53 protein-coding genes, 1 tRNA gene and 3 pseudogenes (1 of these 57 running past the window's edge) are annotated in these 56,300 nt (G+C 70.1%); 35 read left to right on the top strand and 22 right to left on the bottom strand.

Going from position 1 to position 56,300, the window contains the following annotated elements; translation table 11 throughout:
- Positions 1–516, top strand: partial view of a phosphoketolase gene (locus ACFWBT_RS05280; RefSeq protein WP_385696124.1) — the final stretch only. It extends 1,869 nt beyond the left edge of the window; 516 of the gene's 2,385 nt are visible here — the last part of the coding sequence; its start codon lies beyond the left edge, outside the window; its stop codon occupies positions 514–516.
- A 111-nt stretch (positions 517–627) separates the two neighbouring features.
- Here the strand turns inward: ACFWBT_RS05280 and ACFWBT_RS05275 are convergent, their stop codons facing one another.
- Positions 628–1,083 (bottom strand): universal stress protein, encoded by a 456-nt coding sequence (locus ACFWBT_RS05275; protein WP_385696122.1) that lies wholly within the window; start codon positions 1,081–1,083, stop codon positions 628–630.
- Between the two features lie 216 nt (positions 1,084–1,299).
- Here ACFWBT_RS05275 and ACFWBT_RS05270 point away from each other — a divergent pair, with 216 nt between their 5' ends.
- The 4 genes from ACFWBT_RS05270 (at position 1,300) to ACFWBT_RS05255 (ending at position 7,309) form a co-directional block, all read left to right on the top strand.
- A complete protein-coding gene (locus ACFWBT_RS05270) occupies positions 1,300–4,062 on the top strand; it encodes a GNAT family N-acetyltransferase (protein ID WP_385696119.1) in 2,763 nt (920 codons plus the stop codon).
- Between the two features lie 12 nt (positions 4,063–4,074).
- Positions 4,075–4,818 (top strand): CBS domain-containing protein, encoded by a 744-nt coding sequence (locus ACFWBT_RS05265; protein ID WP_385696116.1) that lies wholly within the window; start codon positions 4,075–4,077, stop codon positions 4,816–4,818.
- Positions 4,819–4,834: 16 nt separating this feature from the next.
- On the top strand, positions 4,835–5,344 hold the full coding sequence (locus ACFWBT_RS05260; protein ID WP_385696114.1) for a flavodoxin domain-containing protein: 510 nt from the start codon (positions 4,835–4,837) through the stop codon (positions 5,342–5,344).
- A 225-nt stretch (positions 5,345–5,569) separates the two neighbouring features.
- Positions 5,570–7,309, top strand: a complete 1,740-nt coding sequence (locus ACFWBT_RS05255) for a GAF domain-containing protein (protein WP_385696112.1) — start codon at positions 5,570–5,572, stop codon at positions 7,307–7,309.
- 217 nt (positions 7,310–7,526) lie between these two features.
- Here the strand turns inward: ACFWBT_RS05255 and ACFWBT_RS05250 are convergent, their stop codons facing one another.
- Both ACFWBT_RS05250 and ACFWBT_RS05245 read right to left on the bottom strand, forming a co-directional pair.
- Complete coding sequence (locus ACFWBT_RS05250) at positions 7,527–8,231, bottom strand: response regulator (RefSeq protein WP_385696110.1); 705 nt, start codon at positions 8,229–8,231, stop codon at positions 7,527–7,529.
- Between the two features lie 141 nt (positions 8,232–8,372).
- Positions 8,373–8,837 carry a Crp/Fnr family transcriptional regulator gene (locus tag ACFWBT_RS05245; protein ID WP_385696108.1) on the bottom strand — a complete coding sequence of 155 codons (465 nt, stop codon included), beginning with the start codon at positions 8,835–8,837 and terminating at the stop codon, positions 8,373–8,375.
- 537 nt (positions 8,838–9,374) lie between these two features.
- On the opposite strand from ACFWBT_RS05245, the gene ACFWBT_RS05240 reads away from it, so the two are divergent.
- Positions 9,375–9,998, top strand: a complete 624-nt coding sequence (locus tag ACFWBT_RS05240) for a hypothetical protein (RefSeq protein WP_385696106.1) — start codon at positions 9,375–9,377, stop codon at positions 9,996–9,998.
- A gap of 367 nt (positions 9,999–10,365) precedes the next feature.
- Here ACFWBT_RS05240 and ACFWBT_RS05235 read toward each other — a convergent pair whose 3' ends face one another.
- Positions 10,366–11,031, bottom strand: a complete 666-nt coding sequence (locus ACFWBT_RS05235) for a DUF4389 domain-containing protein (RefSeq protein ID WP_385696187.1) — start codon at positions 11,029–11,031, stop codon at positions 10,366–10,368.
- Between the two features lie 67 nt (positions 11,032–11,098).
- Positions 11,099–11,683: a hypothetical protein gene (locus ACFWBT_RS05230; protein WP_385696104.1), complete on the bottom strand. Its 585-nt coding sequence runs from the start codon at positions 11,681–11,683 to the stop codon at positions 11,099–11,101.
- A gap of 169 nt (positions 11,684–11,852) precedes the next feature.
- Here ACFWBT_RS05230 and ACFWBT_RS05225 point away from each other — a divergent pair, with 169 nt between their 5' ends.
- From ACFWBT_RS05225 to ACFWBT_RS05200, 6 genes are all read left to right on the top strand, one after another.
- The gene (locus ACFWBT_RS05225; protein ID WP_385696101.1) at positions 11,853–12,923 is read left to right on the top strand and encodes a zinc-dependent alcohol dehydrogenase family protein; all 1,071 of its coding nucleotides are present in this window, start codon (positions 11,853–11,855) and stop codon (positions 12,921–12,923) included.
- Positions 12,924–12,976: 53 nt separating this feature from the next.
- Positions 12,977–13,975: a pyridoxamine 5'-phosphate oxidase family protein gene (locus ACFWBT_RS05220; RefSeq protein ID WP_385696098.1), complete on the top strand. Its 999-nt coding sequence runs from the start codon at positions 12,977–12,979 to the stop codon at positions 13,973–13,975.
- A 196-nt stretch (positions 13,976–14,171) separates the two neighbouring features.
- Complete coding sequence (locus ACFWBT_RS05215; protein ID WP_385696095.1) at positions 14,172–14,615, top strand: pyridoxamine 5'-phosphate oxidase family protein; 444 nt, start codon at positions 14,172–14,174, stop codon at positions 14,613–14,615.
- A 35-nt stretch (positions 14,616–14,650) separates the two neighbouring features.
- Positions 14,651–16,162, top strand: a complete 1,512-nt coding sequence (locus tag ACFWBT_RS05210; RefSeq protein WP_385696092.1) for a hypothetical protein — start codon at positions 14,651–14,653, stop codon at positions 16,160–16,162.
- Positions 16,163–16,443: 281 nt separating this feature from the next.
- On the top strand, positions 16,444–17,622 hold the full coding sequence (locus ACFWBT_RS05205) for a DNA gyrase subunit B (protein ID WP_385696090.1): 1,179 nt from the start codon (positions 16,444–16,446) through the stop codon (positions 17,620–17,622).
- Positions 17,623–17,906: 284 nt separating this feature from the next.
- Positions 17,907–19,175, top strand: coding sequence for an FG-GAP and VCBS repeat-containing protein (locus tag ACFWBT_RS05200; protein ID WP_385696089.1), 1,269 nt, complete (start codon positions 17,907–17,909; stop codon positions 19,173–19,175).
- A gap of 39 nt (positions 19,176–19,214) precedes the next feature.
- On the opposite strand, the gene ACFWBT_RS05195 is transcribed toward ACFWBT_RS05200, so the two are convergent.
- Positions 19,215–19,943 carry a MerR family transcriptional regulator gene (locus ACFWBT_RS05195; RefSeq protein ID WP_385696087.1) on the bottom strand — a complete coding sequence of 243 codons (729 nt, stop codon included), beginning with the start codon at positions 19,941–19,943 and terminating at the stop codon, positions 19,215–19,217.
- A gap of 63 nt (positions 19,944–20,006) precedes the next feature.
- Between ACFWBT_RS05195 and ACFWBT_RS05190 the strand changes: the two genes are divergently transcribed.
- On the top strand, positions 20,007–20,471 hold the full coding sequence (locus ACFWBT_RS05190) for a DUF6194 family protein (RefSeq protein ID WP_385696085.1): 465 nt from the start codon (positions 20,007–20,009) through the stop codon (positions 20,469–20,471).
- Positions 20,472–20,536: 65 nt separating this feature from the next.
- On the opposite strand, the gene ACFWBT_RS05185 is transcribed toward ACFWBT_RS05190, so the two are convergent.
- A complete protein-coding gene (locus ACFWBT_RS05185; protein WP_385696083.1) occupies positions 20,537–20,965 on the bottom strand; it encodes an organic hydroperoxide resistance protein in 429 nt (142 codons plus the stop codon).
- Between the two features lie 100 nt (positions 20,966–21,065).
- Here ACFWBT_RS05185 and ACFWBT_RS05180 point away from each other — a divergent pair, with 100 nt between their 5' ends.
- From ACFWBT_RS05180 to ACFWBT_RS05165, 4 genes are all read left to right on the top strand, one after another.
- Complete coding sequence (locus tag ACFWBT_RS05180) at positions 21,066–22,025, top strand: LLM class flavin-dependent oxidoreductase (protein ID WP_385696081.1); 960 nt, start codon at positions 21,066–21,068, stop codon at positions 22,023–22,025.
- Positions 22,022–22,720, top strand: coding sequence for an alpha/beta fold hydrolase (locus tag ACFWBT_RS05175; protein WP_385696079.1), 699 nt, complete (start codon positions 22,022–22,024; stop codon positions 22,718–22,720). The genes ACFWBT_RS05180 and ACFWBT_RS05175 overlap by 4 nt, the downstream gene beginning before the upstream one ends.
- Before the next feature lie 9 nt (positions 22,721–22,729).
- Complete coding sequence (locus ACFWBT_RS05170; RefSeq protein WP_385696076.1) at positions 22,730–23,416, top strand: winged helix-turn-helix transcriptional regulator; 687 nt, start codon at positions 22,730–22,732, stop codon at positions 23,414–23,416.
- 208 nt (positions 23,417–23,624) lie between these two features.
- Positions 23,625–24,260 (top strand): hypothetical protein, encoded by a 636-nt coding sequence (locus tag ACFWBT_RS05165; protein ID WP_385696073.1) that lies wholly within the window; start codon positions 23,625–23,627, stop codon positions 24,258–24,260.
- Between the two features lie 57 nt (positions 24,261–24,317).
- Here the strand turns inward: ACFWBT_RS05165 and ACFWBT_RS05160 are convergent, their stop codons facing one another.
- Complete coding sequence (locus ACFWBT_RS05160; protein WP_385696071.1) at positions 24,318–24,518, bottom strand: hypothetical protein; 201 nt, start codon at positions 24,516–24,518, stop codon at positions 24,318–24,320.
- A 2-nt stretch (positions 24,519–24,520) separates the two neighbouring features.
- Between ACFWBT_RS05160 and ACFWBT_RS05155 the strand changes: the two genes are divergently transcribed.
- Together ACFWBT_RS05155 and ACFWBT_RS05150 are read left to right on the top strand one after the other, a co-directional pair.
- On the top strand, positions 24,521–24,937 hold the full coding sequence (locus tag ACFWBT_RS05155; protein ID WP_385696069.1) for a GNAT family N-acetyltransferase: 417 nt from the start codon (positions 24,521–24,523) through the stop codon (positions 24,935–24,937).
- Positions 24,938–25,729: 792 nt separating this feature from the next.
- Positions 25,730–27,274, top strand: coding sequence for a polysaccharide lyase family 1 protein (locus ACFWBT_RS05150; protein ID WP_385696067.1), 1,545 nt, complete (start codon positions 25,730–25,732; stop codon positions 27,272–27,274).
- Between the two features lie 349 nt (positions 27,275–27,623).
- On the opposite strand, the gene ACFWBT_RS05145 is transcribed toward ACFWBT_RS05150, so the two are convergent.
- Positions 27,624–27,815: a hypothetical protein gene (locus tag ACFWBT_RS05145; protein ID WP_385696065.1), complete on the bottom strand. Its 192-nt coding sequence runs from the start codon at positions 27,813–27,815 to the stop codon at positions 27,624–27,626.
- A gap of 350 nt (positions 27,816–28,165) precedes the next feature.
- On the opposite strand from ACFWBT_RS05145, the gene ACFWBT_RS05140 reads away from it, so the two are divergent.
- The gene (locus ACFWBT_RS05140) at positions 28,166–28,339 is read left to right on the top strand and encodes a hypothetical protein (protein ID WP_385696062.1); all 174 of its coding nucleotides are present in this window, start codon (positions 28,166–28,168) and stop codon (positions 28,337–28,339) included.
- 122 nt (positions 28,340–28,461) lie between these two features.
- On the opposite strand, the gene ACFWBT_RS05135 is transcribed toward ACFWBT_RS05140, so the two are convergent.
- On the bottom strand, positions 28,462–28,677 hold the full coding sequence (locus tag ACFWBT_RS05135; protein WP_385696060.1) for a DUF6243 family protein: 216 nt from the start codon (positions 28,675–28,677) through the stop codon (positions 28,462–28,464).
- A gap of 678 nt (positions 28,678–29,355) precedes the next feature.
- Between ACFWBT_RS05135 and ACFWBT_RS05130 the strand changes: the two genes are divergently transcribed.
- Complete coding sequence (locus ACFWBT_RS05130; protein WP_385696058.1) at positions 29,356–29,775, top strand: cupin domain-containing protein; 420 nt, start codon at positions 29,356–29,358, stop codon at positions 29,773–29,775.
- An 85-nt stretch (positions 29,776–29,860) separates the two neighbouring features.
- Here ACFWBT_RS05130 and ACFWBT_RS05125 read toward each other — a convergent pair.
- Positions 29,861–30,233: pseudogene (locus ACFWBT_RS05125) on the bottom strand (PHP domain-containing protein); the annotation flags it as partial.
- Between the two features lie 336 nt (positions 30,234–30,569).
- Here ACFWBT_RS05125 and ACFWBT_RS05120 point away from each other — a divergent pair.
- Positions 30,570–31,808, top strand: coding sequence for a PP2C family protein-serine/threonine phosphatase (locus tag ACFWBT_RS05120; RefSeq protein WP_385696055.1), 1,239 nt, complete (start codon positions 30,570–30,572; stop codon positions 31,806–31,808).
- 639 nt (positions 31,809–32,447) lie between these two features.
- On the opposite strand, the gene ACFWBT_RS05115 is transcribed toward ACFWBT_RS05120, so the two are convergent.
- Entirely contained in the window at positions 32,448–34,037 is a 1,590-nt protein-coding gene (locus ACFWBT_RS05115; protein ID WP_385696052.1) for a hypothetical protein, read from the bottom strand.
- Positions 34,038–34,227: 190 nt separating this feature from the next.
- Between ACFWBT_RS05115 and ACFWBT_RS05110 the strand changes: the two are divergent.
- Positions 34,228–35,049, top strand: a pseudogene (locus ACFWBT_RS05110) (IS701 family transposase); the annotation flags it as partial.
- Positions 35,050–35,115: 66 nt separating this feature from the next.
- On the opposite strand, the pseudogene ACFWBT_RS05105 reads toward ACFWBT_RS05110, so the two are convergent.
- Positions 35,116–35,295 (bottom strand): annotated as a pseudogene (locus ACFWBT_RS05105) (IS5/IS1182 family transposase); the annotation flags it as partial.
- 725 nt (positions 35,296–36,020) lie between these two features.
- Between ACFWBT_RS05105 and ACFWBT_RS05100 the strand changes: the two are divergent.
- Positions 36,021–36,734, top strand: coding sequence for a histone-like nucleoid-structuring protein Lsr2 (locus ACFWBT_RS05100; RefSeq protein WP_385696050.1), 714 nt, complete (start codon positions 36,021–36,023; stop codon positions 36,732–36,734).
- A gap of 147 nt (positions 36,735–36,881) precedes the next feature.
- Here ACFWBT_RS05100 and ACFWBT_RS05095 read toward each other — a convergent pair whose 3' ends face one another.
- Positions 36,882–37,301: a YrhB domain-containing protein gene (locus ACFWBT_RS05095; RefSeq protein ID WP_385696047.1), complete on the bottom strand. Its 420-nt coding sequence runs from the start codon at positions 37,299–37,301 to the stop codon at positions 36,882–36,884.
- A 117-nt stretch (positions 37,302–37,418) separates the two neighbouring features.
- The gene (locus tag ACFWBT_RS05090; protein WP_385696189.1) at positions 37,419–38,183 is read right to left on the bottom strand and encodes a hypothetical protein; all 765 of its coding nucleotides are present in this window, start codon (positions 38,181–38,183) and stop codon (positions 37,419–37,421) included.
- Here ACFWBT_RS05090 and ACFWBT_RS05085 point away from each other — a divergent pair.
- The gene (locus tag ACFWBT_RS05085) at positions 38,088–38,819 is read left to right on the top strand and encodes a helix-turn-helix domain-containing protein (protein WP_385696185.1); all 732 of its coding nucleotides are present in this window, start codon (positions 38,088–38,090) and stop codon (positions 38,817–38,819) included. The genes ACFWBT_RS05090 and ACFWBT_RS05085 overlap by 96 nt on opposite strands.
- The gene (locus tag ACFWBT_RS05080) at positions 38,816–39,238 is read left to right on the top strand and encodes a hypothetical protein (RefSeq protein WP_385696045.1); all 423 of its coding nucleotides are present in this window, start codon (positions 38,816–38,818) and stop codon (positions 39,236–39,238) included. The genes ACFWBT_RS05085 and ACFWBT_RS05080 overlap by 4 nt, the downstream gene beginning before the upstream one ends.
- 425 nt (positions 39,239–39,663) lie before the next feature.
- Here the strand turns inward: ACFWBT_RS05080 and ACFWBT_RS05075 are convergent, their stop codons facing one another.
- Both ACFWBT_RS05075 and ACFWBT_RS05070 read right to left on the bottom strand, forming a co-directional pair.
- Positions 39,664–41,001 (bottom strand): MFS transporter, encoded by a 1,338-nt coding sequence (locus tag ACFWBT_RS05075; RefSeq protein WP_385696043.1) that lies wholly within the window; start codon positions 40,999–41,001, stop codon positions 39,664–39,666.
- On the bottom strand, positions 40,998–41,663 hold the full coding sequence (locus ACFWBT_RS05070) for an ArsR/SmtB family transcription factor (protein WP_385696183.1): 666 nt from the start codon (positions 41,661–41,663) through the stop codon (positions 40,998–41,000). Before ACFWBT_RS05070 ends, ACFWBT_RS05075 begins: the two co-directional genes overlap by 4 nt.
- A 245-nt stretch (positions 41,664–41,908) precedes the next feature.
- Here ACFWBT_RS05070 and ACFWBT_RS05065 point away from each other — a divergent pair, with 245 nt between their 5' ends.
- The 7 genes from ACFWBT_RS05065 (at position 41,909) to ACFWBT_RS05035 (ending at position 49,949) form a co-directional block, all read left to right on the top strand.
- Positions 41,909–42,841, top strand: coding sequence for an aminoglycoside phosphotransferase family protein (locus ACFWBT_RS05065; protein WP_385696040.1), 933 nt, complete (start codon positions 41,909–41,911; stop codon positions 42,839–42,841).
- A 593-nt stretch (positions 42,842–43,434) separates the two neighbouring features.
- Complete coding sequence (locus ACFWBT_RS05060) at positions 43,435–43,788, top strand: hypothetical protein (protein ID WP_385696037.1); 354 nt, start codon at positions 43,435–43,437, stop codon at positions 43,786–43,788.
- 98 nt (positions 43,789–43,886) lie between these two features.
- Positions 43,887–45,050 carry an MAB_1171c family putative transporter gene (locus ACFWBT_RS05055; protein WP_385696034.1) on the top strand — a complete coding sequence of 388 codons (1,164 nt, stop codon included), beginning with the start codon at positions 43,887–43,889 and terminating at the stop codon, positions 45,048–45,050.
- Between the two features lie 18 nt (positions 45,051–45,068).
- Positions 45,069–46,535 (top strand): NAD(P)/FAD-dependent oxidoreductase, encoded by a 1,467-nt coding sequence (locus tag ACFWBT_RS05050; RefSeq protein ID WP_385696031.1) that lies wholly within the window; start codon positions 45,069–45,071, stop codon positions 46,533–46,535.
- Between the two features lie 97 nt (positions 46,536–46,632).
- Positions 46,633–47,136: a hypothetical protein gene (locus tag ACFWBT_RS05045; protein ID WP_385696028.1), complete on the top strand. Its 504-nt coding sequence runs from the start codon at positions 46,633–46,635 to the stop codon at positions 47,134–47,136.
- A gap of 1,152 nt (positions 47,137–48,288) precedes the next feature.
- Entirely contained in the window at positions 48,289–48,813 is a 525-nt protein-coding gene (locus ACFWBT_RS05040; RefSeq protein ID WP_385696026.1) for a hypothetical protein, read from the top strand.
- A 530-nt stretch (positions 48,814–49,343) separates the two neighbouring features.
- The gene (locus ACFWBT_RS05035) at positions 49,344–49,949 is read left to right on the top strand and encodes a hypothetical protein (RefSeq protein WP_385696023.1); all 606 of its coding nucleotides are present in this window, start codon (positions 49,344–49,346) and stop codon (positions 49,947–49,949) included.
- Positions 49,950–49,982: 33 nt separating this feature from the next.
- Here the strand turns inward: ACFWBT_RS05035 and ACFWBT_RS05030 are convergent, their stop codons facing one another.
- The 3 genes from ACFWBT_RS05030 to ACFWBT_RS05020 all read right to left on the bottom strand — a co-directional run bounded on the left by ACFWBT_RS05030 (position 49,983) and on the right by ACFWBT_RS05020 (position 54,650).
- A complete protein-coding gene (locus ACFWBT_RS05030; RefSeq protein WP_385696020.1) occupies positions 49,983–50,132 on the bottom strand; it encodes a hypothetical protein in 150 nt (49 codons plus the stop codon).
- A gap of 266 nt (positions 50,133–50,398) precedes the next feature.
- Positions 50,399–50,983, bottom strand: coding sequence for a TerD family protein (locus ACFWBT_RS05025; RefSeq protein ID WP_385696017.1), 585 nt, complete (start codon positions 50,981–50,983; stop codon positions 50,399–50,401).
- Positions 50,984–51,335: 352 nt separating this feature from the next.
- Positions 51,336–54,650, bottom strand: a complete 3,315-nt coding sequence (locus ACFWBT_RS05020) for an NACHT domain-containing protein (protein WP_385696015.1) — start codon at positions 54,648–54,650, stop codon at positions 51,336–51,338.
- A 179-nt stretch (positions 54,651–54,829) separates the two neighbouring features.
- Here ACFWBT_RS05020 and ACFWBT_RS05015 point away from each other — a divergent pair, with 179 nt between their 5' ends.
- The gene (locus tag ACFWBT_RS05015) at positions 54,830–54,988 is read left to right on the top strand and encodes a hypothetical protein (protein WP_385696012.1); all 159 of its coding nucleotides are present in this window, start codon (positions 54,830–54,832) and stop codon (positions 54,986–54,988) included.
- 88 nt (positions 54,989–55,076) lie between these two features.
- Here ACFWBT_RS05015 and ACFWBT_RS05010 read toward each other — a convergent pair whose 3' ends face one another.
- Together ACFWBT_RS05010 and ACFWBT_RS05005 are read right to left on the bottom strand one after the other, a co-directional pair.
- Complete coding sequence (locus ACFWBT_RS05010; protein ID WP_385696010.1) at positions 55,077–55,724, bottom strand: FMN-binding negative transcriptional regulator; 648 nt, start codon at positions 55,722–55,724, stop codon at positions 55,077–55,079.
- Between the two features lie 30 nt (positions 55,725–55,754).
- The gene (locus tag ACFWBT_RS05005; protein ID WP_385696008.1) at positions 55,755–55,886 is read right to left on the bottom strand and encodes a hypothetical protein; all 132 of its coding nucleotides are present in this window, start codon (positions 55,884–55,886) and stop codon (positions 55,755–55,757) included.
- A gap of 177 nt (positions 55,887–56,063) precedes the next feature.
- On the opposite strand from ACFWBT_RS05005, the gene ACFWBT_RS05000 reads away from it, so the two are divergent.
- Positions 56,064–56,139: transfer RNA gene (locus ACFWBT_RS05000), tRNA-Trp, on the top strand.
- Positions 56,140–56,300 lie beyond the last annotated feature (161 nt).

Here is a 56,300-nt window from a genome sequence, read left to right as displayed (position 1 = left end):
GAGCCCGACGTCGTCCTCGCCTGCGCCGGCGACGTCCCCACCCTGGAGATCCTGGCCGCCTGCGACCTGCTGCGCCGCCATCTGCCCGAGCTCGCCGTCCGGGTCGTCAACGTCGTCGACATGGCCCGGCTGCTGCCGCGCGAGGAACACCCGCACGGGATGAACGACTTCGAGTACGACGGACTGTTCACCACGGACAAGCCGGTGATCTTCGCGTACCACGGCTATCCCTGGCTCATCCACCGCCTCGCCTACCGCCGCACCGGCCACAAGAACCTCCATGTGCGCGGCTACAAGGAGATGGGCACCACCACGACCCCCTTCGACATGGTCGTCCGCAACGACATGGACCGCTACCGCCTCGTCATGGACGTCATCGACCGCGTCCCCGGCCTCGGCGTCCGCGCCGCGGGCGTCCGCCAGACGATGGCGGACGCCCGCTCCCGCCACCACACCTGGATCCGCGAGCACGGCACCGACCTCCCCGAGGTCGCGGACTGGACCTGGACCGGCTGACGAGCACCGCCCGCCGTCCCCCGAGCGTGCCCCGGGGGACGGCACGGCGCCCGTACCGGAGGATGGAGACACGCGCGACGGGTCACCAGGCGAGGGCCAAGGCCGCCCGCGTCAGTGCGGAACCACCGTCACAGGGCACCTGGCGTGGACCAGTACGGCCATGCGCGTGGGCCCGAGCGTCGCGCCACCGCGGCCCATGACGACGAGCCCGGCCGCATCCGAGGCATGGACGAGGGCGGTCACCGGGCTCTGGAGACGGACGTCCTCGTAGACACGTACGCGCGGATACTTCTCGCGCCACGGCCGCAGGGCGTCCGCCAGCAACTGGACCTCCTCGTCCTCCCAGGCGCCCCGGTCCTCCTCGGGCGGCGCGACCGGCAGCGACGGTCCCGCGGGAGTGGGAAGGCACCAGGCGTGGACGGCGTGCAGCGGCGCACCGAGTCGCCGCGCGGCCTCGAAGGCGAAGCCGGTGACGGCGTCGCACGGACGGCGGGCATCGATGCCGAGCACCACCGGCCGGAGCCTCTCGTGCCCGGGGTCGTGACCGACAGCGATCGGCTGCGCCATGGCGGTTCACCCTTCATCGTCCGTGAGCAACGCCCTCGTGCGGGAAGCACGCCTTCACGGTCCACCAGCTCCCCCCTCCGCGCACAGGGGCCGGACGGATCCGGTGGGGCCGGGAGCGGGGCCGAACGGCCCATGCGGCGCACCCGGTCAGCCCCTGGGACGGACCCCCGGATCGCTGGATGCTCGAAGTGCCGACAGGTTTCGAGGAGGCCCGTGATGACGGACGACGACCACGACCGCCCCCTGGTGCACGCGTTGCTCCAGGACGGCACGACCGTGTGCATACGCTCCGTGCGGCCCGGTGACCACAAGCAACTGCGGTGCCTGTACGAGGAGATGTCCCCGGAGAACCTCCGGCTGCGCTTCTTCGTCGCGAGCCACCGCTCCGCCGAGACGGCCGCCGACCGGGCGTGCGCCCCACCGCGGCCCGGCTACCGGGCGCTGCTCGCCGAGACGCACGGCCAGGTCATCGGCCTCGCCGAGTACGAGACCGGTGGGACCGGTGGTGAGACCAGCGGTGGGACCGGTGGCGGGAGTGGCGGCGGGGTCGGAGGCGAGGCCGGTGACGACCTCGGCACGGCCGAGATCTCCATCGCGGTCGCCGACGGGCTGCACCACCGCGGCGTCGGCACCCTGCTCGTCGAGCACCTGGTCTCCGCCGCCCGCGCGGACGGCGTCCGTACGTTCACCGCCGACGCCCTGTCCGAGAACCACGAGGTGCTGCGGCTCTTCGCCGACCTCGGCCTGCGCACATCCCGGCACTTCGAGGGCCCCGAAGTGCGCTGCACCATCGATCTCGACGAGGACGACACCTACCTCGCGGCCGTCGAGACACGCGGCCGGGGCGCCGACGTGGCGAGCCTGGAGCCGCTGCTGCGCCCCGACGCCGTGGTCGTGATCGGCGCCGGACGCCGGCCCGGGTCGGTGGGCCGGGCCCTCCTGCACCATCTCCACGAAGGCGGCTTCACCCGGCGCCTGTTCGCCGTGAACCCCTCCGCGACCTCGGTCCTCGGGGTGCGGTCCTACCCCTCGGTCAGCGCTCTGCCCAGGATTCCCGACCTCGCGGTCCTCGCGATACCGGCACCCGCGGTGCCCGCCACCGCCGAGGAATGCGGCAAGGCCGGCGTACGGGCGCTGCTGGTGGTGACGGCCGGGCTGGACGCCGGCCAGGCCGAGGGACTGCTGGGCGCGTGCCGCACGTACGGCATGCGACTGGTCGGCCCGAACTGCCTCGGCGTCTCCAACACCGACCCGGACCTGGGCCTCGACGCCACCTTCGCGGCCGTCCATCCGCGCCCCGGCACAGCCGGCGTCGCCGTGCAGTCGGGCGGTGTCGGCATCGCCCTGCTCGACGGGCTGTCCCGGCTCGGCATCGGCGTCTCCTCCTTCGCCTCGCTGGGCGACAAGTACGACGTCAGCGGCAACGACATGCTCCAGTGGTGGGAGTCCGACGGCCGCACCGACCTCGCCCTGCTGCACCTGGAGTCGTTCGGCAACCCCCGCGCCTTCTCCCGTACCGCCCGCCGCGTGACCCGCCGGATGCCCGTCCTCACGGTCGACGCGGGCCGCACCGACGCGGGCCGCCGCGCGGCCGCCTCGCACACCGCGGCCGCCGCCACCCGGACCATGACCCGGCAGGCCCTGTTCACCCAGGCCGGCATCACCGCCACCCGCTCGGTGGGCGAACTCCTCGAAACCGCGGCCCTGCTGCACGCCCAGCCGCTGCCGTCCGGCAGTCGCGTCGCGATCGTCACCAACGCGGGCGGCGCGGGCGTCCTCGCCGCCGACGCCTGCGCGGAGGCGGGACTGGCCCTGCCACCGCCGACCGCCGAGCTGGCCGACGACCTGCTCACCCTGCTGCCGGAGGGCGCCGCCGTGGGCAACCCAGTCGACGCCACCGCCGCCGTCACGGAGGAGCAGCTCCGGGAGTGCGTGGAGCGGGTCGCCCGGCACCCGGGCTTCGACGCCGTCCTGGTGGCGCTCGTCCCCACCGCCGTCGCCACGGCGACCGGTGACGACCTCGTCCGGGCGCTCACCGACGGTCCCGCTCGACGTGCACGTCCGGTCGCCGTCGTGCGACTGGAGCAGGCCCTGCCGGTCGAGCTGCTGCCCGCCGTGGACGGCGGCACCGTACCCTCGTACGCCGAACCGGGCGCGGCGGCACGGGCGTTGGCCCACGCCGTGCACCGTGCGGCATGGCTGAACCGGCCCGCCGGAACCGTCCCGGACCTCGCGGACGTCGACACCGGGCGCGCCCGGACGGTCGCCGAGAACTTCCTCCTCGCCCACCCCGACGGCGGCTGGCTCGACCCCCGCACCCGCGGCGAACTGCTCGACTGCTACGGAGTTCCGCAGCTGAACTGGGCCTGGGCCGAGACCGAGGACGACGCCGTCATCGCCGCCGAACGGCTGCGCGGACCCGACGGCCGCGTCGTCATGAAGGCCCACTGGCCCGGCCTGCTCCACAAGACCGAACAGGGCGCCGTACACCTCGACCTCCAGGGCGACGCCCAAGTGCGCGCCGCCTTCCGTGACTTCGAGACCCGGTTCGGCGGACTCCTGACCGGAGCGGTCGTCCAGCCGCTCGCCGCACGTGGCACCGAGCTGTTCGCCGGGGTCGTCCAGGACGAGGTCTTCGGACCCCTCGTGCTGTTCGGCCTGGGCGGTACGGCGACGGAGGTGCTGGCCGACCACGCGGCCCGCCTCGCCCCCCTGACCGACCACGACGTCCACGACCTGATCACCTCACCGCGCTGCGCGCCGCTGCTCTTCGGCGCGCACGGCGGCGGACCGGTGGACCTCGAAGGTCTGGAACAGGTGCTGCTGCGCCTGTCCCGCATGGCGAGCGATCTGCCCCAGCTCGCCGAGGCCGACTTCAACCCCGTCCTCGCGACCCCCGGCGCGGTCAGCGTGCTCGACGCACGCGTCCGCCTGCTGCCGCGCCGCGCCCAGGACCCCTATCTGCGCCGACTGCGCTGAGGAGGAACGGACATGAAGCACGACAAGGTCGGAACGGTGATGACGACGGACGTCGTCCGGGCACCGTACGGCGCCCCGTTCAAGAAGGTGGCACGGCTCCTCGCCGGCCACCGCATCAGCGGGCTCCCGGTCGTCGACGACGACGAGAAGGTCATCGGGGTCGTCTCCGAGTCCGACCTGCTGGCCCGGCAGGCGGAGACCCCCGACCCGGCCTCCGACCCGTATGCGGCGAAGCGCCGCTTCCGGCTCGTCCGGCCGACCCGCGGCGCCCGGCGCCAGGCGGCGAAGGCGCGGGCCCGTACCGCCGGAGCGCTGATGTCCGTACCGCCTGTCACCGTCCACGCCGAGGACACCATCGCCGAAGCCGCCCGGACCATGGCACAGAACCGGGTGGAGCGACTGCCGGTGGTGGACGAGGAGGACCGGCTCGTCGGCATCGTGACCCGCCGCGACCTGCTCCAGGTGTTCCTGCGTCCGGACCGGGAGATCCGCTCCGAGGTGCTCGACGAGGTCCTGGTGCGGTCTCTGTCGCTGACGCCGCAGACCGTGACGGTCTCCGTCCACGAGGGCGTCGTCACACTCGACGGCCACGTGGAGCGCCGGAGCGAGGCGGAGATCGCGGTGGCCATGACCCGGAGGATCGACGGCGTCGTCGGAGTCGTCGACCAACTCACCTGTCGCTTCGACGGTGCGCACCCGCGCCCGGCCGAACCGGCCGTGCACGGCGTCACCGAGGACTGGCCGCGCAAGCTGTGAGAGGAGACCCACCATCATGCCGAGCAGAATTCTGGTCGCCTATGGATCGACCAACGGATCCACGGCGCGGATCGCGGAGACCGTCGCCGAGGTGCTGTGCAAGGAGGGGATGTCCGCCGAGGCGCTGCCCGCCGGCTCCGTGACGAGCGTCGAACCGTACGACGCCGTGGTGGTCGGTGGAGGCTTGTACGCGGGGCGCTGGCACAAGGACGCCCGCCGCTTCGCGCGTCGGCACCGCCGCGCGCTCGCCGGGCTGCCGTTGTGGTTCTTCAGCAGCGGCCCGCTGGACGCGTCCGCCTCGGAACGGGACATCCCGCCCGTGCCCGCCGTGAAGCGGGCGATGGACCGGCTCGACGTGACGGAGCACGTCACGTTCGGCGGGTGTCTCGAAGAGGGGGCGAAGGGGTTCATCGCCCGGAAGATCGTCTCCTCCGGCAAGGGCGGCGACTTCCGTGACTTCGAGCAGATCGAGGGGTGGGCCGCCTGTATCGGCAAAGTACTGACGGCAGGTGCCCGGAAGGGCTGATTCCGAACCTCGCGCGGCCGGGTTGCCCATCACCCGGCCGCGACGGCGCACGTCGGCTCAAAAGGGCTCGGGCAAGGGGGGCGCGCCTGTTCCGTCGTGGCGCGTGGTGATGCCAAACGCTTCTTCGACGGTACGGTGAGGGCAGGGGCGGGGGCCTTCTCCCCTGTGTCGGCCGGAGGACGCGATGACCGGGGACGGGCGCGAATGTGTCGGCCGGAGGGCGCGATGACCGGGGACGGGCGCGGAAGCTCGGAGCAGCATCTGCCGAAACTGCGTCTCGACGAGTTGCTGGGTGAGCTCCAGGTGCGCATCGACGCGGTGCGAGGGACCCGGGACCGGTTGCACAGTCTGCTGGAGGCGGTGCTGTCGGTCGGCCGGGAGCTGGACCTGCCGCAGGTGCTGCGCAGCATCGTCGAGGCGGCCGTGGTGCTGGTGGACGCCGAGTACGGCGCGCTGGGCGTGATCGGTTCGGACCGCAAACTCTCGGAGTTCCTGACCGTCGGCATCGACGACGACCGCCGGGAACGCATCGGGGCGCTGCCCAGCGGACACGGCATCCTCGGCGAACTGATCCGGCACCCGGAGCCCCTGCGGCTGTCGGAGCTGTCGGACCACCCGGCTTCGTACGGCTTCCCCGCGAACCACCCGCCGATGCACGCCTTCCTCGGCGTGCCCATCCGGGTCCGTGACGAAGTGTTCGGGAACCTCTACCTGACCGAGAAGCGCAGCGCCCGCGAGTTCGACGCCGAGGACGAGGCCGTCCTCTCCACGCTCGCGGTGGCCGCGGGCGTGGCCATCGAGAACGCGCGGCTGTACGAGGAGACCAGGCTCCGCGAGCGGTGGCAGCGCGCCAGTGGCGACGTCACCAGCATCCTGTTGACCGGAGCGCCGAGCGCGGAGGTGCTGGAACTGATCGTCGGCGAGGCACTGAAGATCCTCTCCGCGGACACGGGGATGATCGCGGAGCGACTGCCGGGCGAGGAGGCCCTGCGCCCGGCGCTCGCCGTCGGCCTGGGCGCGGACCGGCTCGGCGGACTGGTGCTGTCCCCCGGTGACGGAATCGTCGCGGCCGCGCTGACCGCCTACGAACCGGTGGTCAGCGACGACATCACGCACGACGAACGCGCGCCGGGCGACTCCCCGCTGTGGGCGGGCCTCGGCCCCGTGGTCGCCGTCCCCCTCGGCGCCGGCGGCAAGGCGCGCGGCGTGCTGCTGCTGGGGCGCGCTCCGGGCGGGGCGCCCTTCGACGAGGCATCCACCGGGCCACTGCTGGGGTTCGCCGACCAGGCGGCGCTGGCTCTGGAGCTCGCCGAGCGGCGACGCGACGCCGAACAGATCGCGTTGTTCCAGGATCGGGACAGGATCGCGCGCGATCTGCACGACCTGGCCATCCAGCGCCTCTTCGCCGCCGGGATGACGCTGCAGAGCACGCAGCGCTTCATGGAGCACCCCGAGGGCAAGGAGCGTCTGGCCCGGACCGTGGACGACCTCGATGACACCATCAAGATCATTCGGTCGACGATCTTCGGGCTGCGCACGCACGGCGGCACCCCGGACGGCAGTGGTCTGCGCGGCCGGGTGGCCGAGGCGGTGAAGGCCGCGACGCTCACCCTCGGGTTCGCTCCCGCGCTGCGGATCGAGGGCCTTGTCGACACCGACGTTCCCAGCGGCATCGCGGATCACGCGGTGGCGGTGCTGGGGGAGGCCCTGAGCAATGTGGTCCGGCACTCCGGCGCCCGCGCGGTCGATATCCGGCTCCGGCTGGCCTCGGGCGAACTGACGCTCACCGTCGCGGACGACGGCTGCGGTGTGGCGGCCGGCGCACCGCGCAGCGGGCTGAAGAACATGGAGGAGAGGGCCGCCGCCCTCGGCGGGACCCTCACGCTCGGCGAACGTGAGGGCGGCGGCACACGGCTGGTGTGGCGGGTACCGGTCACCCTGGGCGGCGCCCCCGAGCCCGGCTGACCGTCGACCGATCCGCGGCAGGGCGCGTGGGGGACGGGGCTCGTCGCTTCGGGATGGTGGTCCGCCGCTTCGGGACTCGGGGCGTGGCTTGGTGGTCGGCCGGTGCTTGGGGTCGGCGGAAGTGGGGTGGTCGGCCGTCCTGGGTTCGGCGGGGTGTGGGGGTGGTCGGATGTTCCAAGGTTCGGCGGGGTGTGGGGGTGACCGGCCGTTCCAGGGCTCAGCGGGTGTGGGGGTGATCGGCCGCTTCGGGATGTTCGAGCTGGTTGGCCAGCACCGCGGCCTGGACACGGCGCTGGACGCCGAGCTTGGCCAGCAGCCGGGAGATGTGGTTCTTCACCGTCTTCTCGGACAGGTAGAGCTTCTTGCCGATCTCGCGGTTGGTGAGCCCGTCCCCGATCAGCGCGAGGATGTCCCGCTCACGCGGCGAGAGACTGGCGAGCTCGGGCGAGAGGGCCGGCTCCTCGGCCGGGTCCGCGCGCAGCCTGCGCATGAGCCGGGCGGTCGTCGTGGGGTCCAGCATCGACTGGCCGGACGCGACCGTGCGGACCGCCGAGACCAGATCGGACCCCTTGATCTGCTTCAGCACATAGCCCGACGCCCCGGCCATGATCGCGTCGAGCAGGGCTTCCTCGTCGTCGAACGACGTGAGCATCAGACAGGACAGCTCGGGCATCTGGCTGCGCAGTTCCCGGCAGACACTGATGCCGTCGCCGTCCGGCAGCCGTACGTCGAGGACGGCCACGTCCGGGCGCAGCGCCGGGCCGCGGACCAGGGCGTGCTCGACACTGCCCGCGTCGCCCACCACCGAGATGTCCGGCTCCGCGTCCAGGAGATCCGTCAGACCGCGGCGCACCACCTCGTGGTCGTCCAGCAGGAAGACCCGGATCGGGTTCTGCTCGGAGAAGGTACCCGCCTCGGCCATGACGACCCCTTCTTCAGTGATGGACTACTTCTTCAGTGATGGACTACGGACCGTGAGCCCGCTCACGACGATCATCACGCGTCCGGCCCGAACGCACTAGGGCCGACCGGCCCAATACGAGTCTCAGCGGGACGATCGCGGTCAGCGCGCGTCGCCGCTGCCGTAGGGGGCGTACAGGTCGAGCAACCGGGTCCGGGCCGACTGCAGCCGGTGGGCGACGATCTCGCCCGCCCAACGGGCCACGGCCATCCCGAGTACGGGATCGGCCTCGCACATCGCCCGAACCACGTCGGCGTCGAACTCGTAGGCGCGTACCGGGCTCGTCGTCCCGGCGCCCAGATGCCAGGTGTGCGGGGCGAACAGCCAGGACCAGCCGACGAGTTCGTTGTGTCCGAGGATCTCGATGACGGCCGCGCGGCGACCCGGCACGCGCAGGTCGAGGGCCACCGTGCCGGTCCGGATGATCCAGAACCGGTCGGCGTGCCGGCCTTCCTCGAACAGCCGGGTGCCCTCCGGGAACGACACCTCGCGGGCGAGCCGCAGCAGCCGTTCCCGGTGCTCGACTGGCAGCGCCCGCAGCATGGTGGATGTGGTGGAAGTGTTCATGATCTGCCTCTTCCTGGTGCGCGACCCTTCCACCCCCAATCTCTTCCCGTGCCCCGCCCGTCGCCATGGGCCACCCGGCCCCGACCGCGGGCCGCATGGCATCGGCCGGGGCCGAGGGGCCCGCCGGAAGGGCCCGCCGGAAGGGTCGGCCGGAAGGGTCGGCCGGGAGGGTCCGGCGGAAGGGCCCGACGGAGAGGACTGTCCGACGCCTGCGCCCGGGTGAGCGGCGCCGACTGGTCGGTGGCCGTCGTCCCGCACGCCTGACCACGCGATGCGCCGGACCGTCGCGCGCATGCCGATGCGAGTCGACGCATTCGACGCACTCAGCACATTCGGCGCATTCGGCAGAGGGGCGAACTCGTTGACGCAGAAGCCTGGTTGGTGACCACCCTCGGCCCGGCCGGCCCTCCGAGAGGGACCTTCGGCCCTGCCGTCAGGGACCCGCGGCCCCTCCGAACTCCCGTGCCACCGCGCGACATTGAAAGCGCAGCAGATGCCACACGCATGCGTCGAACACCCCTCGGAGGGATGAGCATCATGGCAGTCCACGAGCAACCCCACCGGCACGCAGGGTTCCGCCTCCCGTCGCTGCGCAGGACCCGTTCGGCACAGGCACCTGGTGAGGCCGTGACCTCGTCGGCCACGGTGGTCGCCGCGTACGCCTTCGCGGGTCTGCGGCTGCTGACGGGGTTCGTGTTCCTGTGGGCCTTCCTCGACAAGACCTTCGGCTTCGGCTACGCCACCCCGTCCGGCAAGGGCTGGATCGACGGCGGCTCGCCCACCAAGGGATTCCTGGGTGGTGTCGCGGCCGGACCGATGGAGTCGACGTTCCATTCCTGGGCCGGCGACACCTGGGCCGACTGGTTGTTCATGGCCGGGCTGTTGGGCGTCGGTGTCGCCCTGATCGCCGGTGTCGCCCTGCGGCTCGCCGCGGTCGCTGGCACGGCGATGATGGCGCTGATGTGGGTCGCCGAGTGGCCGCCCGCCCGGCACCTGTCCGACGGTTCGCCGAGCATGTCGACGAACCCCCTCACCGACTACCACGTGATCTACGCGGTCGTGCTGATCGCCCTCGCCGCGGCGGGCGCAGGTGCCACCTGGGGCCTGGGTCGCCTCTGGTCGCGGCTCCCCCTCGTGAGCCGCAACCCCTGGCTGCGGTGACCCATGGCAAGCACCGGGGCGCCCCCGCGCCTGTGCGGGGGCGCCCCGCCGCGTGCGGGGGTCTGTTCGCGGGGCTCAGCAGGACGCCTGTCGTCCTCGTACGAGCCATAGCGCGGCCCGAGGAAGACTCCGGGAGGGAGGACGTCGTCCTCGGTCTCGACCCGCACGACCGACCACGCTGTTCACGGCGCATGAGTGCGTGAGTGCGAGACCGCGTACCGCGTGACCGCACGGTCGGCGACAGGTGGCCAAGGGCCCGGGGGTGTTCGACCTCGGGCCCTTCACGTCCGGATGCCCGGATGCTCGGACGCCCTGACGGATCCACGGCCAGCGCCCCGTCGCCCACCGGCTTGCCGCCCGGCACCGGTCACCGGTTCTGCCACGGTCCGGCTTCGGCCGCGCTCTCCTCCGAGCCGCCCATGTCCAGGCGGAACGGTGGATACACGTCGGTCATCAGGGCGGCGTAGGCGGCCACACGCAGCACCCACCGGTTGAGGCCCATGATCAGGGCGTACAGGTCCTTCGGGTACTTCTCGGTGAAGGCCAGGGCGAAGCCCGCGAAGATGGTCAGCAACCCGATGAGACCGCCCTCCCACCAGCCGAGGTGGGAGCCGCCGAGGAAGAAGCCGACGACGATGTACTGCGGAATCGCCAGCAGCCACCACTTCACGAGCACCAGACCACGGGAGAGCCGTTCCGGGTAGACGATGTCGAGCCGTGCCGGGTAGTCCGGTTCCGGTCCGAGGCTGAACGGTGGATAGCGGTCGGTGCCGAGCGCGCCGTACGAGTAGTAGGCGACCCGCCAACTCCAGCGCAGCACACCGACGTTGAACTCGAAGAGCCCGCGGGGGTAGCGCTCGGTGAAGAGAATGGCGAAGAACGCGATCACGCTCACCACGGTGAAGGCGATCCAGAGGAAGAACAGCACCACGTAGTGCGGAATGGCGAGGAACCACTTCACCAGCCACAGCCAGCGCGACAGCGGCGTGTCGAGATGGGCGCTCACCCTCACGGGGCTGTCCGGTGGTCTCATCGGGGCTGTCGGAGTTGTCGGAGTCGTCAAGGTGATCAGCTCCTTACGCGTGCGTCGGCACGCCGAGTCACGGCGTCTTGTGCCCCCACTGCGGTCCGAGTCGTTCCCACTCGCGCGCCCAGCGGTCATAGCGCCGCTGGTCGAGCCGCCACCGTGCGAGGCTCCCCGCCCCGAAGACCAGGCCGCCGAGAGACACCGCGGCCCCGATGCCCAGCAGGCTCGCCTCGGCTGTCGCCGCGCCCGCGCTCGGCGGCGCGCCGGCGAGCCGGCCCTTCGTGTCCATCCAGATCACCACGTGCGCTCCGGCCTTGTGCCCGGATTCCACCAGGGCGCGGCCGGTACGGGCGGAACCGTCCGGCGCGGTCCACCGGACCTTCGCCCGGACCTGGTCGTAGGCCGCGCCCTCTCCGGCGGGTACCGCCGCACCCGAACTCTCGACCAGGACGGCCGGGATGGCGTGGCGGTCCTGGCGCAGCCGGGTGAAGGACGCGTCAGCGGCATGGGCCGTCACCAGGCCGGCCACGGTGCCGCCCAGCACGATGACCATCCAGACGATCAGCACGATCCACGCCTCGAAGACGTCGTCACGGCGGCGCAGCGGATTCCTCCGCCAGCGCCAGCACCACTGCCTCGCACCCTGTGCTCCGCGCATGGCACCGCACCTCCTCGTTACACCCCAACAGTGCAAGGGGATCGCGGTGCGCGCGAGCGGTGGCAGGGGCCGCCCGGTCCCGCGGAGGGGCCCGATCGGCCCATGCGGGAGGCATCTGCCCCGGTCAGGCTGTAAATGCCAGGTCAAGTCACGACGTGAAGGGGCCCTCATGAAGGCACTCGTGTTCCACGGCCCGGGAAGGTCCGCGTGGGAGGACGTGACCGATCCCGGCATCCAGGACGCCACCGACGCCATCGTGCGCGTGGACACCGTCACCATCTGCGGGACCGACCTGCACATCCTCAAGGGCGACGTCCCGGAGGTCGCCCCCGGCACGGTCCTCGGCCACGAGGCCGTCGGCGAGATCGTCGAGGTGGGCGGCGACGTGCGGACCGTCCGGCCGGGCGATCGTGTTCTGATCTCCTGCATCACGGCGTGCGGCCGCTGCCGCTTCTGCCGAGAGGGCGCCTACGGCCAGTGCCGCGGTGGCGGTGGCTGGATCCTCGGCCATCTGATCAACGGGACGCAGGCCGAATACGTCCGCGTCCCGCACGCCGATCTGTCCACGCATCTCCTGCCCGGGGCCGTGGACAGCAAGGACGCGGTCCTGCTGGCCGACATCTTCCCGACCGCGTACGAGGTCGGCGTACTCAACGGACGGGTGCGCCCCGGAGACACCGTCGCCGTCGTCGGAGCGGGGCCCGTCGGACTCGCCGTGATCGCGACGGCGAGCCTCTACTCGCCGGAGAGGATCATCGCCGTCGATCTCGCCACCGCCCGCCTCGACGCCGCCAAGCGTCTCGGTGCCGACGCGGTCGCGATGGCCGGCGAGGAGGCCGAGCAACTGGTCTCCGACCTCACCGACGGGCTCGGAGCCGATGTCGTCGTCGAGGCGGTCGGTGTCCCGGAGAGCTTCGAGACGTGCACGCGCATGGTCCGGCCCGGCGGACACGTCGCCAACGTCGGCGTGCACGGCCGGCCCGCGACCCTGCACCTCGAAAGTCTGTGGATCAAGAACCTGACGATCACCACGGGCCTGGTCGACACGTACTCCACCCCCACCCTGCTGCGCATGATGGCCGCGGGCCGGCTCCCGGCGGCCTCCCTCGTCACCCACACGTTCCCGTTGGACCGCATGGAGGAGGCGTACGACGTCTTCGCACGGGCCGCCGACACGGGGGCGCTCAAGGTGGTCCTCGGCGAGCCTCAGCACGACGTCCTGACGGTCAGGACGCCCTGATCGTCGGGCCGCCCCGGTCGCCGTCACGTCCCGACGGAAGGAAGCGAAGAGTCATGTCCGAACAGACACGACGGGTCATGTCCGACCAACCGCGATGGGCCATGTCCGGCAGGGCACCGAGGAGCGAGGACAGGCCCGAGGGTCCACCGGGCGCGAGGCCGGAGGCCGACGAGGAACCCGGCGCCGACACGCAACGGGGCGCCGACACGCAACGGGGCGGCGAGGCGCAACGGGGCGGCGAGGCGGAACGGGGCGGCGAGGCGGAACCGGGTGCCGACGTGTCTCGGGCCGCCGACACGGAGCCGGGTGCCGAGGCGCAACCATGCTTCGACACGGAGCCGGGTGCCGAGGTGAAGCCGTGCGTCGAGGAGGTGCCGCGGCGCGTCCCCCAGGCGGCCTCGGCCGCGACCGCACCGGGCGACGTGGGGCGGCGGATCGCCGCCCGACGCGAGGAACTCGGTCTGACCCGGGAGGACACGGCCGTCCGCGCGGGCATGGCCGCCGGCTATCTCCGTTACCTGGAGGAGCAGTCCACCGCGATGCCCGGTACGAGCGTCCTGATCCGGCTCGCCGACGCCCTGGACACCAGCGTCGCCGCACTGCACGGCGGCGAGGCCGACCTCCCGCCGGGCCTCGGGCAGGCCGCCGACCACCCCGAACTGATCGAACTTGCTCCCGACGAGTGCCAGGCACGGTTGTCGACACACGGCGTCGGAAGGATCGCCACCGACACCCCGGACGGAATCGTCGTCCTTCCCGTCAACTACAGCCTCATCGACGGGGCGGTCACGTTCAGGACGGCACCCGGTGCGGCGCCCGCGACGGCGGTCGGATCGCGTGTCGCCTTCGAGGTCGATCACGTGGACGAGGCCCTCAGCCAGGGCTGGAGCGTGCTCGTCCAGGGCCGCGCCCGGGCCGTGACCGATCCCGAGGCCGTCCGCCGGCTCGGCGCTCTCGCCTACAGCGGGCCCTGGGCCGGCGGCGAGGATCGCGACGTGTGGGTACGTGTCGACCAGGACAGGATCACCGGTCGCCGGATCGCCGTGCGGTGATCGGGACGATGATCCGGCGACCGGTGGATCGCGGCGGGGGATCGGGACGTCGTACGTACCGGCGCCGGCGCCGGGAAGCGGACACTCCCCGTTCACCGGGACCAATGGGCCCTGGTCCCGCTTCCCCCCGCCACAGCCTGGACCAAATGTCGCTCCGTCCCCGTGTCGCCTTATCGCGTGAGAGTTGGCTCCGGTGATGAATCCCAACGACGGATTTCGTGAACTCGACAGGCAGGAATGTCTGGACCGGCTCGGCGAGGCGCCCATCGGCAGGGTCGTCCACACGCGCAACGCCCTGCCCGCCGTCCTGCTGGTCAACTTCAGTCTCGACGCCGAGTCCTTCGTCGTGCTGCGGACTTCGGCGGACTCGGAACTGGCCCGCGCCATCGACGGTGTGGTGGTGGCGTTCGAGGCCGACGCCGTGGACGCGGTCGCGCACTCCGGCTGGAGCGTCGTGGTGACGGGCCACGCCCTGGTCGTGAACGATCCCGCCGAGCATGCTCACCTGGTCCGGACAGGACCCCGATCGTGGGTGACCTCGCCCAGCGACGTCTTCATCCGCATCGCGTCCGAACTGGTCACCGGCCGGGAGCTCGTCGGCGGTCGCACGCTGTACGGGGTCGACCTGCCCTCCTCCTGAAACGGATCGGTCGCGGCGCGGGCAGGATGCTCCCTGTGAACCATGTCCTGCGCGGGCTCGCCGCCAATGCCGCCCTGTCGTCCGAGTCGGTGAACCGGCTGATCGCGGTCGCGGACGCCGACCTTGCCGGGGACCTCGCCGGCCGGGCGGACCTCAGTCGCGCGCAGGCGGTCGCCTTGCTCACGCGAGTCGACGAGTGCGGCGTCCAGCTCGCGTACGCGGGCCTGTTGACCACCGCCGACATCGATCCGGCGGCACAGCCGCACGCCGCCCTCGCCCTGCTCGACGAGGGATCCGGCAGCCCGGAGTGGGCTCGCCTCTTCGCGGTGGATCCGGTGCTGGAGCACCGGGAGAAGCTGGCCGCCTGCCCCGGCCTCCCGCCCGACGTGGTGGAGACGCTCGCGGCGGACCCGGACGTCCGCGTCGTCGCCGAGCTCGCGCTGTGGACCACACCGGACATGGCCGCCAGGCTCGCGGAGCATCCGCACGCCGAGGTCCGCCGCGCGGCGGCGGCCAACGAGGCGACGCCCCCAGGCGTACTGGCCGCGCTCATCACCGGTGAGGGGCTGCCTCCCGCGCGGCGGTGTCTGGTCTGCGACCGCGAGGAAGCCCCCTTCGTCCACGACCCGTTCTGCCCGCGGCCCGATTGCGATCTGCTGCCAGGCGCCTCCTGCGACGGCTCCCACGAGTCCACCGTCCACGCGACGCGGCAGGCGGCACTCGGCAACCCCGCCACTCCCACCGAAGCCGTCGTCGGTTTCGCGGACCATCCTTCGACGCAGCTGCGCTGGGCGCTCGCCGCTCGCCCGGACCTGCCCGCTCAGGTGTGCGCGCGGCTCGCGTCGGATTCCGTTCCCGGTGTCCGCGCCGACCTCGCCGAGAATCCCGCGATCTACGACGCCCTGATCCGTGAGCTGGCTGACGACCCCGACCCCGCCGTGCGCCGCGCGCTCGCCCACCATCCCCGTGTACCGCTCGACGTGCTCATCGTCCTGGCCCGAACGGCCAAGATCGGTGCCACCCTCCTGCCCCGCATCGCCGTCGCGTCTCCCACCGAGGTCCAGGAGCTGGCCCGGTCGCCGGACCCGGCGGCGCGCATGCTCCTGACACAACGGCGCGATCTGCCGCCGGAGGTCCGTGATGTGCTGGCCACCGACCCCGACGCCAAAGTGGTCAAGGCCATCGCTCCTCATCCGGGCCTCACCGAGGGGCAGTTGCGCGCCATGGTCGACCGACATGGCGTCCGGGTCCTCGCCCAGGTGGCGCAGAACCCGGACGCGAGTCCGGCGCTGCTGGAACACCTGACGCGGCACGAACCTCCCGTGCCGAAGGCGTTCCGCGAGATCGCCCGGCATCGGAACGCGACAGCCTCGACTCTGCTCGCCTGCCTGGCGTTCGAACGGGCGAAGCCGATCGCGGCCGGCCATCCGGCACTCCCGCCAGGGGTCATCGTGGAGCTGCTCACCGACGCCGACGGCGCAGTGGTGGAAGCGGCGGCCGGCAACCCGTCGCTGCCCCCTGCGGCGCTGTCGGATCTGGTGCCGTAGCCGTCCGGGCGGACGCGCCTTTCTGGACGGGGCGCCCTCACTCCGCACGAGGTGCCCGCCATCGGAATCGGAGGCCCCAGGGCTGTCGGGAACAGGCTTGTGTGCGGTCTCGGTGGGGCCCCGGCCGCACCGTCGCCACGGGTCCGGCCCCCTGGGTCGACGGCCTCCGCGCAGGTCGGCACCTGTCTGTACAGGCGTTCGGCGAAAGGGCTCTGACCTGGTGTTTTTCGATTATTTACGTAACCTGGGGGCACTGCTGGGCACGCTCGGAGGGGGACCGCGTGAACGAGGAAGCCGTCCAGTACGACGCCTCCCGCATTCAGGTGCTGGAAGGGCTGGAAGCCATCCGGAAACGGCCCGGAATGTACGTCGGCTCGACCGGCGTACGCGGCCTGCATCAGATGGTGTTCGAGGTCGCCGGACGGGCGGTGAACGAGGTCCTGGCGGGCCGCGCCGGCGCCGTCGACGTCGCGCTCACGTCCGACGGCGGTGTGCGGGTCGCCGATGACGGCCCAGGCATCCCGGTCGAGGCCGACACGGACGCGGACGCGGACAGTGCCGGGCTCGAAGCCCTGCTGACCCTTCCGCACGCCTGGAGGGACCTGGGTGGCCGTCACAACGCGGCCCTGAGCGCTTTCGGCATGGGGCCTTGTGTCACCAACGCCCTCTCGAGTCGCCTGACGGTCGAGGTGCGGCGCGAGGGCGTCCGCTGGGTGCAGGAGTACACGCGCGGTGTCTCATCGACCCCGCCCACCGACGCCGGGCCGGCGACCGGAAGCGGGACCACCATCGTCTTCTGGCCCGACCCCGAGATCTTCGAGACGACGGAGTGCTCGTTCGACGTACTGGCCCAGCGCTTCAGGCAACTGGCCTATCTGCACGGGGGCCTGGACATCTCGCTCCGTGACGAGCGTCCGCCGGGCGGGCCCCGGTCGGAGCGGTTCCGGTACCCGGGCGGAGCACTGGACCTTGTCGCCTCCCTCGGCGCGCGGGCGGGGGCGCCCGTGCACCCGGACGTCATCGCCTTCGAACGGGAGGACCCGCGGATGGAGGGGACGGTTGAGGTGGCCCTCCGGTGGAGCGGGTCCCGTCAGGAGTGCGTCCGAGGCTTCGCCAACAGCCTGCCCACCCCCGAAGGCGGTACGCACATGGAGGGCTTCCGCCAAGGGATGACAGCCGCGATCAACGCGTACGCACGCGAGACGCGGCAACGGGCGGCGGCGGACCGCGACCTCGACCTCGACGCCGACCGGATCGGCGAGGGCCTGACAGCGGTCGTGTCCGTCAAGTTGGACCGCCCCGAGTTCCAGGGCGCCACGCGCGGCCGGCTCGGCGGCGACACCGTGCGTGCCTGCGTCGCCGACGCCGTCCGAGAACACCTCGGCACCTGGCTCCGAGGACACCCGGACCAGGGCGCGGCCATCATCAGCCGGCTGTGCCAGGGCACCCGCCGGGACTGAGGGCCGCGACGGATCGCCCCGCCGGGCCCCGACCGGTTGCTCGCGAACGTGTTCGACATCATGTTCGCGCCCGCGGCCGGGTGCCCGGCGCGGCGGAGTGGCCCATCGGCGGCAACCATTCCCCCCGCCGGTGGTCACTTGTGTGTTTCGGCATCGTCGAGGTGCGAGGTCTCATGGAGCGGATGGTGCAAGTGCCACGGAAGGCGGAGATGTTGCTGCTGTCGGCGGTCCCGAGAGTCGACCGGCATCTCGGCACGGGGCGCAGGCGTCGACCTCCGACCCCCATGGCAGTTCGCGTCGTCGGCCGCCCCCTGAGATTCGCCGCAGCGGCGCTGGCAACCGTACTGCTGGGGGCCGGGTGCAGCACCGATCAGGGTTCGGTCGACGGCGACGGCGGCAAGGGGCGGCGACACCCGGCCCGCTCCCAGGGCGAGCGGCCGCCGGCGGGGAAGCCCTCGGAGCGACCTCGGCCCGGGGATCTCAACGGCGACGGATACGACGACTTCGCCGCGATGGTGGCGGGCCCGAGCCTGGTCGTGGTGTACGGCTCGGCGGACGGACTGGATCCGCGCCGACGCACCGTCTTCACGCAACCGACCTCGAAGACGGGGCCGGAGCAGATGCAGCTGTTCCGCGCCGATCTGGACCACGACGGCTACACCGATCTGGTCCAGGCCCCGGACCGACGCGGTCCGGCCGTGCTGTGGGGCGGGCCGCGCGGTGTGGGCGACCCGCAGCCGCTCGCAGGGGCGCCGAGAAGCCCCGTGGCCACCGGGGACTTCGACGGGGACGGCAACGCCGACCTGTTCATCCCGGGCGGCACCACGGGACCGGAGGGCACGGTGTGGTTCGGCCCCGTCGAGCGCGGCGGCGCACCCGCCCGCGTCCAGAACCTGGCCGACGAGCGCTGGCCGGACTCACTTCCGGCCCGCTTCCTCGCCGGCGACTTCGACGGTGACAAGGCCACCGATCTGGAGGGGCAGCCGGGGGACGTGGACGGCGACGGCGTCGACGACCTGTACACGGCGAGCTTCCTGGCGTACCAGGAGCAACTGGGTGCCGGCTACTGGCTGAGCACCCGGTCCGGGCCCGAGACCGGTGAGCGGGACGGGGTGAGTACGGGTCCTGCGCCAGGGCTGACGGACGAATCGCAGTACGAGGGGATGGGCGGCACCGCGCTCGGTGACGTCACCGGCGACGGCAGGGCCGATCTGGTCGTCTCGGCGACCGGCGCGAACAACAACAACGGTGTGGTCTGGCTGGTTCCCGATCCCCTCGCAGCGGAGGCCGGGGCCGTCCAGGCGGTGACCCTCGCAACCCCCGGCGTCCCGGGAAGCGACACCCCCTCCGCAGGCCGGGGCCCGACCCGCAACCGCGTCACCGTCGTCGGCCCGCTTCTGGACACCGACGGCGACAAGCACCTGGACGTGGTGTTCGCCGCCCCCGGCTTCCTGGACGCGCGGAAGCGGGACCTCGACGCGTTCTGGGTGCTGCGCGGCACCGGTGAGGGGATGAGGTACCACCGGCACTTCACCGCCGAGGACCTCCGCTGAAACCCTCCTCGACGCTGGCGACGTCGGCATCCTGAGCCCTCACGTCCGGGTCGCAGTCGCGGCAGTGAGGACGGCGCTGAGTGCGGCGGCGGCGTCGAGGAGGGCTCGGGAACGAGTCGCGAGGCTCGCGTCTCGGGCCGCCAGCGCGGCTCGGACATCGGCCGATCCGCGCCCGTGACGCAGCTCGGGCATCAGGGACCGGAGCGGATCGATGCGGTAGCCGGCGCTGCGTAGCTGGTGGACGATCCGGGCGTCGCGAGCCTGGACCGGTGTGTAGCGACGCGTCCCTCGCGGGGGGACCCGGTCAGGAACGACGAGACCCTCGGCGTCCCAGTGCCGCAACGCCGACGGGCGTACGCCGAGCGCGGCGGCGAGTTCGGAGACGCTCATCGAGTCCGACGGACGTACGCCTTCGATCGGCTCGACACCGATCGCCTCGACGGCCTGTTTGGCGAGCTCGAGGTCCCTACGCTCTCGGTCGAGTCCGGCGTGCGCCGCGTCCAGAAGGGCGAGTACTTCCGACGTCGGGGACTGATGGACGGCACGAACGATCCGCTTGGCCTCGACAGGACCGGTGCCGATCGCGAGGGCTCGGTAGGCCCGTGCGGAATACAGGTGGATCTCCCCGTACATCCGATAGCCCGCAGCCGTGCGCGTCGCCGGCGGAAGCACACCGTCGCGCTCGAGATTGCGCACCTGCTGAACGGAGCAGCCGGCCCGCCGGGCGACATCGACCGTGCGCAGGGACGACGAGTTGAGGGTTGTCACCCGTCGATCCTCCACTTTCCGGCTCGAAGTCTCCACGAGCACCTTAATGAAACGCTCGATGACATGACCATCGACGAGATCATCTATTTCCTGGAAGGCTTCGACGGAGTCCTGGCCATCAGGCCGGGCCCCGACGACGGCTCACCAAAGATCAGTTGGGGAGACGTGTTCTTCTTCTGCTCGCCCGACGGCGTCGTGCCGAAGACGGCCCAACCGTTCGCGACGATCGTGACCAAGGACTACCCGGGCGACGAAAGTTCGCGCCTGGACCGGCCGGATACGTTCCGCGTCAACATCGCCGCCGGGAAGGAAGCGTTCATCGACTGGACGGGCCACGCACCGGGCGAGCCGGCCGCCGACGACGACCCGAGCGTCACCGACACCGTGATCGCCCACCCCGTGTACGGCTCCGTCGGCTGGCTCGCGGTGGTGAATCCGGGCCGGCGGACCAGCGAGGCAACCCGCGAGCTGCTCCGCACGGCCTGTCAACTCGCACATGCGCGCCACGAGCGACGGCATGGCACATGAGCGACGTACTTCCGGGTGGGTGCTGAGGCCCCGCTCCTCTCGGCGGGTGAGGAGCGGGGCCGGTGTCACAGGTGGGTGCCGTTCACCACCAGGGCGACGTCGATGTTGTCGCGCGTGGCATGGGAGTACGGGCAGACCTGATGGGCCGTCTCGACCAGGTGGACCGCTTGCTCGTCGGTGATCGAGGGGAGCGAGATCCGCAGTTCGACGCCGAGCTGAAAGCGGCCGCCGTCGACCGGTGCCAGGGAGACCGACGAGTCGATCTCCGCGTCGTCGGCCTTGAGTTCGGCGAACTGCCCGACCAGGGCGAGCGTCGTACCGAAGCAGGCTGCGTAGCCGATCGCGAACAGCTGCTCGGGGTTTGCCCCTTCACCGTCGCCGCCCAGCTCCTTGGGCTGCCGCAGGTCCAGGTCCAGCCGCCCGTCGTTCGTGCGGCCGTGGCCGTTCCTGCCGCCGGCAACGTGCGCATGGGCCGTGTAGAGCGCTTTGGTCATGCTGACTCCCTCTCAGTGCTACCGAAATATGAATCTGACACTTCAAAAACAAGAAGTCAACGGCCTATGATCGGGACCCTCACGGCAACCGGGAGGGAAAATGGCGGGACTGAAGATCGGCTACCTGCTGCCGACGCGCGACCAGTCGCTCACGGGCGAGCACGAACCGGGCCGGCTCATCGCCCAGGCGCGACAAGCGGAGCGCCTGGGGCTGGACTCGGTCTGGGCCGGGGACAGCCCCGTCACCAGGCCGCGCGCGGATCCGCTGATGCTGTTGGCCGCCGCGGCCCAGGCCACCGAGCGGGTCGCGATCGGCACGGCGGTGCTGCTGCCGGCGCTGCGCCATCCGATCCTGCTGGCGCATCAACTGGCCACCCTCGACCGGCTGTCGGAAGGACGGCTGATCGCGGGCATGGGCGGCGGGTTCCCGAACCCGAACACCCAGGCGCAGTTCGCCGCGGTCGGTATCGGGTTCGCCCGCCGTATGAGCCGCATGGAGGAGTCGATCGATGCCATGCGGCGGCTCTGGTCGGGGGAGGCGGTGACGTACAAGGGCGAGCACTTCGCCTTCGACGACGTGCGGATCGAACCTCCGCCGTCCCGTCCGGGAGGCCCGCCGATCTGGCTGGCGGGAAGCGGCGGACCGGCGTTGCGGCGCGTGGCCCGGCTCGCCGACGGCTGGCTCCCCTATCCGATCGACGCGACGACCTACGGCGAGGAGCGCGAGACCATCCAGGAGGCCATCGGGCAAGCGGCGACGCCCCGTTCGGTCACCCCCGCCCTGTACGCGACGCTCTGCCTGGACGACGACCCGGAGAACGCGCGCCGGCGCCTGCGGACGAGCGTCGAGCGCTACTACGACGCACCCCTCGAGTTCGTCGCCTCCGTCCAGGCCATGTTCGCCGGTACCGCCCGCCAGGCCGCCGACTGGCTGAACGGCTACATCGCGGCCGGCGCCCGCCACCTCGTCATCCGCCTCGCGACCGACGACCACGACTCGGGACTGGAAGAGTTCGCCGACCGGGTTCTGCCTCTGCTCCGCGAGGAGGATGCCCGATGACCACGTTCGTCCTCGTCCACGGCGCCTGGCACGGTCCATGGGCCTGGGACCGGATCGTCCCTCTGCTGCACGCCGCCGGCGCGCGAACGCTCACCCCGGACCTCAGCACCGCCGGGGACCACGGACTCCACGACCACGCCGGTGTGGTCGCCGCCGCCCTCGACACCGTTCGGGAGGACGGCGACCTCGTGCTCGTCGGGCACAGCTACGCGGGCCTGGTCGTCCGGGAGGCCGCCGACGTCCGGCCCGATCTCATCGGGCACATCGTCCTCGTGGACGGATGGGCGGGGCCGGACGGTGCCAGCATGGTGAGCCTGGCCCCCGACGGCTTCGCCGACACGGTCCGCGCGGCGGCCGAGAAGCTGGGAGACGGTTGGCGGATCCCGGCCCCGCCCCCGGAAGTGTTCGGCGTCGTCGACACCGACGACGCGGCCTGGCTGGCCGCGCGCATGCTCCCCCAACCGCTGCGCACGTTCACCGAACCCACTCGCCTGAGCGGGGCCGTCGACCGGATTCCCGGAACCGCCGTCCACTGCAGACCGCAGACCTACCCGTTCGACCGCTTCGGCGAAGCCCTCGGGTACCGGACCCACGCGCTGGACGGTCCGCACGACGTGATGCTGACCGATCCGGAGCCGCTCGCCCGGATCCTCCTCGATGCCGCTTCCTTCAAGAAGAGGAAGCCTGAAGTCTAGAATGATGCAGTGGAACAGCGAACGTACAACCAGTACTGCGCCACCGCGCGCACCCTCGACCTCGTCGGCGAGCGCTGGACGCTGTTGCTGATCCGCGAGCTTCTGACCGGCCCCAAGCGGTTCGGTGACCTGCAGGCCAGCCTCCGCGGCCTCGGCACCGGACTGCTGGCCGCCCGCCTCAAGCATCTGGAGCGCGAAGGACTGGCGCACAAGATCACGCTCCCTCCGCCCGCCCGGACCCCGGCATACGCCCTCACCGAAGCCGGAGAGGAACTCGCCCCGGCCGTCCTGGAGTTGGCCCGGTGGGGCCTCAAGTGGGCGATGGGTGAACGGCGCGCCACCGAGACGTTCCATCCGGGCTGGGCCGTCCTCGGTCTGCGAGCCTGCTTCGACGCCGAGGCCGCCGCGGGACTCCACGCGGTGTACGAGTTCCGCATCGACGACGAGTGGTTCCACGCCCGGATCGATGACGGGGCGATCGAGGCGCTGCACGGACCGGCTCAGCGCCCGGACGCGACCGTCACGATCAGCCAGGAGGCGTTCCTCCGCCTCACCGGCCAAGGCCTCACGCTCGCCGAGGCGATCGAGACCGGTGCCGCGTCGGCATCCGGTGACACACGGGCTCTGCGCAGACTGGGAGACCTGTTCCGGCTGCCGCCATCGCATGCCCGTAACCCGGACCAGCCCTCGTCCTGATCACGCCCCTGATCCCACCACCTGGCGACGGCGGATGCCGACGTCGCGGTACCTCGCCGTTGTTCCGCTCTCCGGCGCCAGGCACCGCCGAAAACGGGGATCGCCTTTGCGTACAGGCCAAGGCAAGATGTGCGCCATGGCGGAAGCAGCGGGTCCGAACGCGTATGGCCCCGTAGAGTGGGCTGAGCGTCTGGGCTGGACGTACGGCTTGATAGCACCCGACAACGTCGAGCGGGGCGCGGCGCTCGTCCGGCTGGACGAGGCCCGCGCGGAAGCCCAGAAGGCACACGCTCGGTACAACGAGTACTGGATCCAGGCGAGCAGGTCGGATGCGGAGACCTTGTTCCGAGCCCCGGAGGTCGCGGCGGCACGCGCACGCGCGGACGATGTCGAGAGTCGTTGTCTGCCGGAGGCACTGTGGCTGACGAGGCCCGCGGATGACATCAGGACGTGCCCTCAACTGTCTTTCGCCCTGCTCTTCCTGGAGTGGGAGGCGCGCTATCCAGAGGAGTGGACGGAGCACGCCAAGGCATGGGGTACGAAGCAATCCCTCATTCGGAGGGTGGCGGTGAGCGGCCACAGCGAGGTCGTCACAGAGAAGCTGATCGACGTCGTCGAACTCGTCGTGCAGCGGGCCTACCGCTGCAAGGACCGTGAGTACGTGCGGGTGGCCCGAGCCGTCGACGGGGATGAACTGCGCACGAGGCTCAACTGGGCACGCCACTCGCACAACCCGTGGTCCCAACTCCATGCCGGCTACGTGCTCTGGCTCCTCGACCACCCGGAGGTCCCCAACACGTTTCACGTCTGGCGGACTTGGCTCGCGGACACCCGAACCAGCTGACTCAGAGGAGTGGAACTCGGGAACCGGGACACCGTGCTCCGCCCGTGGATCGTGAGATCAGGTGGCCGGGTTGTTTTCCTTCAGGATGTCTCCCGCTTCGAGGCGGACGTCGCGTGCGCCCGTGCCGGCGAGGAGAACGCGAGCGGCGTGGGGCGGATCCACCTCCGCGACCGACGCCTCGGGATAGCGGCGAATCTCCGTGAGGTTCAGGTCGACGGTTCGGCCGTGCCGACTCACGCCGTGAAAGCGGGCGCCCAAACGTGGCCTTCGGTGAGCGGCCGGATCGGCACAGCGCCGAACCGGGGTTCGTGGTCGTCCTCGCGTATGCGGACGGGCAACCGGTCGGCTACGCCTACGGCAACCGCATCGAGCAAGGTGACCGGTACTGGCGGCGCACTGCTCCAGAACCGGGGGAGGAGTACACCCGCCGTCCGGCCGTGGCATTGAAGGAGATCGGCGTACGAGACGAGTGGCGGGGGACCGGGACCGCGCGGCGTCTGCATGACGCCTTCCTTGCCGCGCGGGACGAGTCGTATGTGACGCTCATGGTGAACCCGGCGGCTGGCGATGGAAAGGTCCACCGCCTGTACCAGTCGTGGGGCTACCAAGACCTTGGTCAGAGCCAGCCGTCGCAGGCGTCGCCCGTCCTCACCGTGATGATTCGCTCCGCCCGCTGACACGCACAGTGGCTGTGTCAACCTCCCCTCGAACTCCTGGCCAGTGAGGTGCTCACCAACTGTCCGGCACGCGCCTGGGCCCGTGCGACCAGGAAGACGCACCCAGGAGACGTCTCCGCCGCGCAGCGATGCGCTCACGGAGAAGCGCTCACACCGCGACGACCACGAGTAAGCGCTTCACCGTCGCGGAGGGGCGCGCTGGGGCCGAGCCCTTGCGTCGTTCGCATCGCACCCATCCAGGCACCCCGAGTCAGCAACCTCACGACAGAGCAAGGCTGTTCATGCCAAGACTCTTGCCAGCCAACGAAGGGCCCCCTATCGTCTGCCGACGGAAAGCGCTTTCTTCACAGATGTAGATCGATCTCAGAGCGTCGACCGTTGTGGAGGCCGCCGCGACGTGCGCACAACCGCCGGTGGTCCGGTACAGGACATCTCGCGATGTCCGCGTGCCGCGAAACGAAGGGTGCACGCAACGACCCACACACATCGCGCCATCCGCCCCGCCGCACAGGCGACCGCGACCGGTGACGGCGGCTGATCCCCTCCGGTCCACCGGATGTCAGGCGGTACGCCGACGGGTCGAGAGCGGGGCGTGGCGGAGGCCCCGCGCAGGGCGACCCAGGCTTCACGCCCGGGCCGCCGAATGCCGGCGCGGGAGATCCCGGAATCGGGCGCCCCCCTGCCTACGCCACTCGTGCGACGGGCCCAACGCCGACGACCTCGGTGGGCAGCACGCGCACACACCAGCAGCTCCCCGTACTCGAACAACGCATGACCAATCAGGAGATGAGAATGAGACGATCAGTCGCACTGCGACTCTCCGCGGCCTCGGCCGCGATGGCCCTCGCGACCGCGGTCGGTGTGGTGCTGTCGATGCCCGACGAGGCGTCGGCGGCGACCGGCAGCGCCACCGGCTACGCCACGCAGAACGGTGGGACCACCGGCGGCGCGGGCGGGCAGACGGTGCGGGCCACCACGGGGACCGCGATCCACGCGGCGCTGTGCGGCCGGGCCGGCAGCACCACGCCCATCACCATCGAGGTCGAGGGAACCATCAACCACGCCAACACCGCCAAGGTGTCCGGCGGCAGTTGCAACACGGCTGCTGGCGTGATCGAGCTGAAGCAGATCAGCAACGTGACGATCGTAGGCGTCGGAAACGGAGCCGTCTTCGACCAACTGGGCATCCACATCCGTGAATCCAGCAACATCGTCATCCAGAACGTGACCGTCCGGAACGTGAAGAAGTCGGGCTCGCCCACGTCGAACGGCGGGGACGCCATCGGCATGGAGACCGACGTCCGCAATGTCTGGGTCGATCACACCACCCTGGAGGCATCCGGCGGCGAGTCCGAGGGGTTCGACGGTCTCTTCGACATGAAGGACAACACGCAGTACGTGACGCTCTCGTACAGCGTCCTGCGCAATTCGGGCCGCGGCGGTCTCATCGGATCCAGTGAGAGCGACCTCTCGAACGGCTTCGTGACCTTCCACCACAACTACTACGAGAACATCGACTCCCGCGCGCCCTTGCTGCGTGGTGGAACGGCCCACATCTACAACAACCACTACGTGAGCCTCAACGAGTCCGGCATCAACTCCCGTGCCGGCGCGCGCGCCAAGGTGGACAACAACTACTTCGAGGACTCCAAGGACGTCCTCGGCACCTTCTACACCGACGCGGCCGGGTACTGGCAGGTCAGCGGAAACGTCTTCGACAACGTGACCTGGTCCAGCCCCGGTACCGACAACAACCCCGCCGGCCCGAACCCGCAGTCCAACACCACGGTCACCATCCCCTACTCGTACAGCCTCGACGCCGCCTCGTGCGTGCCGGACGTCGTGAGCCGGACAGCGGGAGCCGGAACCGGACTGCAGGCGTCGAACGGCAACTGCGCCGCCCAGACGCCGACCGCGACCCCGACTCCCACGCCGACCCCCACCCCGACCCCCACTCCGACTCAGCCGAGCGGGACCAACCTCAGCATCGGTGCCGGTTCCGACGGTTCCAGCAAGGCCACCGGCACGAGCTACGGCAACGTGCGTGACGGCGACCTGAGCACGTACTGGTCACCGGCCTCGTCGACCGGATCCATCTCGATCAAGTGGGGTTCCGCCACCGCGGTGTCCAAGGTCAACATCCGGGAGACTTCGGGGGCCGCGGGCGCCATCGGGTCGTGGCGCGTCCTCAACGCCGACACCGGCGCCGTCCTGGCTTCCGGAAGCGGCTCGGGAGTCATCTCCTTCTCGCAGACCTCGCTCAGCAAGATCACATTTGAGATCACCGGTTCGACGGGCACCCCGAAGGTGGCCGAGTTCGAGACGTACGCCCAGTAGCGGCACCCGCCGTCACGGTCCTGCCGGGAGACGAACTCCCGGCAGGGCCGAGCTGTACCCCCTGGACGGCCCAGGCCTCGCGTGGGCGGCGAGCGGGCTGTCCTCCTGCGGACAGGGTGTGCCCGGCACGATCCTGACCCGATTTCCAGCGTCCCGTAGACGCCGCGGTCGGTCGGTGGCGTTGCGGCGGGCCTGGGCGGATGGCCGCTGAGGTGCGGTGGCTGGTGCTGTCCTCCTCGCGTCGGACCGCGGCCTGTTCATCGAGCCGGCCCGCCCATCTGGTGTCCTGGCTGCGTATGGGGCCGGGGGTACTGCTGGCCGTAGAACGTCCACATGCTCAGTGCGTCGTTCAGGAGCGCCGCGCGGTCGGCGGGGGCATCCTCTCGACTCCGGCCAGCAGCATCCGGGAGTCGCCGCCCGTGGCGCGGGCGAGCTGGACGAGGAGGAAGAACGCCTGGGTCGGCTTGGCGGCGGAGCTCCGCGCGTCCGGCTGGGGGCCGCCGTGCAAGCTGTAGACGGCGCTGGCCGTCGCCGTGAGCACGATCGGATCCGACTCGAGGAGCTTCGCGGACAGGGACTGCCGGCACGGGGCGCATTGCTCGATGCACCCCGTGGGGTGCATTGCTCGATGCACGCGGCGATCAGCGCGGTGGCGGTCCGCCTCTGCAGCAGCGCCAGCACCGCATCCGCGTCGCCCGCAACAAGGTGCCGCAGCGGCCCCAGGGGGTCGAGCAGCACCGGCCTTCCATGTCCTCAGCGCCGACGGCTGCGAAGCGCTGCTTGGCGGTACGGCGCACGGATCGCACCGTGGCTTCGGCGATGCCCATGATCGGCGAGGTCTCCTTGGTGAAGCCGAGCGCGTCGCGCACCGCCCCTCGCTGAGGTGGCCACGTGCCAGTAGAGGCCCATCCCTTCTTCGGCTCCGGCGATCTCCCTGCCGTGCTCGCATGGAACGAGGTACGGAAGTCCACGTGGAACGCGCTGGTGGTGACGCCCCTGGTCCAGATCGGGATGGTGGCGGTGACAGGACTGCTGAATCTGCGGCTACCCCGGGTGATCGGCTGAGACGCGGATGGTCGGCCAAGAGCTGAGCTCAACCTGCCGCGCCCGGTTCGGCAGCAGGGCCCGACCGCGCGTCGCGGTCCGGGCCCTGCACCGTGGGGTGCCGCCCTGCGGCGGCGGTTGCGTCAGCTCTGTGCGGTGTCGTCGCCCGCCTGCCCGGCACCCTCAACTGCGCCTACCTTCTCGCGCATCTTGCGCACCAACTCCGCCTTCTGGTCAGCCGCACCCTGGCGGTCGAGGTTGCGGTGCGGACCGTGGTTCTGCCGTTCGGTGCGGGACTGCTTCTTGCGCTGGCCGCCGCCCATGCCCACGGGGTTGTTGATGTTCTTGCTCACGGTCACGGGTTCTCCCGGTAGTGATGTGAAGTGATCTACGGGTTCATCGGTGGGGAAAGGGCGGCGATGTCGAAGTACGTCGGAAGAGGCCCATCACGCTGTCACTCGTGAATCGGCGTCTGGAAGAACATGTCAAAGACGTTACCCGGTTCCGTCGGCCCCGCAGACCAAGGTTTTTTCGCTGCCCTGGCCAAAATCGTCGCGCTTGACCAGGCAGGACTGCCGCCTGCAGGCTTCCGAGGTCGCCCGGTCGAGCACCAGGACCTTGGAACTCCGCCGCCAGACACACCTACCACCCGAAAGACGGCCTGGACCGAGAAGGGCCTTGGAAACCGACACCGGGGTCGCTGCGCTGCTCGCCACGTCCACCGGCAAGCAGCCCGCCGGACTCCTCGCGACAAAGGCGCTCGGGCACCTGACCGATCTGTCCTGCTGGTCAGGTGAGGGAGCTGTCGTCTGCGAGGCCCGACAAGGGGTTGGACAAGCAGGTGGTCGCCCTTGACCCTGAGAACCGGACGGAGTCGTGGTCCATGGCCGAGGACGACAAGACCCGGCTCATGCCCGACATCTCCACGGTCTTCCACACAGCCGTGTACTGCTCGACCGAGAACGGCTCGGCGATTCTCGACGCGCGTACGGGCAAGGACCACCATCCTCCCGTAACAACCACAGCAAGGAGCCACCGTGCAGTTCGTCGAGCCGCAGCCCACCGGAAAAGGTCCTGAGAACTGGTTCAACGGCGACGTCTGGTTCGACGTCATTCACGCCGGCCAGGAACCGTCCCGCATCCGTGTCAACATGGTCCGCTTCGCGCCCGGCGCCCGCACCGCCTGGCACCGCCACGCCGTCGGCCAGACCCTCCACGTCGTCGCCGGGATCGCCCTGATCGGAACCCGCGACGGCACCGTCTATGAGGCCCACCCCGGCGAGACGGTCGCCTGCCCGCCCGGCGAGGAGCACTGGCACGGCGCCACCGAGGACCGTTTCATGCAGCACCTGGCCCTGTGGGACGGCACTGCCCCCGACGACGACCGGCCTGAGACCACCTGGCTCGAGCACATCACCGACGATCAGTACACCGCGGCCCGCACCCGCTCACAGTGACTGACCGCCCGCCCGAAGAAGGAGACGCGCTCGTGCCCGCAACCGTGACCGCCCTGTTCGGCGGCTCCGGCCCCGACTGGATCCGGCGGCCGGCGGACAGCGCCCGCATCGGCTCAGTGGACGGCCCGAGCAGCACCACCAGGTCCTCGTGCACGTACGCGCGCAGGGTCGGCCACGACACGACCGGCGGGCCATCCCCGGCCTCAGCGGGCGTGGCGGACACCAGGCGGGGCAGCCGCGCCCACCCAGACAGATCTGCGCGAGCAGCGTGATCCGCAGAGGCGGCTCCAGAACGTGCGCACCCCCGCGCTTCGGCGTCCGCGAACGACCGGCTACGGGGTGCGGTGCTGTGAGCGGGGCGACGGCCATGTCGACGCCGAAGACGGGGCGGGATACCGGCGTCCGCGGCGGCCTTGGCGAAGCGGGACGGTGCCCGCGACGGTGCCTCGGTCGGTCAGATGTCCCTGGCCTCCCTCTCTGCGCGCACTCGTGCGATTTTTGTGACTGTTCGCGCTAGGCGGCGGATGTTCACGAAGCGGGTGAGCCCAGCCGAGTGATCACACGACCCGCCGTGATCGCTTGAGTTCGCGAGCTGATCGGCAAAATTTGCCGACAACCGTTGGGCGTGGTCGCGCCAGCGCCGTTGCGGTCCCGAGAAGTGTCGTCACGCGGGCACGTGGACGGTGCCTACGGGCCGAGGACAGGCGAAGTGCCCAGGTGCCCCGGGCGCCGACGAGCGGTAGAACGGAAGAGTGAGGGACGAGAACAGCCCTGAGGATGTACAGCCGCACCGTGTGGCAAGGCCGGCGATCGACTACCAGGCGCTGTTCGCCGTCACTCCCAGCCCCTGCATGGTGCTGGGCCCGGATCTGGTGCTCGCCGACGTCAATGAGTCGGCCTGCCGCGTGACCGGCCGTACCCGGGAAGATCTGCTCGGGCGGTACCTCTTCGATGCCTTCCCCGACAATCCGGCGGACCCCGATGCTGACGGGGTGCGGAATCTGCACGGCTCCCTGCGCCGGGTCCTGCGCTCGAAAGAGCCGGACACGATGGCGCCGATGAAGTACGACATCCCCGTGGCCGACCGGCCCGGTGAGTTCGAGGAGCGGTGGTGGTCGGCGATCAACACCCCGGTGCTCGGGCCGGACGGGCAGGTGGAGTGGATCCTCCACCGGGGGGAGGACGTGACCTCGTTCATCCGCTCCCACCCCCGCCTGCGAGAAGGCGGTGCGCTCAGTGACGTGCAGGCGAGGGAGGTCGAACTGTACGCGCGGGCGCTTGAGCTCAAGCGACTGAACGAGGAACTGCGCCAAGCCCACGCCCGGGAACGCCGGGTCGCTCTCACCTTGCAGGAGGCCATGCTCCACTCGCCACATCTGGCCCGGCACCGGGACACCGCGGTGCGCTACCTGCCCGCGGCCGGGTCACTGAACGTGTGCGGCGACTGGTACGAGGTGGTCGACCTGCCCGAGGACAGATTCGCCGTCGCGGTCGGCGACGTCGTCGGCCACGGCCTGGAGGCCGCCGCCGTCATGGGGATGCTCCGCAGCGCGTTGTCCGCCGTCGTCCGGGCCGTCGAACGGCCCGCGAGGGCCCTGGACGTCCTGGGCCTGTATGCACGCGACGTGGAGGGTGCGCTGGCCGCCACCGTCGTCCAAGCCGTCGTCGACACCCGCGCTCGCCGCATCATGTACAGCAGCGCCGGCCACCCGCCCCCTATCCTGCTCCACCCAGATGGCACCTTCGACCTTCTCGACCGGGCCACCGACCCTCCGCTGGGAGCCCGCCCCGAACACGTCCCCCACCCCCATGCCGAGCTGCCCTACACCCAGGGCGACACCTTCGTGCTCTACACCGACGGCCTCATCGAACGCCGCGGCGAGGACATCGACGCCAGTCTGCAGCGCCTCACCGACGCGCTCACCCGCCATGGAGACCACGAGCCCGAAGGCCTTGCCGACGCCCTGCTCGCGGAACTCGGCGTCAGCAGCGGCGCCCGCGACGACGTCGCTTTGATCGTCATCCGCCTATGACCCGCGCGCCGTCAGGGGACGCGCCGCGGGTTGCGCATCCCGCCAACTGAAGCGCACCGACCACGCCTGCGGGACTGCCTGTCGAACCGGGCGTAGCGACCACGAATGCGCCATCCATCCCGAACACACCTCGCCACATGCGATGAACAGAGCCGTCGTAGCCAGCCAGGCACCACCCGCTTGCCAAATATCGCAAGGGGAGGCGGTCCCCGCACGTCGCCTACTGCACGGCGACGTAGTCCCCGGTCGACGACTTCGCCCCGGAGGTGGAGTTTCCGTAGTACGTCCAGCGCCACGTCCCCGGCCCGGTGGCCTTCACCGTGGTCCTGACCGCCCCCGTGCTACTCGACGTCGCCTTCTTGACCGTCGTGTACGAGGAGGCGCCCGCCGCCTAGCGCCGGCGGGTTCGTGCTCGTCCAAGCCACCCTCACCCTGCATCTGGCCGGCTCAGACCGATGATGGCAAAACTCGCTGACAGTGGGTATTGCGGATCATGTCCGCACGGAGGGGCACTGACCTGGTGCCTCGTCCGATGCGGCCAGCCGGCCCCTCACCCTTCGATCGTCCGTTGAAGCCTCTTGAGGAGACCTCCGCCGACAGTTGGCACATCGTAGTGGCGGGCGGCTTTTACCGACCCGGTCAACCCGGGACCGAGCAGTCCAGGATCCGCCCGTCCACCGTCCCCACGACCAGTCGCTGTTGCTCCGCCCGGTACGCGGCGGACACCGGCGTGACCGGGTGGCCGTGCGCGCGCAGGGTGTGCCGGGCTCGCACCTGGCCCGTCGCCGTGTCCAGGGTCTCCACCTCGCCGGTGAGATAGACGACGTACACCCTCCGCTCGTCGCCGTCGAGATCGGCGAGCGGCTTGTCGGTGCCGTACACCCAGCGTGCCTCTCCGTCCGGCAGTCGGCGGCTCACAACGTACGTGCCCTCGCGGGCTTCCACGTAGGTGGCGCCCTGTTCGTACGACCGGCCCGCGTGGACGAGGCTGTGTGTCAGCTCGACGGCGGGGCCGTACCAGGGCTGGAGTGCGGACGCCGGGTCCCAGCGCAAGGGGAAGAGGGCGCGCAGGGTGGCGGGGCCGTGGGCGCCTGGAGGATCGATCGCGTGGATCCACGGCGCGTCGTCGTCCGGGCCGGGGCCGTCCACATACAGCAGACGAGCGCTGTGTCTGACGCGCAGCGCCGGGGAGTTGGAGCGGCTGGGGGCGAGGCCGAGGCGTGCCGCCTCCTGATGCGTGGGGGCGAGCAGCAGCGCGGCGTGTGCGGCGCGCCCTTGCGGGCGCAGGGCGAGCCAGCCTTCGTCCGCGGCGCACAGTGCGGGGACCGACGGCACGTCCACGCAGTCCACGGCACCACCGTCCGCCGACGATATCCGCCGAACAGTGGTCGCGCGGTCAACCGGGCGACCCGTCACCTCGTCGCGCCGGTAGCCCCGGTACGTCACCCACGCCGACTCGTCGTCGGGGGCCGCCTCGACCCGGACGCTCCCCTCCCCGTCCGCAGGGAGAGCCCACCTCAGCGCGCCCGACGGATCCCAGCATTCGAGGTCCGTGTGCCAGCCGGTGGCGAGCACCCGGCCGTCGGCCAGCACTGCAAGGTCCCGCACCTCCGCCCGCCGCCGCCACCGGCCCTCCGTCAGTCGCGCGAGGGTGTCCTCCACACGCGGGTCGTGGAGGAGTCCGCTCTCGACCATCGGTTGGTGTGTGTCGTCGGGGTCGACCAGACCGGCCGGAGCGGACAGCCAGTCGTCCACCGCGACGGCCAGCTCGAAGCCCTTGCGGAAGCCGCCGTCCTTGTCCTCGGGGGAGAGCAGCATCGCGAGGCTGCCGTCCTCCAGCCAGCGCAGGTGGCGCACTTGGCGGCTCTTGCTCAGCAGGTTCGTCACGCGCCCGGTCTCCAGGTGCAGCAGGAGCAGCTGTCCCTGAAAGTCCCACGAGCCGTCGTAGCGGCCGGTGCCGACGGCGACGAGCGGCAGCTCGGGGTGAGGCTCGATGGCACATACGGAGTAGCGGGAGGCAACGACGTGGCGCGGACGGAGGGTGCCGGCCTCGTACACGCCGATCCGGTGGCCGAGCCAGTGGCCCGTACCGCGCCACATGACGTGCCCGAGGTCACCGGCCGCGACGACACAGCCGTGACGCGCGTCGGTCACCGCCCACACGGGCCGGCCGATCTCGGCGAACGGCTGGTCCCCGAGTATCCGGCGGACGGTCAGCTCATCCGGCACGACAATCTCTCCCCCCAGGTGGCGCACAGTCTGCCAGGCCCGGCGCTTTTCCTGCGGTCTTACGAGTAGATCCAGAGTCCGGGCACCAACATCCTTTTCGTCACGCTCGACTTCCTGCGCCACCGCGTGGCCCACCGCGCTCTCGGACAAGGTCGCACGCGGCGCCTCGACGGGCTCCTTCCGAGCGGGCATGGGAACGCCCACAGACACCCGGAACCTCACCCTGCCCACCCGCATGGCGTTCTTCTCCCGCTTCCTACCCGAACTGCCCCAGCCCCAGCAGCCAGCCCGCCTGTGGGCGTGCCGCCCACTGGCCTTCAAGCCGGACGGCCGACGCAAGTCGATCCAGCCGATGGCCGAGCGGCTGCCGGACGGGAACATGCAGGCTCTGCAGCAGTTCGTGAACCAGTCGCCATGGGACTGGAAGCCGGTTCGCCAGCGGACAGCCGAGCGGTTGTGCGGGACCATCAGCCCTGAGGTGTGGATCGTCGACGATGTGTCGTTTCCCAAGTGCGGGACCGCGTCGGCGGGAGTGGCCCGCCAGTACTGCGGGACGCTGGGCAAGCGGGCGAACTACCAGGTCGCGGTCAGCGTGCACGCGGCTACCGACACCGCCTCGTGCCCCTTGGAATGGGAACTGTTCCTGCCCGAGGAATGGGCATCCGACCATGAGCGGCGTCGACGGGCCGGGGTGCCCGACGAGGTCGGGCATGTCTCCGAGGCGCGGCTTGCGCTGGGCCTGCTCGACCAGTTGGCCGCACAGGGCCTGGCACTGCCAGTGATCGTGGCCGATGCCGGCTACGGCCGCAGCGTGTCCTTCCGGATCGCTCTCGAGCGCCGCGGCTGGCCCTACGTCATGGCGGTGGATCCCAAGGAGATCGCACGGTCTGCCGATGCCGAGCCGCACCACCCCGCCTACAGCGGGCTGGGGCCACCCACCTTGCCCCACTACCGCGAGGCTCCCCAGCCCTTGCGCACATTCATCGCGGCCGATATCTCCTTTGAGGAGGGCACCTGGAGGCAGGGCAGCCAGGGGACGATGACCTCGCGTTTCGCCGTCCACGGGGTGCGGCCCGGTCTTGTTGATGCAGCGTTCCGTGTTGCGGCCGCGGTGGAGCCCGGCGTCGTGGGCGAGGGGTCGCCCGCCCCGGCGCCCCTTCCTCTTCTTGCGGTTGGCGGCCTGGTCCGTCTTCTCCGGAATCACCGCCCGGATCCTGCAGCTGCGCAGGTATGCGCGATTGGCGCGGGAGGAGTACGCCCAATGGGGAGCGAAGGTCGGCGAGAGCTGCAAGGTCATGAATCGGAAGGCCAAGAACCAGCGGTGGGCAGCAGCCGTCATCTCTACGGGGATGCCGCCGATCTCGGCTCCGCCCGTACTACCTGTGCATCCTCGGCCCCGACTACCCCGACGCCGACGACCACACGCACGTCGACCACCGCTCGAGCCAGTTCTGGTCGGCCCCCACCTGCGGCATCTGACCCCGTCCGCAGGCGGGCCGGGGCGGCGACGCACACACCGTCCCCGCATCGGAACGAAGGTCCAGCAGTGCACCGGCGCAGGAACGCGCAACGCCTGGTGCCGCTGCCTCGTGAGAGGTCGGTGCGCAGCGCCACCCGCGAAGCCGCGGCCTCGGATCCGTGCCGATCCGTTGGACCGGTGCGGGGCCGGCGGCCTGCGGGTTTACGGTGCGGGGTGTGGGCACGATGTGGCGGCGCCGACCGCGGTACTGTCCGAGGTCGATGACGGCCTGGTGGCGTGCTCAGGGGGCCAGCTGTGCGCCGTAGATGGTCTGCAGAAACACGTTCCGCGTCAGCCACTGTCAGTGGTCCCGCATACGGTTCTCCAATGGATCATCAGCGGTCATCGCTTTGCCAAGGGGGCAACTTCACAGTCCGGGAGGCCGGGCAACGCTCCCTGAGAGCCGGCGATATGGGTGGGCGTGCTCCACGTATGTGCACGTCCTGCCGGGGTGAAGATCACACATGAGCGACACTCCGATGCACGAAGCAGGAGACGTACATGAGGCGTGGGGCCGGGTAACCGCGTGGCTTGGACGGAACGACCCTGAAGCTCTCGCTGCGCTCGGCGGCCAGGGGGGACATGCGGCGATTAGCGAAGCCGAACTGCGCATGGGTCTGAAGCTGCCGGGGGAGATGTGGCAGTGGCTGCTGGCGAACGACATTGATGCAGGCAGGCAACCCGATGGCCAGTCGTGTCTGGTGGCCCTGGGGTGCGAGGTAGGCATCCCCGGTGGCCATCTCCTCCTTGGCCTGACGGATATTCAGCGGGTCTACCTCAGCCAGATGGCCTTGGAGGAGATGCAGCCGTTCGCAGACCGCGACTATCCGCTCTGGCGTCGTGAGTGGGTGCCAATCGCCGCGGAGCGCGACGGTCTCTACGGGACGTTTCTGGACACGCTCAACGGAACCATTGGAACGTGGGCTGAAGCATACGGTCCCGAGGAGGGCGTATACGCCTCGTTGTTTGCTTTCTTCCAAGAGACGGCGGACCGGCTGGAGGGGGTCTCCTCGGGAGACTGGAGAGGCCCCGGCAAGTCTGCTGGACCCCGTAGGCTCGATCCCCGTCCGGAAGACGAGTCGATACGCCTCTGGGCACGCACCAACGGCTACCTCGTAAATGATCATGGGCGTATCCCTGCGGCCATCCGCGAGGCTTACGAGGTATCACAGAGGTGAGCACCAACTCCGGCTGTGCCGGTCACTCCCATCGCCGTACGTCGGCAAGGGGTTGGGCCCGCCCTCTCCGACGTGTGCCCCGCGCGCGCCGCCAACCGCGTTTAATCGCCGCGCATTTCCCGCCTGGGCCACAAGAGCGCGCCTCCTTCACTCTCCGCCCTGTGGACTTTGGCCTCCTCGCCGGCTGGGTCGCAGAAGGGGGCGTGTGCCTGGGCGCCGGTGGCCCGAACGGCACCGATGTCCAGGGTGGTCAACAGCACCCGTCAGATCCTGGCGGCGATCTCGGACCAGCGGGTCGGCTACCACGGCCCGGGACCCGAGACGGCGAAGGAGAAGGTCGAGGCCGTACACCGATCGAATGCAGTTCGCCGTCAACGCGATCGACGAGAACGGGCCATTTCCCGCCAGCAGCTGAGTGTGGTCTCCAGTCCGCACATACGCCGCGGACTGGTAGGAGACAATCCACGCCGGTTCGTGCTCCTCGACATGCGTCACTCGCAGTTGCCCCGGCGACTCACGATCCAGCTGCGCCTCCACCAGCCTGACGGCGAATTCACGGTCGATCATTCAGGCAGCCTCTCCCACCGGCGAGGCAACGACCAGCAGTTCTCACCTGCTCCGACTGTCAGCCCAGTTGTCACCGGAGCAGAGAGTGATTCCACTGCTCGAAGAGCCATCGGATGGTCAGAAACTCCAGCTGTAGAGGCCACCACCCGTTCTCACCGCATTCGCCGCGAGCCGGGCAACTCCCTGCAGGACCGCCAGTAGATCATCGTCGGTCATCTCGTCCCCGTCCTCAGACCGGAGCCTCGTGGTCCAGCGAACTGCAAGTTCCTCCAGCTCGGTGGAGCTGGCGTTGGCCAACGCATGGGTCAACCGCTGCGGCAGCGCGAACACCTCAACGCCATCGTTCAAGGGGGCAGTGACCCACTCAGGCCACGACCACCCGAGGAGTTGCTCAATTGGTTGAGGGACCTCGGCAGAGGGCTCCTCGAAGTACATGTCCCATTCGGCAATGGCACTGTCCGGCTCGATGAAACGGCAGGTCACAGACTCAAAGGCCTGACCAGGTCCCCGTCGGCGCGTCGCGGCGGCAGTCTTGTCGTCGGGAGCGAGGAAGAACACTATGTCGTGGGCCATTCCAGCATGATGGCAATTCACTCGACTGGCGCCGATGACAGACCTCGCGACCAGGAAGCGGCCCTCCAGAACGGCCTGGGCGGCACGCACGCGCAGTAGATGCCAGCGCGCCAGCGGCAGCCCGCACCGGTCCGCGATTTCCTCGATGCCTCGGACGGCCTGGTCCACCAGGTCCAGACGGCCGAGCAGATCCCCGGTCTGTACACGCCACATGTGGCCCATCACCGCGGAGAGCAGGTCGCCGAGCCGTCCGGCGCGGGACACGGTCAGCTCGCCCAGGCGCAGCCGGCCGAGCACCTCGTCCCGCACGAGGTCGTGGGCGAAACTGTTGGCGCGCCCGGTGTCTGGTCCGGACAGCCGGTGTCCCTCGAACTGGAGGACTTGGACGTGATCTGCGTCGTGCTCGGCTGCGAGATCGGCGACCTGCTGATCCCCGACTCTGAGAACGTCAGGCGCCCAGGTCAGCAGGCTGGCGTCCAGGAGGCGACAACCGGCTCGATGGTAGTTCCGCGGTTTGCTGGGGCGAGTGCCCGCACTGGCGGGCGAGGGTATCGAGGTCTGTACTGCCGGCGTCGCCCGGGGTGCGCGAGGCCGGAGCCGACGCGGCCAGCTGCACGGTACGGTCGCCCCGCCGGTAGGGCGACCGGGGCGGGGTGCATCGCCCCCTGCGCGGCACGGGCCCGCGCCCGGCTTCCCGGCCGCGGATACAACAAGCACCCTCGCCGCCCGCGCCGACACCCGCTCCACTTCACCTTCGACGTTCTCCAAGCCGTTCTCGCCACCGTCCAACAGACTGTCTTCGGCCTCCGCTACGCCCGTCGTGCGGTTGTTGCGCAGGCGGGGGTCGGCGAGGGCTTCGATCGTGTCGGGACCGGATGTGAGGGTGGGATGATCCTGTTCTCTCCGGTACGCCTGGCGACGCCACGTTTACCGGATCGCCGGTGACCGACGAGGAAGACGAAGGATCGATGACGCTGAACGTGGGCCAACGGGTGCGGTTGGCGGCGGATCTCCGGTTGGCCGGGTCGGTGACCCCGGATGGGGAGCCTCCGGAGGAGACGGGTGCCTTCGCCGCCTCTCTGGCCTTGGCGGCAGGCATCGAGGGCACGGTCGAGCGTGTGGACGAGCATCACCGGCAGCAGAGCCAGGAGGTCCGTGAATATCTGCGCCTCAAGTCGCTCCTCGACGACTTCGGTCACCAGATGCCGCCGGCGAGCAGAAAGCAACTGGATGAGCAGGTGGGGGCCTTGGAGGAGCAGTGGGTCGCCTACCAGCGACGGATGCTCCGCGTCACGGTCCGCGTCCGGCTCGACAACGGATTCGTCCTCGACGATGTCCCCGAGGAGGCTTTCGCCTCTGCCTGACCAGGCGTCGGGGCGCTCGCTTTCCGCGTGCCGGCCTGAAGTCGGGCAGGACCTCGGGTTGAGGATGTGGCATGCGAAGGAACGCCGAGCGCTCCATGAGCTGACGGCCGCGTCGGCACCCGCGCCGCGTTCGCCCGTCGGTGCCTTGCCGCGCCCGCCGTGGCCCGGGCAGGTCCAGGGCGGTTTCGAGGCGGTCGTTCATGCGGGCGGTGGCGGATTGGAAGCCCAGGACGAGGACGGTCGAGCCGCCTCTCGTGCCCGTTCGGTCGGAATGCAGCGGGGCATCACGGTCGCTGGCGGGCAGCGGACAGCAGGCACGAGAACGGGCCCCGGCGGTGTCCGGGTATGAGGCGACACCGCGGGAGCAGGTGCACGAGTTCAATTCCCGCGGGGCGGTCTACCGGCGCACGGTGCAGACGGACGTTTCATGTCGCCGCGTTCGCACTGCCCTGTGAGAGGTCTTCCTTGGAAGGGGGTTTCAGGACGCCTCGCCCACGCGTACGGTCCATCTCGCGCCATTCCGGCCGCAGTCCCGCCAGATTCGTGGTGAGGAAGTACGCGGTGCCGCAGGCGAGCAGCACCGGTACGAGTCCGACAGCGGTCACCGCCGCCCCGGCGATCAGCCCGCCGAGAGGGATACCGGCCCAGGCCAGCGAGTCACCGAGCGCGTTGACCCGGCCCAGCATCCGGCGCGGCACCCGCTCGATGAGGACGGCCCCCATCACCGGGTTGACGAAGCCGGCACCGAATCCACTGACCGCGAAGACGGCCAGTACCACCCCCAACGGGGCATCGGAGGCGAGGACCAGGAACCTCGGTGCCCCGGCCAGGAGGAACCCGGTGAGAACAACTGCCCGCCGCCGCAGCCGGTGCGCGACCACCGCGGCGATCAGGCTCCCGCCGACCCCCGCGGCCCCCATCACGCTGCCCATCAGGCCGATCGCGGTCGGCCCGTTGCCGGACTCCCTGGCCCAGACGGGTACGAGCACCGAGGCGAACGCCGCGTCCAGCAGGTTGGTGATGCCGACCATGACGATGGCGGTGAGCAGCAGCGGCTCGCCGCGCAGGAAGGTGAAGCCCTCGCCGAACCGCCGCCAGTAGCCCGGTCCCGTCTCCCCGGCCGGCGAGGGGGCTTCCTCAGCCGCGTGCCCCATGCCGCGAGGCAGCGCGAGTTTGACGATCACCGATCCGAGGGCGAAGCAGCCCGCGTTGACGGCGAGTCCGGTCAGGGGACCGAGCAGCGCCACCAGGGATCCGCCGATCGCCAGGCCGACGGTGGAGGCGAGCCGCTCGATCACGCCGGACAGACCGGTGGCCCGCTCCAGCGGCACCCGGCCGCGCTCGGCCGCCTCCGGGACCATCACCTCTTTGGCCAGGTCGCCGGGTCCCCGGGCCGCGCCGATCAGCGCGACCAGAGCCAGCAGAAGGGGAAAGGAGAGCAGATCCAGGGCGTGGAGCAGGGGAACCGCGGCGGCGGCGGTCGCGCTGGCCAGATCGGTGGTCCAGGAAACGGCCCGCGGGCCGATCCGGTCCACCAGCGGTCCGGTGACCGCCTTGACCACCACGTAGGGAGTCATCTCGCAAAAGGCGACCATTCCGGTCTGGGTGGCACTGCCGGTTGTGACGAGGACGAACCAGGGCAGTGCCACAACGGAGATCCGAGTGCCGGTCAGCGACACGGCCATGGCCGCCAGCACCCCACCCAGCGGCCGTAAGGACCTCTTGGCGGGTATGTCGCCGGCCTCCGAGGCGTCGTCGGTCATGACGTGGGGCCTTCTTCCTCTTCCTGATGAAGGGAAGGGGGCGACGACGCGGCAGGCGCATCCAGTTCGGGCAGGATCTGCGTGATCACGGCGACCCGTTCGGCTCCCTCGGGGGCACCTGCCGCCGTCTCCGGCGCGTCTCGCCGGTAGCGCGCGATGACTTCCGTCAACTCCCGGTACAGGGCGGCGGCTTCCTCGGGCGTGAGCCGCAAGGCCCAGTCGCTCATGTCGAAGGTGTTCCGCCATGCGCGGGGCATCGTCTGAAGCCCGTTCAGGGTCTGCTGCGTGCGCAGGGTGTAGATGGCGGCGATCGACTGCTGGTAGGCCAGTGCGGCCTCGGGCTCCCGCTCGGCCAGCTCCGGATCGTTGAACCAGGTCGTCCGGTGCACCGAACGCCACCAGCGCTCTCGCGCGTTGCCGCGTTCGGTGTCTTCCTCGACGAAACCGGCCGCGCCGAGCTGCCGGAGGTGGTAGCTGGCCGTACCGGAATTCACTCCCAGCCGCTCCGCCAGGCGGGTGGCCGTCGACGGCCCGTACTTCCGCAGCAGCCCGACCAACTGCACGCGCACCGGATGCGCCAGGGCACGCAGCCCCTTGGCGTCCAGGACAACCGAGTCCTCTTCGACGTTCGGGCCATCCGGCCTCTCCACTGCATCAGCCACGCGACCCACGGTAGACCGCAAAGGGTTCTTCGCAAAGGGTTCTTCGCGAAGAACCCTTTGCGGTTCCGCTCGCCTGCGGGTCAGGTTCGTGCGCCGCTCCGCGGCAACCAGCAGGACCCGCTCCTCCAGCGGCAGGCCCCAGGGCAGCTGTAGATCGCGATTTTCGTAGTACGCGGTCCACCGGGCGGCGGCAGCGGTCGGCTCGGGCTCGGTGGCTGCGGTGGGCCGGCGCGTAGGGTGCCCGGATGACGGCGATGCCAGAGGAGTTCGCACAGAGCACCGTCGACCGCGAGGGGGAGGCCGGGGCGGCGTGGCTCGCCGAGCTGCCCGGGATCGTGGAGGAGCTGTTGGGGCGCTGGGGGTGCGTGCCGGATGGCGAGGTCGTGCACGGGGGCGTCGGCGTCGTCGTTCCAGTACGGCGGCGTTCTGAGGAGAGCGCCGTGCTGAAGGTGTCGTTTCCGCATCCCGGCAACGTCCATGAGCCGGATGCGTTCGTTGCGTGGGGCGGGCGCGGCGCCGTCCTGCTGCATGAGCGCGACGACGAGCGGTTCGCGATGTTGCTGGAGCGGGTTCAGCCGTCGACCCTGGCGGAGGTCGACGACGGCGACGAGGTGGTGACGGTCGCCGGTCGGCTCCATCGCCGCCTGGCCATCCCCGCACCGCCCGGCCTGCCCCGCCTGCGTGAGCAGGCCGATGCCTGGGAAGAGCAGCTGTGCAAGGACGCCCAGGAGCTGACGCACACGCTGCCGCGCGAGGTACTGGATGCCGCCGTGGCGACCGTTCGGGAGTTGGGTCGGGCCCAGCCGGACACCCTCATCCATGGCGACTTTCATGCCCGGAACATCCTGCGTGCCGACCGGGAGCCGTGGCTGGCCGTCGACCCCAAGGGGTACGTGGGAGATCCCGCCTACGACGGCGGCACACTGCTGGGGTCCCGCACGCTGACGCTCCTCGAGGCGGATGACCTGCACAAGGCTGTCAACCGCGTGTTGGACGTCTTCGCCGAGGCCGCGGAACTCGACCGTGAGCACGTCCAGCGGTGGGCCCAGTTCCATGCCGTCCAGGCTGCGTTCTGGGGCCGCCGCCACGGTTTTCGTATCGCCCGCAGCGGACCACGGCTGGACTGGCTCACCGAATTCGCCGACCACCTCGCGGAGTTGCTCACCGAACGCTCGTAGGGCGTGATGGTGTTGGCCGGGTCCGGTGGGCGGACTCGGCCCGCACCCGGGATCAACGGCATTATCGGTATGGCGATTTGGCGGACATCGCCGGAGAAACGGGCCGCCCGCCCGTCTACTGAGTTCACGCCATGACGCCGATCGTGGCATTCTCCGAAGTCCATCACGCTGTCTGATACGGACTGTCGTCAATCGTTGACAGTGCGGTTGATGGTGCATCAGGATCGGATTGCGCCGGGGTGCCCACCGACCACAACCTCACGCTTCGCTCGACAGTCGCCGCACCACCCGCACCCGCTGGTGAGCATCCGTGAGATCCCCGGCACAGTATGCGACCTGACCTGCGGATCTCTCAGGTTCGGCGGGTGGCGAAGGATGTCTCACGGGGGAGAACGGTGAGTAGGCGCAGATCGAAGGCGATGCGGTCACTGGCCCGGAGTTTCGCCGCCGGCCTCGATTGCCTGGACCTGCCTAGACCGCTACCCACCGATGTGCTGCTGGAGGAGCTCATTCGGCTTGCCGCGGTCAGGCGGGGCCGCCAGGTCGTCCTCCGTAAAGAGATCTTTCCGCCACAGACAGCTTCCGGACTGTGGATGGAGTTGGCCACACACGACGTCATCGCCGTGGACCGTCGAGCAGCACCCTGGCACCAGGTCCTGATCGTCGGACACGAGATCTGGCACATGCTGGAAGAGGACTGCGGCGCCCACGACGGCGACCAGGTCACGGCCGCACGCCTCTTCGGCGAGGACAGCGAGCTCGCGCCGGCTATCGCCAAACTGGCCGCGCGCACGCACTTCCGGGAACAAGCGGAACGCGAAGCCGAGAAGTTCGGGCTCGAACTGGTCAACAACCTCAGCCCCTGGCTGGCCCAGGCGGCCGACGAGGCCCCTGCCAGTGAGATCGCCAAGCGCATCGGAGAATCTCTCGGTCTCCGCGCCAGATAGGCAGTCAACTGCCACGGCATGAGCCGTGACCTGCCTCAGCCACGTTGCTGCGACGGGCACGTTCGATCTGCCCATCCAAGGCCAGGAGCGCCGTACTCATGAATGCCACATCCCTTTACCTGATTCCCATAGTCGGCTTATGCCTTGCCTTCCTGGTCCACCTGCCGGTCCGCAGAAAGTGGCGCGTTCCCGTCATCCGGTCCGGCTACCCCGTCCTCGTCCTCGGTGCCCTGACTCTCTTCCACGCCCACCCGCGCGTCATCAAGGAAGTCAACACGCTCACCGGCATAACCAACTTCTCAGCGCCTCTTGTCTACGCGATGAACACCCTGTTCTCCGGTGCCTGCCTCCAGCTGGTGATCGCCTGGAGAGGCGGTGAGCCCGAGAGACTGCGCCGGGCGTGGCGCCGCTGCCTGGTCTTCTACGGGGTGTGCACCGCGCTGGTCATTGTCCTGTTCGTTCTGGGCGACGCGCCGGTTGAACGCACCAGGGAATTCGACCCGTACTACGCGACCACCCCGTACATCAGCGAGATGATCCTGCTGTACCTGGCCTCCCACAGCGTCGCCATCCTGATCATGATGCGGCTGTGTCTGACCTGGCGACGCGACGTCACTGGCCCGCTACGTGTGGGCCTGTCCCTCATCATCGTCGGCAGCTGGTTCGACCTCGGGTTCCAGGCGTCGAAATACACCTCTGTCGCTGCCCGCTGGTTTGGCCACGACCTCGACTTCTTCTCCACATCAGTGGCCCCCGTCCTGGTCAGCGCCGCCGCCGCACTGGTGGCCGCGGGCTTCACCCTGCCTCGCGTGGCCGGGCAATGGGACGCCCTCATCAGCTACCGCACCCTCGGCCCACTGTGGCGGGCCCTGCGGAACATCGCCACCCCCGTCCAACCCCTCAGGCACTGGTGGGAGTTCCCCGAGGAACGGCTCATCCTCCGACTCACCAACGTGCACGACGCCCTGCTGCGTCTGAACCCCCACTTCGACGAACAAGTACACCGGTCCGCCCACGCGCAGGCACTCGCGCAGGGAGCGGAACCGGACCAGGCAGCGGTACTGGCCGAGGCGGAGGTTGTGATGGACGCCATCCGCGCACACGACCAAGAGGCACCCCCCGTCAACGCCGACGGCACCTACCAGCTGACCTCCACCCGGGACTCCGGTCACGCTCTGGCAGACCTGTCCCGGGCCCTGCGCCACCCCCGCCCCACAGCGGACGCGCTCAGACACACATCTGCGCCCTCCGCTCAGGGATGACCGACGAAAGGACACCGCATGCGCACCGCCGTCATCGTGGGCGGAGGAATGGCCGGCATGCTCGCCGCTCAGGCCGTCAGCGGCTTCGTGGACGAAGCCGTCATCATCGAACCGGACGACCTGCCGGATACACCTGCTCCCCGCACAGGCCTGCCCCAGGCACGGCACATCCACATCCTCATGGCTGGCGGAGCCGACGCCGCGGACCGTCTGATCCCCGGCATCCTCGACGACTGGACCGGCGCGGGCGCGCACCGGCACACACTCACCACAGACATGGTCGCTCTCTCGCCCGAGGGCTGGTACCGGCGATGGAAGCCGAGCCACCACTTCCTCATGACCGCCAGCCGCGACCTCCTCGACCGGGTGGTGCGCAACCACGTCCTCAAGAACAGCACGGTCAGGCTACTGGGCGGCCGGAAGGTCACCGGCCTGCTGGGCAACGACAAGCAGGTCATGGGAGTCCAGCACGCCCCCTCCCGCGGACAGGACAGCGGCCGGTCGCAGGAACTGCCGGCCGACATCGTCATCGATGCTTCCGGCCGGGCATCGCGGGCAACAACGTGGCTGGACAAGCTGGGAATCAACGGCATTCCCGAACGGTCCCTGGACACCGGACTCACCTACGCCAGCCGCATCTTCCGCGCCCCCGAAGGTGCCGAGAAGATCCCCGTCTTCAACGTCATGGCCGATCCGCGTGCCGGAAACGGCCAGTCCGCCGCGCTGGCCCCGATCGAGAATGGGCTGTGGATCGCCAGCCTCGCCGGCATCAAGGGACACGGACCGAGCCGGGACCCCGACGCCTTCGTACGTTTCGCACTCGGGCTGCGCCACCCACTGATCGGACAGCTCCTGCACAACGTCGAAGCGGTCAGCGACGTGGCGGTCAACCACAGCTCCCGCAACCGCCGCCACTACTTCGAAAAGGCCCGATCCTGGCCCGATGGGTTCGTCGCACTCGGCGACTCCGTGGTGACCTACAACCCCGTCTACGGACAGGGCATGAGCGTCGCCGCGCGAGGCGCACTCGTGCTGCGAACAGAGGTCGAGAGGGCCGGTGACGTCCGCTCACCAGGCCTGGCCCGGCGGATACAACGTGCCACAGCCGGTCCGGTCCAGGCAGCCTGGGCTCTGGCCACCGCTCAGGACATCCACTACACGAGCGCCCACGGCCAGACCCCCAGCCGGGCCGACCGGCTGGCGAGCTCCTTCAGCAGGCGCCTGTCCCTGACGGCCACCGGGTCGCCATTCATGGCGAACGCTGTCACGGACGTCACCACCATGCGCAAGAGCGCCACCCGGCTGATGAGGCCGGACGTCCTATGCGCCGCAGTGGTCGGCCCCCTCCTGTCCCCGCTTGCCGGACCCCAACTCACCGACCGAGAACGCCGCCTGATCTCTCCCGTCAGCCCGGGCGCCAGCTCTTCGGAAACCCTCGCCCCTGACGCCGTTCACGACGTCACAGCACACACCTCTCATCCATGACACTGCTGCCCCCGCCCGAGGTATGCCCCGCCCGCGTACGCGGGCGGGGCCCGTTGCCGACGTCGGAGACCGGATGGAAGTACTGGGAGACTTCGGCATGACCTATTCGAATCCCCGGGCCTACCTTGCCGCGTGCGCCGTGGCGGCGTCGGCATTCCTGCTTGCCTCGTGCACGTCCGGCAGTGGTGAGGGGGAGGCCGCCAGTGCTCCGCCGTCGACGTCCGTGCCGAGCGAGTCTCGAACGGCAAACGCATCGTCCGAGAAGAAGTTCACCGAGCAGGCCCAGGCGGCCCTGGCCGCTGTCCGCAGCGGGAAGATGGTCGAGACGGGAGTCGAGCGGGTAGCCGACGGAATCCATACTGAGCCCACCCTCAGCGAGGGCAAGACTTATCGGCTCAACGTAGTTTGCTTCGGCAGCGGCAGCGCCCAGTTGACCTTCGTACCGGCGAGCGTCGGCACAGAGACCAAGGTGCCGTGTGATCAGTCAGTGGTCCAGCAACGCGTCCAGCAACGGATCACGATGCACAGGTCGATACACATCGATGTCGACGGGGCCAAGGGATCGACCGGCATGATTGCCTGGCAGATAGAAGCAATCTGATCCGGCATGCGCTTTCCGGGCCTCGTAGCGGCCGGAATGGCCGTCGCTGACCAATCTCGCGAAGCTGGTCGCCAGCAGGCACCGGCCATGACGCAGGCCCCCGACCGATGGTGCTGGTCAGGGGCCGTTCACCCGCGGTGGGTGTGGGATTTGAACCCACGGTGACATCACTGCCACGACGGTTTCAGAGGATTCCCCGTATGGGGTTCCTTGGGGCATGTTGTGGAGCCGTTGGTGGCTACCTGAGGCTGAAGCTCAGGATCAGGGCCCCGCGTTCTGACTCTTGGAGTTCGCGGTGCTGAGCCCTTGTGCGAGACCGTGCCCCGCCGCTCCACGCTCCAGCGCCCCAGGTTCCCCCGAGCCGCCCCTGCGCCGCAAAACGACCAGACACACCGCGAACGCGGCCGCAAACGCGACCACCATGGAAATGATGAGAATCATGTGTTCCCCATTTGCTGAGGGAGCCGCCGCGGGCGACCCGGGCCTGCCCGCGTGGCACCCTGACTGCTCCGGTCGCTTCGCACCCCTGAGAGCCCCCGTTCGGACTCTCCGCAGGTCGGCTTCGGATCATAGCTTCCAGGGAAGCCCATGACACAGCATCAGTTGATCAGGGCAGGCCCGCTGTCGGTGACGCTCGAGTGCTCAGGGCCGACCTGTCGAAGCTCGCCATGATCGGCTTGACGGGGTCGCGACCCAGTACGACCACCGGCGGCAGGGTCAGGAGAGTCTGCACGGGTGTCCACAGGTTCGCCATGGGGTCGGCCGGCCGGCACGAGCCGTTTCCGCATCCCGGGATGGCATCCCAGGCACTCCCTGTTTCCGCAGTTCAACAGGGGTGGGATGGTTCCACCGTTGCAGGTGTGGCGGTAGCTGTTGTCGCGGAGCCCCGGCGTCCTCGAAGCTCTGGGTGTCGCACCGGCCGAGGCGGAACGACCGCTCCGGCAGCGGCGTGTCGACAGCCCGCGGGACCCGCCGCCACACAACGGTCCCGGCGCGAGGAAACCTGGCTGGCCCCTGACCGATCGAGCGGTCGGGCCGTCCTGTCCTTGAATCGGACGCGGACAAGGTGGCGACACGGCGGCAGGCTTCTTCGGCACCAAAGCCGGAGCAGCCGAGAGCAACCCCATTTCGGACCAGAGAAGGAACACGCACATGAGCAGGAACACCCCCGCACACCGTGGTTCGGGCCGCCTCGCGGTCGCCGCCGCCGGCCTCGTCCTGGCTGTCGGACTCGGTGTGTCGACACAGGTGTCGGCACAGGCCGCCGTCCATTCCCCCGCGAAGGTGTCCGCCGCCGCAACGAAGTCGGCCAGCGGTACGACCGGCCAGGCGGTGACCCGGGTCGCCGACTTCTACGGCGCGTACATCGACGCGAAGGGCGACTACGCGGACCCGGACGCCACGCTGGCCACGGCGCTCCGCAAGCACTACCTGGCGCCCGACTTCGCCGAGCGGCTGGCGGCCTGGGAGGAGACGAACGGGGTGGACGGAGTCCTGCGTGCCCAGAACGTCCCGGCGCGGTGGACGGTGACCGACAACGGCGCCGTGGGTATGGGCCATGAGGTGATCGTCACCCTGACCTTCGGCAGCGGGGAGACGACGCAGAAGACCAAGCTCTTCGTGCTGCTGGAGCGCTACAACCACATCGTCGACATCACCACTACGACCAACGGCTGACGGCGGAGCCGCTCCGCCCGGTCCGTCCGGCCGAGGTCGGTTGTGCGTTCTCAACAGGGCCCATTGCCTGCGACAGCCGGCTGACCGCCCGCCCCAGTGCCCCGGTTCGGGACAGGGCACCGGAGCGGGAAGTCGCCAGATGCCCTCCGAGAGGCCGCGCTTCGGCCCTGCCCTCGATCGCGGGGGCACACAGCGGCCTCTGCCGGAAGTCCGGGCAGCCGCACAGGACTGCGGAGAGCTTCGAGGCGTCGCCCACAGACGGACGGGCGTCTGGTCGACGACTGTGTCGATGAGCGTCATCCGCCACCACAGCCAGGTCCGGCATCCCGGACCGGTGAGGCCTGGTGAGGCCGTAGCCGCTCGCCCCGTTTCTTGTCGCCGCAGATGGCTGCTGCGAGGCCGAGGCGGGCCGGCGACTCCTCGAACTCACCACATAGGACACCGTCCAAGCTCCGTGCTGCACGGGGGGCGGAGCACCCGAACTTTCGCGTCCACCGCTGATCGCGATCCCGATATTCGAGAGGACGCTCATGGCAGAGCAGGATCCGAACAACCAAGCAGGACATACCGTGTTGCCGCACGCACCGCAGTCGGCCGGGAGCGAGCCGACGACCTGGCAGCCGGCGCTCGAGATGGACCGCGTTCGCTCGGCCGCTGCCGGCCTCGGGGTGTTGCGGCTGGCCCGGCGGGAGCCCGGCGGGGCAGGCGAGTCCCTGCGTGGCATCGCGCTCGCCGTCGGTTCGGCGGCCGGCCTGGCCGTGACCGGCCTGATCCTGTCCCAGTTCGAGGATGCCGGCTGGGTCCAGATCTTCCGTGGGCTGCTCATAGCCCTGATCGCCGGCGTGCTGATCGGCCTGATTCGGGCGGTGCGTGGGCTGGTGCGGGCCCGGATGGCGGTCTACGTCTACGACCACGGCGTGGTCGGCACGGCCCGGCGCAGCATCAGGACGATCCGCTGGGATCAGGTGACCCAGATCGTCGTCTTCTCCACCGAGGGCGTGCACATAGCCGCGGAGGAGCGGCCGATGATCATTCCGGCCGCTGTGGTCGGCGGAGGAGCGGCGGACAGGGCCGAGTTCCTGAACGCCGTCGTGCCGCCCCTGGAACAGCGGGGCGTCGAGGTTCTACGATTTTGACCGTCCCCGTCGCCCCCCGGCGGCACCAAGCCGTCACTTCGAGGGTGTGGCTCGGCTCGATCTCACCTCACCGTCCAGTTGCGCGTTGGCGATGCGCTCGGCATCCGCGGGCAGCGGAGGGTGGTCGGTGAGGTCGTCCAGGGCTTGGCCGACCGCCGTGCGCTCGGCGCTTCGTGTCGTCACCCGTGCCACATCAGATCACCGACCGACCGACCGACCGCCCGCCCACGGCCACCGCGCCCATGACCGACCCTGCCGTGATCAACCCTGCCGTGAACAACCCGTCGCCGACGTAGGGCCGACCGCCGTTAGCCGCCTTTCGTCGTACCGCAGCAACAGGAACGCGGACGTTCTCGGCAGCCGCCGGTGTTGCACAGCCGCCGACAGCCGACGGCCGGGCCATCACCACAGGTCCCGGACACCACTGGGGTGGCGTTCGCAGGTAGGTGTTACTTGCTGACGGCGAAACGCATCAGGGCGTGTTCGTCGCCCTGCTTGACCTTTCCCGTCACATTGATCACTTCGAGTTTCCAACTGCCGCCCACCCGCATGGCCTTGGCCACGGCGCAGCCGTTGTCCTGAGTGAGCAAGCTCGGCCAGATGTCGGCGACCTGCTGAGAGTTGCCCCCGGTGGCGTCGTACACCTTGAAGCTGATGTTGCGCGCCTTCTGGAAGGAGCTGCCCTTCTTGTACGCGGCCGCTACGAACACGATCGACGTGATGTTGGGCGGTATGCGGGCGAACTCGACGGTCACCGTCTCATCGTCCCCGTCCCCGTGGCCGGTCTGGTTGTCGCCGCTGTGTACCAGTGAGCCGTTGCCCATGGGGTCGAGTGAGTCGAGCCCGGCGAGGCGCACCGGATCCCCGCCCTGCATGGCGACGGCGATCAGGTCGAGGTCGGTGCCGGTCTTGCGGCGCAACTTGCCCAGTACCCCGCCGCTGCTGCCGGCGGTGGGATCCCAGGAAACCCCGATGGACAGGTGGGTCACTCCGTCCAGGTCGGCCGGGCCGTCTTCCTTGGTGAGGGTAATCATGTGTGGCTCATCCTTTGTGAAGGGGACTACAACACGCAGAGTGTGCCTGGTGCCCTCGTGGTTCCACGTGAGGGGCCCCGATGATCGTGTTTCATGAGCCCCGCTCAGCGGGGGAGTTGCGACGACCACCAGAACTCAAGACTTCCTGGGACTTGCGGCAGGGTCGGCGCAGTCGTCTGATATTCTCGATCTTGAGCTGGTCGGCGGACAGTCGAGCCAGTTCGTGTGCGTCGGTGGTCCAAGGAAAGACGTCCCGCTTCCTGCGGGGAAATGCAGGTGCAAGGCCTGCCCGGCGCTCTGTGAAGACCCTGTCCCGAGTTATCGGGGCGGGGTCTTTTTCTGTCGGCTCCGCTCACCCGCCGCCTTGGCGCCCGATGGGCCGGACGGTGCCGTCTCGCAGGACCCGCACGCGGGCGCGGCGGCTCGCTTCGTAGGCGTGGTGGTGAGCCTGCGGGAAGTACATACTGCTGAGGTCGCCGCCGGGCAGGAAGCGGACCAGCCAGGCCACCGATTCGGCGCCTTCGGCGGCGGCAGCGGCGACGGTCAGAAGCTTCTCGTAGTCGTTGCGCAGGGAGCCGAAGCCCGCGCTCGGGGTGCTCTGGAAGTACTGGAAGACCGTCTTGGTCCGGGACGGCGGAACGTGATCCGGGATCTCGTACCGCCCCAGATGCTCGCCGCTGCTCAGCCGGTACAGGCAGTCGTCCACCTCGTCCTCGGGGGAGAAGGCGTACAGCCAGTCGCGCGCCTTCACCCCGTCGCGACCCGACAGCCCGGCTCTGGCCCGAAGGTCCTCCACGATCCCCGTGACGCCGTACGGCACCAGGACGGAGACGAGGCGGTGCGGAGTCGAGACGGATTCGTCCCCCTCCTCCTCGATGTTCCAGCGGTCCAGGAGCACCACGCTGCCGTCCACGATCGCCGTACGGATGACGTCGAGGCCCACCGGCGCCCCCCACGCCGCCAGCGTCGCCGCGGCCGCCACCCGTACGCTCGTGTCGGGATGGGTGACGAACGTGTCGAGCTCGCCGGGGTCTCCGGGGCTCTCGTCCAGGCATTCCAGCGCGAGGCAGCGGGCCTGGGCCGTCACCGTGTGGTCCCGGACGAGGGCGAGGAGCGCGTCGCGCGGCGCGCGGCCGTGACTCTCGGCGATGTGGTCCCGGACCGCCGTCAGCAGCGCACCGGCACTCCCCATGGACCGGAACCGGTCCAGCAGCGTCCGTACCCCGGCCTCGCCCGCCGCGTCCAGATAGGCCCCGGCCACATCCTCGTTGTCGAGCGGTCGCAGGAGGAGCTCCAGCAGCCGTTCGGCCGTGCCGGGCTCCCGGGTGTTCTTGAGTGCGTCCCGCGCCGCCGCCGCGATCGTCGAGAACCACGGGGAGCCCGTACGGCTTTCCAGGGCGTGCAGGAAGACCTCGGCGGGGGCGCCCGCCTGACCCAGTGCACGCATGATCATGGCGATGTCCTTGGCAGCCGACCAGTTGTCGCGTGCGGGCGCGCCGGCCAGGGCGGTCAGCCTCCGCTCCAGCTCCGCGCGCAGCGCCGGTACCGCGGCCTCCACGCGCAGCGTGCCGAGCGCGGTGATCAACGCCTCCCGCAGATAGAAGGAGTTGACGCCGCCCAGCCCGAAGACGCCCAGCAACCGCTCGCCCACCCGCCGTCCGCCGTGCGCCTCCAGCGCCTGGATCAGCGCGAGCCGGGCCTCGCTGTCCCTCTGCTCCTCGCAGATGTACGCGACGATCTCGTCCAGTTGCGCGTCCGATCGCGCCACCCCGACCAGGGCCTCGGCCGCCCGGCGCTGCTCGTCCGGGTACCGGGATCCGTCCAGCAGGTGCCAGACGGAGGCGACGATCTCCCGGCGCAGGGCCACATCGGCCACCCGCGGGCTGCCCGTCAGACAGCGCGCAGCGAGCAGCAGGTCCGTGTGGAAGAGGTCGTCGTCGGGTAGGTCGAGGAGGCCGGCGGCGTCCGTGCGTGGCCGGTCCGGCTCCAGTTGCAGCAAGCCCGACAACAGCGGCGACGCGTCCGGCAGGGACCCCGCCAGCAGCAGGATCACCTCTTCCCACCACGGGTCGTAGCGCGCCCGCACCGCCTGCTGGATACCATCCGCACCCCGCTCCAGCAGGGCAGCGGCGGTGAAGTGCTCCTGGAGGGTGAGGTGCAGGAAGCCGTACCAGCCGTGCGCCTGCGGTTTGAGCAGGCCGTACTGGGCCGCGATCTCGTCGAGGATGGCCCGGCTGTCCTCGGGGGCCAGATCGATGGTGGGCAGGAAGCGGGCGATCTGGTCGAGGAGGTCGTCCTCGGGGAAGTAGCGCAGGCCCCGCTGGTGGTAGTGGCGGGCGATCTCCTTCAGCAGGTCCTGTTTGCGGTCGGTGGTGAAGCGGCTGTACCGCGAGATCTTGCGGTGTGCGTCCCACTCGCGCAGCAGCACCTCCACGCAGCGCTGGTACAACGCCGCGCGGCGTTCGGGGAGTTCGAGATCACGCTCGTAGACGATCGCGATCAGACTGAGCAACAGCGGGTTGGCGGCGAGGGTCTGGAGGCGACCGTTCGCCGAGAGAGCGCGGACGAGACCGGCCCGTCGTCGGTCGCCGGCGCCGAACCAGTTGGCGACGAAGGTCTCGATCTGCGGCCATTCGAAGTCCAGCGCCTCCAGCACCTGGAACTGGGACAGTCCGCCCCGCCAGCCCTGTCGGCGGCAGGTCGTGGCGATCGGCGCACGGGGGAACCGCGTTGCCAGACGGGTGAGTTCGGCCGTCACCCGGTGGTAGGCACTCTCCGCCTCGCGTGCGCTCTCGCCTCCCAGCACTTCGTCCAGCCCGTCGAGCAGCAGGGCGGCGCTGCCGTCGGTGAGCTTCTCCACGATGTAGTCACGGGCGTTCTCGAAGCCGTAGTGGTCGGCCCAGTGCTCCGCGAGGTGGTCGAGCAGCGACTCGTGACCGCTCTCGACAAACCTGAACAGCTCGACGTACGCCGGGAGCACGGGCAGCGACTCGTGCTCCGACTGGGTGGCCATCCGCAGCGCCAGATGCCGCAGCATCGTCGTCTTTCCGGCGCCCGGGTCGCCGACCACCACGATGCGCCGGTAGCGCTGGAGGGCGTCGACCGGTGCGTAGGTGTGGACGGTGGCGTGGCTCTCGGCCGCGGCCCTGGCCTCCGCGCGCTCCGCCTCCGTACGCCAGGTGCGGCGCTCGCCGTCCGTACGGCGGGCCTGTCGTTCCACCTCGTCGGCGGACAGGAACCGCAACGGCTGCTGCTCCTGCACCCCCACCTGCACATACAACCGCTCCAGTCGCAGCGGCCGCGACATGTCCAGGATCCGCAGCGTCGACAGCTCCTGGACCAGGCGTCCGCAGTACGCCGCCGCCCCCGCTTCCAGGGTGCTGCGGTGGGCTGCCACCCGCTCGGCGGCCCGTTCTCGCTCCTGCTCGGCCTCACGGGCGGCCCTGCGACGCTCACGCGCCGTCACTTGCCTTTCGTGCTGCCACTCCTGCTCCTTCAGCCGCATCTGGGCGGCCGTTTCGAGCTGGATCTTCTCCCGCTCCAGGCTCTGGACGCGCTTCACCTGCCACAGCGCCACCGCCGCCGCGATCATCGCGACCAGCAGTCCACCGAGCGCCGTGACGACGGACGCGCTGTCCAGCGCGAGGTACTTGCCCGACAGCGACACAGGCCCCCCTGCCCCTCTGTGCAACCCCTGTCGATTCTGGCAGCGGGCGAGGCCGGATAAACCCCTTCGGCCCCAACATGCGTCGCCGCGCGGAAACTTGAAGCAGCGTGCGGGGGCCGAATCCGGGTTCAGGCAGCCGGAGGGAGGACGCCGACTCCTTGTGGGCGGTCCTGACGGTCGTGCGAGCGGGTACGTGGCGCAAGCTGGGTGAACTCATCGAACTGGCGCCGCATCTGCCGGACGACCCGTACCGGGCCCTGCTGATCGACCACGCGTGTGTGGGTCCCGCCCTGCCCGCCGAACTGGTGGCTGCGGCCCGCCGCTTCCAGGACAGTTGAGGGTCCGATCCGTCCACGACGACGGGGAAAACGGGCCGGACACCGCTGACCGGCCCGACGGAACCCGGGCGTACGGGAGGGCGGTTTGTCAGGGCGTCCAGGGGCCCATGCGGTCCAGGCGGCGGAGCTGTTGGCGAGCGGTGGGAACGTCGAGGCCCTGGCCGCGTGTGCCGAGGCGGTCGGCGACATCGGTGCGGTGCTCGACGGGCTTCTGGTCGTCGTACTTGAACTTGGCCACTACGCCGGTGACCTCCAGACGCAGGCCGCGGATGCCGGGCAGCATCCGGCCGTACGGCGGCTGGTCGACAGCGACGTCGGCGTGGTCGCCGGCGGGCTGGAAATGGGCGAGCTGGCGGCGCAGCAGATCGGCCTTGACCTCGGGGTCGTCGACGATGTGTGCGCGACAGGTGAACTGGACGGCCGTGTAATAGCTGGTGGGGACGCCGTCGGTGGGCGGGGTGTCCGGCTTGGCGCGCCACGGGCCGGGGATGAAGGCGTAGTCGCCGATCACGGTGAGGAGGACGTGCGGGTCGTTCTCGATCGCCTTCCAAACGGGGTTGGGGCGGGCGAGATGGACGAGGAGGTGGCGTCCGTCGCCGGTGAAGTGGGTGGGGACGACGACGGGAGGGTGGCCCGGCAGGCCGTTGACGCTGAGCTGGCCGAAGTCGTGGCCTTCGGCGATCCACGTCTGCCATTCGGCTTCGTCCAGGCTCGCGTCCCAGGGCTGGATGAACATGCGGTGCTCCTTTTGGTGTGAGGCGCGGGGTCAGGTCAGGGCGAGGAGGCCGACCGCGACGGCGGCGGTGCCCAGGCCGACGAACCGGCAGCGGTGGACACACTCGCCGACGACGCCGCGGGCGAGCAGGACGGTGCCGGCCGGGTAGCGAGAGGTGATCACGGCGATGACGGCGAGGCCCCCGCTGCGGGAGGCCCGGCGGGAACAGGAGGGCCCGCTCCGGCTCCCACGAGCTGACTCGCGCCGTCCCCGCGGATGATCGGTGTCCCGCGCCTGTTCCGGGCGAGCGAAATCCCTTGGAGATCGCCCTGTCGGCCATGCCAAGATGACACCCATCGAAGGGGCGTAGCTCAGAGGCCAGAGCGCCGGTCTCCAAAACCGGATGCCGCAGGTTCGACTCCTGCCGCCCCTGCCACCGGTCACGGTTCCCCACCACGGCCGCACCGCGCCGCCTGTTCCGGGAAGTGGCTGTCGGCCCGCCAGAGAGCTTCGAGCCGACGGCCACGGGAGGGGTCCCGCCCACCCTCGACCCAGGCTCGTCTTCCGACCGGCTGTGTGGCAGAACGCTGTGGGCCC

Origin of the sequence: Streptomyces sp. NPDC060027, from assembly GCF_042737005.1 — a bacterium.
Lineage (GTDB): Bacteria > Actinomycetota > Actinomycetes > Streptomycetales > Streptomycetaceae > Streptomyces.
Note: the sequence above shows the minus strand (reverse complement) of the source record. Positions and strands in the feature narration are given on the sequence as shown.

Excerpts from the sequence above, each read along its gene's own strand:
- ACFWBT_RS05275 (WP_385696122.1), bottom strand. The coding sequence starts at position 1,083 with ATGGCGCAGCCGATCGCTGTCGGTCACGACCCCGGGCACGAGAGGCTC.
- ACFWBT_RS05270 (WP_385696119.1), top strand. The coding sequence starts at position 1,300 with ATGACGGACGACGACCACGACCGCCCCCTGGTGCACGCGTTGCTCCAG.
- ACFWBT_RS05265 (WP_385696116.1), top strand. The coding sequence starts at position 4,075 with ATGAAGCACGACAAGGTCGGAACGGTGATGACGACGGACGTCGTCCGG.
- ACFWBT_RS05260 (WP_385696114.1), top strand. The coding sequence starts at position 4,835 with ATGCCGAGCAGAATTCTGGTCGCCTATGGATCGACCAACGGATCCACG.
- ACFWBT_RS05255 (WP_385696112.1), top strand. The coding sequence starts at position 5,570 with ATGACCGGGGACGGGCGCGGAAGCTCGGAGCAGCATCTGCCGAAACTG.
- ACFWBT_RS05250 (WP_385696110.1), bottom strand. The coding sequence starts at position 8,231 with ATGGCCGAGGCGGGTACCTTCTCCGAGCAGAACCCGATCCGGGTCTTC.
- ACFWBT_RS05245 (WP_385696108.1), bottom strand. The coding sequence starts at position 8,837 with ATGAACACTTCCACCACATCCACCATGCTGCGGGCGCTGCCAGTCGAG.
- ACFWBT_RS05240 (WP_385696106.1), top strand. The coding sequence starts at position 9,375 with ATGGCAGTCCACGAGCAACCCCACCGGCACGCAGGGTTCCGCCTCCCG.
- ACFWBT_RS05235 (WP_385696187.1), bottom strand. The coding sequence starts at position 11,031 with ATGAGACCACCGGACAGCCCCGTGAGGGTGAGCGCCCATCTCGACACG.
- ACFWBT_RS05230 (WP_385696104.1), bottom strand. The coding sequence starts at position 11,683 with ATGCGCGGAGCACAGGGTGCGAGGCAGTGGTGCTGGCGCTGGCGGAGG.
- ACFWBT_RS05225 (WP_385696101.1), top strand. The coding sequence starts at position 11,853 with ATGAAGGCACTCGTGTTCCACGGCCCGGGAAGGTCCGCGTGGGAGGAC.
- ACFWBT_RS05220 (WP_385696098.1), top strand. The coding sequence starts at position 12,977 with ATGTCCGAACAGACACGACGGGTCATGTCCGACCAACCGCGATGGGCC.
- ACFWBT_RS05215 (WP_385696095.1), top strand. The coding sequence starts at position 14,172 with ATGAATCCCAACGACGGATTTCGTGAACTCGACAGGCAGGAATGTCTG.
- ACFWBT_RS05200 (WP_385696089.1), top strand. The coding sequence starts at position 17,907 with ATGGCAGTTCGCGTCGTCGGCCGCCCCCTGAGATTCGCCGCAGCGGCG.
- ACFWBT_RS05190 (WP_385696085.1), top strand. The coding sequence starts at position 20,007 with ATGACCATCGACGAGATCATCTATTTCCTGGAAGGCTTCGACGGAGTC.
- ACFWBT_RS05185 (WP_385696083.1), bottom strand. The coding sequence starts at position 20,965 with ATGACCAAAGCGCTCTACACGGCCCATGCGCACGTTGCCGGCGGCAGG.
- ACFWBT_RS05180 (WP_385696081.1), top strand. The coding sequence starts at position 21,066 with ATGGCGGGACTGAAGATCGGCTACCTGCTGCCGACGCGCGACCAGTCG.
- ACFWBT_RS05175 (WP_385696079.1), top strand. The coding sequence starts at position 22,022 with ATGACCACGTTCGTCCTCGTCCACGGCGCCTGGCACGGTCCATGGGCC.
- ACFWBT_RS05150 (WP_385696067.1), top strand. The coding sequence starts at position 25,730 with ATGAGACGATCAGTCGCACTGCGACTCTCCGCGGCCTCGGCCGCGATG.
- ACFWBT_RS05100 (WP_385696050.1), top strand. The coding sequence starts at position 36,021 with ATGAGCGACACTCCGATGCACGAAGCAGGAGACGTACATGAGGCGTGG.
- ACFWBT_RS05095 (WP_385696047.1), bottom strand. The coding sequence starts at position 37,301 with ATGATCGACCGTGAATTCGCCGTCAGGCTGGTGGAGGCGCAGCTGGAT.
- ACFWBT_RS05075 (WP_385696043.1), bottom strand. The coding sequence starts at position 41,001 with ATGACCGACGACGCCTCGGAGGCCGGCGACATACCCGCCAAGAGGTCC.
- ACFWBT_RS05065 (WP_385696040.1), top strand. The coding sequence starts at position 41,909 with ATGACGGCGATGCCAGAGGAGTTCGCACAGAGCACCGTCGACCGCGAG.
- ACFWBT_RS05060 (WP_385696037.1), top strand. The coding sequence starts at position 43,435 with ATGGAGTTGGCCACACACGACGTCATCGCCGTGGACCGTCGAGCAGCA.
- ACFWBT_RS05055 (WP_385696034.1), top strand. The coding sequence starts at position 43,887 with ATGAATGCCACATCCCTTTACCTGATTCCCATAGTCGGCTTATGCCTT.
- ACFWBT_RS05050 (WP_385696031.1), top strand. The coding sequence starts at position 45,069 with ATGCGCACCGCCGTCATCGTGGGCGGAGGAATGGCCGGCATGCTCGCC.
- ACFWBT_RS05045 (WP_385696028.1), top strand. The coding sequence starts at position 46,633 with ATGACCTATTCGAATCCCCGGGCCTACCTTGCCGCGTGCGCCGTGGCG.
- ACFWBT_RS05040 (WP_385696026.1), top strand. The coding sequence starts at position 48,289 with ATGAGCAGGAACACCCCCGCACACCGTGGTTCGGGCCGCCTCGCGGTC.
- ACFWBT_RS05035 (WP_385696023.1), top strand. The coding sequence starts at position 49,344 with ATGGCAGAGCAGGATCCGAACAACCAAGCAGGACATACCGTGTTGCCG.
- ACFWBT_RS05025 (WP_385696017.1), bottom strand. The coding sequence starts at position 50,983 with ATGATTACCCTCACCAAGGAAGACGGCCCGGCCGACCTGGACGGAGTG.
- ACFWBT_RS05010 (WP_385696010.1), bottom strand. The coding sequence starts at position 55,724 with ATGTTCATCCAGCCCTGGGACGCGAGCCTGGACGAAGCCGAATGGCAG.